This window comes from Micromonospora sp. BS32 (genome assembly GCF_059089345.1).
The window spans coordinates 1-56,836 of sequence record NZ_JBSSHR010000018.1 but is presented as its reverse complement, the minus strand read 5'-3'; the positions used below and the strand labels follow the sequence as shown (position 1 = coordinate 56,836).

The following is a 56,836-nucleotide window of genomic DNA, read 5'->3' as shown; positions in this document are numbered from 1 at the left end:
GGAACGGCAGCGCCGGAGAGATCAGGGTCAGGGTCCGCACCAGGTCGGGCCGCAGCCCCGCGACCTGCACCGAGATCGCCCCACCCAGCGAGTTGCCGAACAGGTGCACCGGCCCACGCCGGGAGTGCTCGATCCACCGGATCACCCGCTCGGCGAAGGCCGGGATCGTGTAGCTCGGTCCCGGCTCGCTGCGCCCGAAGCCGGGCAGGTCGATGGCCTGCCCGTCCAGCCGGTCGGCGAGCAGCCCGGCCAGGTCGGTCCAGTTCTGCGACGATCCCCCCAGCCCGTGCACGTAGAGGGCGGGTTCGGCGTCCGGCCCGGTGGCGGGGGTGTCCCGGACGTAGGTGATCGTGCCGTCGAGCCGCACCGCTCGGCCGGGCCACGGCGGCGGAATGTCGTGTGGGGGCAGAAGGTGGTCGGGCCAGAGGGCGGCGCGCTTCATCCCTCTAGTTTTCCCGCTCGTGCCCCGGGCGACACCGCAACGCCGGTCACGCCAGCAGCGCCTCGAGCCGCCGGTTCACCGCGGCCAGCGTCGCCCGGACCACCGCCTGCCTCGGGTCGCCGGCGACCAGGGCGGAACCGGCCAGCTGCTCCACCCAACCGTCGCAGACCAGCAGCACCACCACCGTCGCCACCTCGCAGTTGCCGAACGGCACCACCGCGGTGTGCTCGACGAAGCAGCGCCCCCGGTCGGCGGTCCGCTCGGAGCCGCGCAGCAGCTGGTCGACCGCAGCCGCGGCGGCCACCGCGCAGAGCCGTAGGACGTACCCGTCCACGGCCGGGCCGGTGGAGTGCCCGGCGGCGACCTCACCATCGGCGAGCAGTCGTACCTCGACGGTGGCGTCCAGGCCGAACGTACTCACCTGCACGTGGTCGATCACCACCCGGGGCCCCGGCACGCCGCCGGTGTCCAGCGGGCGGGAGGGCGCGGTCTCCGTCGTGGTCATCTGACCACCGGAGTACGACGTGCCGGCCGTGGCCGGGCTGCCGGCGGCCGGCGGCGCGGAGTACGCCGTCGCCTCCTCCACACTGGCCCGGCCCCGGTGCGGGGAGATCTGTCGGCGTCGGCGCGGGACACCGGCCACCATCTCGGCCGGCTGCTCACCCCGGTCGGGGCCGCCCGCCGCAGCGGGAAGCCGCGTCTCGGCGGGACGCTCCGCGCGCACGACCGGGTCGACCGGCCGGACGGCGCCCGAGCCGGCCCGGGGCTCGCGCTCCCCGGTGGCGGCCGGCGGAGCGGCGGACCGGGGATCCGCGTCCCGGGAACGGGAGCGGGCGTCCGCGTCGCGCGTCTCGGTAGCCCGGCCGTCGGTGGCCCCGGCGGCCCGGCTCTCGGCCGGGCGGGTCTCCGTCGGGCGGGTCTCCGTCGGGCGGGTCTCCGTCGGGCGGTTCTCCGTCGGGCGGTTCTCCGCCGCCCGGGCCTCGGTCGGCCGGCGGCGCATCGGCGGCACCGGGGCGGCCGGCGATCCGGGCAGGTTCTGCGGAGCCGCGGCCAGCCCCATCCGCTCCTGGAGCAGGCGGGCCACCATTCGGCTGACCTCGGCCGGGTCGGCGCCGTCGGAGAGGTCGAGCCGCAGGCTGTGGGCGCCGGCCGGGGTACGACGCAGCGCGGCGTCCCGCACGCCGGCCACCTCCCGGACGGCGTCGAGGATGGCGTTGACGTCGAAGCCCTCGGGGCGTTCCCGCAGTGGGGCGGGCTCGTCGTCCCGGCGCAGATGGGTGGCGATGCGGGCGAGTTCCGGGGTTTCGGCGGGTGGCTCCACGGCAGGCGGCTCCGGCACGACGGGCACGTCCGGTTCGGCGGGGACGCGCTGCGGCAGCACCGCCGCGCCGCCATCCGGCCTCAGGTCGTCCGAGACCGGCTCGGGCGTGGGCTCCGGATCCGGGGCGGACCGGCGGGCCGCGTAGGAAGGTGCGCCCGACGGGGCGGGCGCGGACGACGTGCGGTCGAGGCGACGCGGCCCGCTCGTGGCGGGAAGTGGCGCGGCGCCGGAACCGGCGAGGGTCGGCGGATTACCGGAGCCGGTGCGGGTCGGCGGGTTGCCGGAGCCGGCGAGGGTCGGCGAATGGTCCGGACGTTCTCGCGGGGCGACGGCCTCGCCCGGCAGCGACCGGAGCCGGAAGGGCTGCTCAGCCCGGTCGACGACCGCGCCGCGGTCCGGGCCGGTCTCCGCCGCCGGTGCGGGCGGTGCGCTGCTGGGCGGGGACACCGTGGGCCCGCCGGGCCACGCGGGGGGCTCGACGACGGGCCGGTCGAGGCCGGGCCCCTCGCCCACCGGCCGGTCGAGGGCCGGTCGGCCGGGTGAGGAGCGGTCGGTCGCCGCCCGGTCCGGGGAGGGCCGATCGAGGCCGGGCCGATCGACGACCGGACGGTCCGGTGAAGGCCGGTCCAGTGAAGGCCGGTCCAGTGAAGGCCGGTCCAGTGAAGGCCGCCCGAAGGAGGGTCGCTCGAAGGAGGGCCGGTCGAGGCCCGGACGGTCGGTCGTCGCCCTGTCGAGGCCCGCCCTGTCGAGACCCGCACGATCGAGGCCCGCACGATCGGGGCCCGCACGATCGGGGCCCGCACGATCGAGGCCATGACGGTCAACACCCGCCCGATCGACACCGGGGCGGTCGACGCCGGGGTCATCCGCGGCAGGCGGGTCGGCGCGGGGCCGGTCGGCGGCCGGGTGGTCCAGGGTCGACCGATCGACGGGCGACGCCTCGGTCTCGGCGACGGCCGGTCGGGCCGCCGGCCCGGACGCCACGCGGGGCTCCGACTCCGAGCGGGTGACCTCGTACGGACGACCGGTCTCGGAGCGCACCGGCTCGTACGGGCGGGCCGGCTCGGCCCGGACCGGCTCGTACGGTTGGGCCGGCTCCGGGCGCACCGGCTCGTACGGCCGGCTCGGCTCCGCGGCCCAGTCGGCCGCCCGGTCCGCCCGGGCCCGGCGACCGCCCGGCTTCTCCTCCCGCGACCAGGGCGGTGCCCAGCCGCCACCCCAGCTCGGCCGGTTCCAGCTCGGGCCCGACCAGTCCGGTTCGTCGGCGGCCGGCACCGGCCTGCGTTCGGCCTCGGGCTCGATGCCGCGCCGGTTTGGTTGCACCGGGTCCGACGGCTCGGCGCCGAACCGGTCAGCCCAGCGGGGCGGCTCGGCGGCCGCCGACGGCTCGGCGTCGGCGAGCTCGCCCAGCCCGGCGCGGCCGTTCGGCGCGGCGCGTTCGTTCTGCGGGGCGCGGTCGTCATGCGGGGCATAGCCGTTCGGCGCCACGCGGCCGTTCTGCGGGGCGCGGTCATTCTGCGCGGCGCGGCCGTTCTGCGCGGCGTGCTCGTTCTGGGGGGCGTGCTCGTTCTGAGGGGCGTGTTCGTTCTGAGGGGCGTGTTCGTTGAGGGGGGCGTGGAAGCCGGGGGGTACCTCGAAGCCGGAGGCTGCCGTGCCCACCGGGGGCACCTGCACGGCCGGCGGGGCCGATGAGGGGAACATCCCCTCGGCCCACGGGCTCACCCGGACACCGGACGGCTCGTCGGAGGCGTGCCGGGCGGCGGGGTCGGGCTCCGTCTGCTGCTCGGCCGGGGGGACCGGCCGCTGCGCCGGCACGACCAGCCGGTCGCCGTCGGAGTCGCGGCGGGCCTCGGCGCCGAACCGGGGCTGGTCGGCGGGCGGGGCGCTGACCGGCGACGGTCGGGCCGCGAGGTCGTCCTCGGGGTGGCCGACGCCGTTGAGCCGGGCCCGCCCGTTGCGGGGCGCGAGATCCTCGGCCGTCGGGTCGGCGAGCGGCGCCGGCAGGTCGCCGTGCCGGGGCGAGGAGGCGCCCCAGCCGGACTGCGGACCGGGCTGGCGCCACGGGGCTGCGGGCTCCCGGTAGGTGGGGGCGTCCGTCCCGCCGGACCACCCGGTCGCCGGCGGTGCCCACCCAGTGACGGAGCGGGCCAGGTCGTCGTGCTGACCCGTCCCGTCGCCGTGCTCTCCCGGGGTGGCGGCACCGGGTTGCCCTGTTTCACTCACCGCGCGCTCCTTGGTCGCCCTCGCTGAGGCTACCGTGTGGTGACAGTGGCGATAAGTTACGGCGGCGGGCCAATTCCGGGGCCGGGGTCATTGCCCTGACCGGTACGGGGTAAAAGTGCCGGCTCGTACGAAGAACTCGGAGGTTCCCATGACCGCTGTGGGGAACGGTGCGCAGACCGCCGGCCGGCCCACCAGGCTGCCCCGCTCGGCGCGCCGTAAGCAGCTGCTCGCGGCGGCTCAGGAGGTGTTCGTCGCGCAGGGCTACCACGCCGCCGCGATGGACGACATCGCGGAACGGGCCGGGGTCTCCAAGCCGGTGCTCTACCAGCACTTTCCGGGCAAGATGGAGCTCTATCTGGCCCTGCTGGACACGCACTGCGACGCCATGGTCGCCAAGGTGCACGACGCGATGCGCGGTACCAACGACAACAAGGAGCGGGTCGGGGCCGCGGTCCGCGCCTACTTCGACTTCGTCGACCACGAGAGCGAGGCGTTCCGTCTCGTCTTCGAGTCGGACCTGCGCAACGACCCGGCGGTGCGGCAGCGCGTCGAGCGGGTCGAGCAGGGCGCCATCGCGGCGATCACCGACACCATCATCTCGGACACCGGCGTCAGCCGGGCGCACGCCGAGTTGCTCGCCTCCGGTCTGGTCGGTGCGGCCGAGACCGCCGCCCAGTTCTGGCTGGCCGGCGGTCGCCAGGTGCCCAAGGCGGAGGCGGAGGCGCTGGTCGCGGCGCTGTCGTGGCGTGGGATCGCCAGCTTCCCGCTGCAAGGTGAGTCAGCCTGAACATCCGGCCCCGAGATCGGATAGCCTTCCCAACGGCGGCTCTTTCGCCCACCTGAGGAGGCACAGTGGAGGTCAAGATCGGCGTGCAGTACGCGCCGCGCGAGCTGGTTCTGGAGAGCGCGCAGTCGCCGGCCGAGATCGAGCAGATCGTGACCGACGCCTTCGCCAAGGAGGAGGGGACGCTCTCCCTCACCGACGAGAAGGGCCGACGGATCATCGTGCCGGTCAGCAAGGTCGCCTACGTCGAGATCGCCGAGGCGTCCCCGCGGGCGGTCGGTTTCACCGTCCGCTGACCCGGTCCGGCCTCCGCGGCGGCGCGAGTCGCCGCGGGCCGGGCCCGGCCCGGCCCGGCCGTCGCCGTCAGTTGTTGAGACCGACGGCGGTCATCCGGGTGGTGTGGTTGGCGGTGAGCCTCCGGAACAGCGCCGGCACGTCCGTCCCGTCCCGCGCGATGAGCGCGGTGAGCGCTCCGCGGTCGGCGGCGGCGACCCGCCCCGCCTGGGAGAGCGCCTCGCCGACGAGCCGGCGGGCCCACATGGAGAGCCGGTTCGCCACCCGGGGGTCGATCTCGATCGCCGCGCGGATCTCGGCCGCCGCGAATTCGGCGTACCGGGACTCGTGCAGGACGTCGCGCACCAGTCCCCGGTACGGCTCCTCCAGCCGGTCGGCGATCTCGCCCAGGAAGTCGTCGGTGATCCCGTCCCCGACGTACGCCTTGGTCACCGCCTCCAGCCAGTCCCGCGGCTCGGTCGAGTCGTGGTACGCCCGCAACGGCCCGACGTACGGCGCCATCACGTCGTCGGGGGTGGCGCCGAGTGCGGTGAGCCAGTCGGCGAGCCGCCGGTAGTTGCCGATCTCGGCGCCGGCCATCTCGCTCAGTGCGGCCCGTCGGCGCAGGTCGGGGGCGAGCCGGGCGTCGGCGGCCAGCCGGTCGAAGGCCAGCAGCTCGCCGTAGGCCACCAGGCCGAGCAGGTCGACGACGGCGGCGGGGCTTGTCGGGGCGGACACGAGCGCAGGGTACCGCCCGGGGCGTCCCCTTTCCGACCCGCTGGGGTGACGCAGGTCACACTTGCTACCCCCGGCGAAGAGGCGCTCACCGCGCTCCGGGACGACCGGGGACCCGCTCGGGTAGGATGGAGCAGTTGCCGCGGGCGCCGATCTGATCGAAGTCCTGCCTGCGGCGCGCGTGCGGCCCGGTCCGGCTCGGCGTCTTCCGCCGCCGACCGCGTGGCCCGCGCCATACCGAACGCGCCCTGAGGACAAGACGGGGCGCACCACGAGAGGGCACCCCCAGATCCAGATGAGCGAACAAATTCTCGAAGAGCTGGGTGGCCACGAACTGGCCCCCACCGCCCCGGTCCGTCCGGAGGCCCCCACCTTCGCCGCGCTCGGCGCGCGGCCCGAGACCGTCGAGGCCCTGGCCGCGGCGGGCATCACCCGCGCCTTCGCGATCCAGGAGTACGCGATCCCGATCGCGCTGCGCGGCACCGACATGATCGGCCAGGCGCCGACCGGCACCGGCAAGACCCTCGGCTTCGGCGTACCGCTGCTGGAGCGGGTCTTCGCGCCCGGCGAGGGCAGCGACGGCGTGCCGCAGGCCCTGGTCGTCGTCCCCACCCGCGAGCTGGGCATCCAGGTCGCCAAGGACCTGGCCGCCGCGGGCCGTACCCGGGGCATCCGGGTGCTGCCGATCTACGGCGGCGTGGCGTACGAACCGCAGATCGACGCGCTGCGCAAGGGCGTGGAGATCCTGGTCGGCACGCCCGGCCGGCTGATGGACCTGCAGAAGCAGAAGCACCTGCGGCTCGACCGGGTGCGCGCGCTGGTCCTCGACGAGGCCGACCGGATGCTCGACCTGGGCTTCCTCGACGACGTCGAGAAGATCCTGGCGATGCTGCCGGAGGACCGGCAGACGATGCTCTTCTCGGCCACCATGCCGGACCCGATCGTCACGCTCTCCCGGCGCTTCCTGCGCCGTCCGATGACGATCCACGCCGGGCACACCGCCGAGACCGGCCCGTCGCCGCAGACCCAGCAGCTGGCCTACCGCACCCACTCGATGAACAAGATCGAGATCGTGGCCCGGATCCTGCAGGCCGAGGGTCGCGGGCTGACCATGATCTTCACCCGGACCAAGCGGGCCGCCGACCGGGTCGCCGAGGACCTCGACTTCCGCGGCTTCGCGGTCGCCGCCGTCCACGGCGACCTGGGCCAGGGCGCCCGCGAGCGGGCCCTGCGCGCGTTCCGGGCCGGGAAGATCGACACTCTGGTCGCCACCGACGTGGCGGCCCGGGGCATCGACGTGAGTGGCGTCACCCACGTCATCAACTACGACTGCCCCGAGGACCAGGACACCTACACCCACCGGATCGGCCGCACCGGCCGGGCGGGGGCGACCGGCGTCGCGGTGACCTTCGTCGACTGGGACGACATGCCCCGCTGGCGGATCATCGACAAGACGCTCGGCCTGGACATGCCGGAGCCGCCGGAGACGTACCACACCTCTCCGCACCTCTACACCGACCTCGACATCTCCACCGAGATCACCGGCACCCTGCCGACCGCCGAGCGGACCCGCGCCGGGCTCGCCGCCGAGGTCGAGGAGGACCTGGGCGGCCGGCCGCGACGTGGTGAGACCGGCGGCCGGGGCTCCCGGCGCGGTGACGGCCGGGGCGAGAGCCACGGTCGCGGCGAGAGCCGTGGGCGGGGCGAGAGCAGCGGACGGGGCGAGAGCCGCCGTGGCGGCCGCTCCGACGCCGGCACGCCGGACGCCGCGCCCGTCGTCGTCGCCGAGGGCGAGGAGGGTCCGCGTACTCCGCGCCGCCGGCGTCGCCGCCGGGCCGGCGAGGCGGTCGCGGGCGAGACGACCGCGGTGACCACCGGCGGCGACGCCGGGAGCACCGAGCCGGCCGCATCGGCCGCCGAGGGCGAGGCGTCGGCCAAGCCGCGCCGCCGCCGGCGCCGCCGTGGTGGCGCTTCCGGCGCCGACACGCCGGCCGAGGCGATCGCCGACTGACCAGCGGAACACCGGACATCCCCCGTACCGCCCACGCGGTACGGGGGATGTTCCCTTTCCCACCCAGGGCCGGCCCGAACGGTGGTACGGGCCCTCGACGAGGATGATGGAGCGATGCCGGAACCGTTGGACGCCGCCCTGACCGAGGTGCGGGCGCTGCTGCTCGATCCCGCGCTGACCCGCGCGGTCGCCGCCGGCCGTCGCCGTGGGCAACGCCCCTCGGTGGTCCGCGCCGAGCTACGCCCGGTTGCCCTCAAGGCCGGCCCCCGGCTGCAGATCGCCACCTCCGACGGCGCGCGGCCGTACACCCGGAACGTGGCGCCGGGCGCGGAGGCCGACGCGGCGGTCGACGCGCTGCTGGCCGAGCCGTTCGGCAACTGGCACGTGGAGACGGCCGACGGGACGCTCCAGCTGCGGGTGACCAAGTCCGGGGAGGCGCAGGTGCACCGGGCCGCGGCGGTCCGGCCGGCAGCCGAGCCGGGCGGGCACGACCGTGCCAAGGAGTACCTGCTCGATCCGGGCGACCCCATCTTCGCCGAGATCGGCGGGTCGGCCGCCAAACGCCGCCAGGTCGATGCCTTCCTGCGCGCGCTGGCCGCCACCCTGCCCGAGGACCTGACCGGCCCGCTGCGCGTGGTCGACCTGGGCTGTGGCAACGCGTACCTGACCTTCGCCGCGTACCGCTACCTCTCCCAGCGGGGCCTCGACGTCACGCTGGTCGGGGTGGACGTCCGCGAGGACCAGCGGCGGCGCAACACGGAGCTGGCCGAACGGCTCGGCTGGGGCGACGCCGTCTCGTTCGTGGCCGGCACCATCGCCGACGCGGTGGTGGAGCCCGCTCCGGACCTGGTGCTGGCGTTGCACGCCTGCGACACCGCCACCGACGAGGCGCTGGCCCGGGCGGTGCGCTGGGAGGCCCGCTGGGTGCTGGCCGCCCCGTGCTGCCACCACGACGTGGCCACGCAGCTGCGCGCCCGCCCGGCGCCCGCCCCGTACGAGTTGCTGACCCGGCAGGGCATCCTGCGGGAACGCTTCGCCGACGTGCTCACCGACGCGCTGCGCGCCGGGCTGCTGCGGCTGCACGGCTACCGGGCCGAGGTGGTGGAGTTCGTCGACTCCCGACACACGCCGCGCAACCTGCTGATCCGGGCCCGGCGGACCGGCACCGCCCCCACCGGGGGACAGCGGGCCGAGTACCGCGAGCTGGTGACGCAGTGGCAGGTCACACCCCGGCTGGCGACCCTGCTGACGGACGAGCGGGAGGGCGCGGTCCGGCACTGACGGCCCACCGCGACGACGCCGGGTGCCGGGGCCCCGGCCGGTCAGCGACGGCGGTCGCCGTTGCGCCCGCCCGGCCGCTCACCCTGGACGCCCCGCTCGAAGACCGACACCCGGTCGCCGTGCCCGCGGTACGACGGGTCCTCGGCCGGCTGGGTGGGGAACGGCACCACCTTGCCCTGCGTCTCGGCGTTGCCAGCGGCGGTGAAGGCGTTCCAGGAGATGTCCACCAGCAGCCGCTTGAGCTCGGCGTGCCGGACGGCCGCGCTGCGCTGAAGGGCCAGCCGGATGCCGAGCACCACAGCGACCAGGGTGGTGGTGACCGCCCCGGCTGCGGCCAGGACGTGCGCCCCGGTGGCCTCCTCGCCGGTCAGCACCAGCACCAGCAGCCAGATCCAGAAGGCCAGGGCGAACACGCCGGCCTTGGCCACGAAGAAGAGGCTGACCGCACCCGGGCGGTGCGGCACCGGACGGACGGAGTCGGCCATGCTGCTCCTCATCGATGTCGCGGGGTGCACCGGGCGGCCCGCGGCCAGGTTGCGGTGGGTCCGTCGAGCTTAATTGACGGGCGGCAATCGTCGCTGGCCACGACTGCTCCTCCGGCCTTTCCGCCGCGGGTCCCGCCGACGGGACGTTCGGGTCGATCGGTCAATTGCTTCTACGGCCTGTCGTACTACCCTCGAAGGGCGCGACCGACACCGCGCCCGGTTCAAGAAAGGGACCATCCCGCACGCATGGGCTCCGCAGACGTTTCACCGCAGATGGCCTTCGCGCGCTTCGTGCGACGCGCCATCGACGACGCCCGCGACGAGCGGGGGTGGACGGTGAGCGACCTCGCGGCGCACACCGGGGTCGGCCGGTCCACCGTCTTCCGCTGGCTCGCCGGCGACTGGCAGGACTACCCGGAGCTGGCCAAGGTGCGCGGGTTCTGCGCCGCGCTCGACCTGCCGGTGGCGGCGGCGTTCCGGGCGCTCGGTCTGCCCGACGCCGGCCCGGCCCCGCGCCGGCGCGCCGACGACGCCCCGGTGGAGGCGGACGTGCGGGTCATCCTGGACCGGCTCGCCGACCCGAGCGTGCCGGCCGAGGAGAAGCACCACATCCGCGACCTGCTCCGCTACCTGGCCCGCCGCCCGGTACGCCGGGCCGGTTGAGCGGCCGACCGCCTCAGCTCACGGCACGTCGAGGGTGAACTCGGCGGTCCGCACCTCGCCCGCCACCTGGAAGTTTAGGAACATCCGGTAGCGCCCCGGTCCGGGCACGGTCGCCCAGAAGGTCACCGTGTCGCCGGCCGGCGCGGGTTCCGGGTGGACGTGCAGGTAGGCCAGGTCGCCCTCGCGGAGCGCGACCAGGTGGCCGTACGCGCCGAGGTAGCGCTCCAGCTCGGCCGGCGCGGCACCGGCGCGGACCTGGAAGCGCAGCGGCGCCGCCACGCCGACCCGTGGGGTGCCCTGCCAGCCGACGGTGAAGCCGTCGACGGTGGCGCTGGTGGCCGGCGCCGGCAGCGGCCGCGGGCGGTAGCCGCCGGGCGCGACCAGGTCCACCCCGAGGGTGGCCGGGGTCTGCGCGCCGTCGTCGGCGAGGGCGACGAAGTCGGCGTACGCCCGCCAGACGCCCGGCTGCGGCAGGGTCAGCGGTACGGACCAGGTGCCGTCGGGCGCCATCGTCGGGTGCAGGTGCTGGTAGCCGGTGAGGTCGCGGCGTACCACGATCAGGTGCATCGGCTTGTCGTGCACGACCGCGAAGCGGGTCACCGCTCGCCGCCGGTCGTCGCGGATCTGGAACCGGAACTCCCCGGGCCGGCCGGCGGTGAACTCCCCGGCCGACGGGGTGAGGGTGTAACCGGCAGAGGTGACCGAGAGCCCGCCGGCCCCGTCGGTGCCCGCCGGGTCGGCGCCGCCGGCGTGGTCGTGCGCGCCGGTGCCGGGGGCGTGCGCGTGCTCCCCGCCGGCGGTCGCGCCGGCGGGGACGGCCATGGGAGCGCCCGGCCGGGGGTTGGCCCGGCCGAGGCCGAAGCCGAGCAGGACGGCGAGCACCAGCCCGCCGACGGTGAGCGCCAGCCGCAGGGTGCTCCGGTCGGCACCGGCCGGGATCGGGCCACCGGCGCCGGAGCCGTCGCCGGCGACCGGCGGCACGTCCGCCACCAGCCCGGCGGGCGCGGCCGGGTCGGCGGTCACCGGCGGGGCGGTCGGCTGCTCGGGCCCCGCCCCGGGTCGCTGGTCGGCCATGGCCCCACGGTACCGGCGGGTCGGTGACGGCACCGACGACGGTCGGTGACCGTGGCGACGGTCCCAATCGGCCCGGGCCGGGAACTTTTCCGGTGGTGGCCGGTCCCGTCAGCCGGCCACGGCGAGGGCGAGCGGCAGCACGTCCGGCGCGCCGGCCCGGCGCAGCAGCCGGGCCACCATGGTCATCGTCCAGCCCGAGTCGACCAGGTCGTCGACGAGGAGCACCGGCCCGTCCAGGCCGGTCAGGGCGTCGGCCAGCTCGTCGGGGACGGCGAAGGCGTCGTGCAGTGTGCGTACCCGCTGGGCGCTGTTGCCGCGCGGCCCGCCGGCCCCGGACGGGCCGGTGCGGACGACCCGGCCGAGCAGCGGCAGCCGGCCGACCGTGGCGATCCGCTCGGCGAGTGAACCGACCAGCGCGGGATGGGTGCGCGACCCGACCGCGACCACACCGGCCGGGCGGCGCGGCCACGGGTCGTCGCCCCGCGCCCAGGCCTTCAGCACCTCGACCACGGCCGCGGCCACGTCGTCGGGGACCGGGGCGTCGGCCGCCTCCGGCCCGACCAGGCCGCGCAGCCGCCCGCCCCAGCCGAGGTCTGACAGCCGGCCCACGGCCCGCCCGGACAGCGACTGCTCGCCCGGCGGAATCCGCCCCTTCAGGGGTACGCCCACCGCCTCCAGCCCGGTCGGCCAGAGCTTCTTCGGCGCGATCTCCACGCCGGGGCGGCCGAGGAAGGTCTGCGCGGCGCCGAGCGCGGCGGCCGAGACCTCGGCGGTGAAGAGCGGGCCGGCGCACCGGTCGCAGCGACCGCAGTCGGCCGCTTCGGCGTCGTCCAGGCACTCGCGCAGGTAGCGCAGCCGGCATTCCGGTGTGGTCGCGTACTCCCGCATGGCCTGCTGCTCGGCGGTGCGCGCCTCGGCGACGCGGCGCAACCGGGCCTCGTCGTAGACCCAGGGCTCGCCGGTGGCGAGCCAGCCCCCGCGGACCCGGCGGACCGCCCCGTCCACGTCGAGCACCTTGAGCATCAGCTCCAGCCGGGCCCGGCGCAGGTCGACGAGGGGTTCCAGCGCCTGGGTGGAGAGCGGCCGGTCGGGGCGCAGGGCGGCCAGCACCGCGCGGACCTGCTCCTCGGGCGGGAAGGCGAGCGAGGCGAAGTACCGCCAGATGGCCGCGTCCTCCACGCCGGGCAGCAGCAGCACCTCGGCGTGCGCGACGGCCCGGCCGGCGCGGCCGACCTGCTGGTAGTAGGCGATCGGCGAGGGCGGCGCGCCGAGGTGCACCACGAAGCCGAGGTCGGGCTTGTCGAAGCCCATGCCCAGCGCGCTGGTGGCGACCAACGCCTTGATCTTGTTGTCGAGCAGGTCCTGCTCGGCGGCACGGCGGTCGGCGTCGTCGGCCTGACCCGTGTACGAGGCGACCGACCAGCCCCGCGCGCGGAGGAACTCGGCCGTCTCCCCCGCCGCCGCGACGGTCAACGTATAGATGATCCCGGAGCCGGGGAGCTGGTCGAGGTGGTCGGCGAGCCAGCCGAGCCGGTGCGCGGGGCTGGGCAGGTCGATCACGCCCAGCCGCAGCGACTCTCGGTCCAGCGTGCCGCGCAGCACGAGGGCGTCGCCGAGCTGCTCGGCGACGTCCTGGGTGACCCGGGCGTTGGCGGTGGCCGTGGTGGCCAGCACCGGGGTGCGCTCGGGGAGGTCGGCGAGGAAGGTGCGCAGCCTGCGGTAGTCCGGCCGGAAGTCGTGCCCCCAGTCGGAGACGCAGTGCGCCTCGTCCACCACGAGCAGCCCGGTGGTCGCGGCCAGCTTCGGCAGGACGGTGTCCCGGAAGTCGGGGTTGTTGAGCCGCTCCGGGCTGATCAGCAGGACGTCGACCGCGCCGGCGTGGATCTCGGCGGTGATCTCGTCCCACTCGTCGAGGTTGGCCGAGTTGATGGTGCGGGCCCGGATGCCGGCCCGGGCGGCCGACTCGACCTGGTTGCGCATCAGCGCCAGCAGCGGCGAGACGATCACCGTGGGGCCGGCGGCGTCGGGGCGCTCCCGCAGCAGCGCGGTGGCCACGAAGTAGACCGCCGACTTGCCCCAACCGGTGCGTTGCACGCAGAGCACCCGGCGCCGGTCCACCACCAGCGCCTCGATCGCCCGCCACTGGTCCTCACGCAGCCGGGCGTGCTCGCCGGCCAACCGGCGCAGCACCGCCTCGGCCCGCTCCCGTACCGCCGCCCGATCCTGACTCATCCGGCATTTCTACCAGCATGGCCGGACAGCCCCGTCGATCATGGGCGCGCGGCGGGGAAGCGGAAGATCGTCACCCGTCCTCGTCAGCGGCCGAGCACCGAACCGCCGTTGACCCCGAGCACCTGGCCGGTGACGTAGCCGGCCGACGGGCCGGCCAGGTAGCGGACCGCCTCGGCGATGTCGCCGGGTTCGCCGGCCCGGCCGACCAGGGTGGCCGCGACCCGCTTGGCGTGCCCCTCGGGGGTCATCCGATCGCCGAAGAACTCGGTGTCGGCGACGTACCCGGGGCTGACCACGTTGACCGTGATCTGTTCCGGTCCGAGCTGCCCGGCGAGGTCGTACGCCCAGCCGTGCAGGGCCGCCTTCGCCGCCGAGTACGCCCCGCCGCCGCCCCGCTGGGCAGCGATGGAGCTGAGCAGGATCACCCGGCCGCCGGGACGGCGCAGGGCCGGGCGCAGCGCCTCGGTGAGCAGGACGGCGGTGAGCATGTTGGCGTCGAGGTTGGCCCGCCAGTGCGCGGCGACGCCGGCCAGGCTGCCGGTGTCGCCGCCGAGGTAGCCGCCGGCGTTGTTCACCAGCACGTCGACCACCCGGTCCCCGACGGCCTCGACGACCCGCCCGACCTGCTCCGGATCGGTCAGATCGGCGGCGACCGCGGTCACCGCGTCCGCCCGCCCGCACTCCGCCGAGAGCCGCCCCGCGGTCTCGACGAGCACCGACTCCCGCCGCCCCACGACCACCACGTCGTACCCGTCGAGGGCCAGCACCCGCGCGACAGCCGCCCCGATCCCCGTCCCCCCGCCGCTCACCACGGCCAACCGCTCTCCCACAACCGCCTCCCCTGCACCCGGATCCCCGTCGATCATGAGGTTAGGGGCGGCCGGGTCGGCGTGTCGCGCCGCAAACCTCATGGTCAACGGCGGGTGAGGGTCAGCGGCGGGGGCGGACGGCGGCGCGGAGGGGGGCGAGGCGGGAGGTGAGGCTGGCCAGGCCGCCGGGGAAGAAGTAGACGGCCAGGATGAACACCGTGCCCAGGACGAAGAGTGGCTGGCTCAGCGGGTGGCTGAGGACCGCCGGGAGGGCGTTCACCGCGTCGGAGCTGCCGAACGCGGTGAGGCGGTGGTCCAGGTACATGTAGAGGATGCCGCCGAGCACCGGACCCCAGCGGGTCCCCGGGCCACCCAGCACCACCATGACCAGCAGGGACAGGGTCAGCTCCGAGGTGGTGACGTGCGGCGAGGCGCCGCCGACGATCAGGCAGTAGACCGCTCCCCCGGCCGCGGCGAGACCGCCGGCCAGGGTGAACGCGACCAGCTTGAACCGGTACGGGTCGAGCCCGAGCACCCCGATCCGCCGCTCGTCGTCGCGCAGCCCGGCCAGCACGCGGCCGGTGGGTGAGCCGGAGACCCGGTGCACCACGAAGACCACGATCGCCAGGTACGCCAGCGCCAGCCAGTAGAGGTTGACCGTGTTGGTCACCCCGACCAGGGCGGGCGGCAGCCCGGAGACGTCCAGCGGCAGCCCCTCCTCGCCGCCGGTCCACCCGCCGAAGTTCCGGGCCACCAGGATCGCCCCGACCTGGGCGAAGGCGAGCGTCACCATGGCGAAGGCGATCCCGACGGTGCGCAACGCGATCGCGCCGAGCAACGCGGCGAGGGTCGTCGCCCCGGTGACGGTGAGCAGCGCCGCCTGCCAGAGCGGCAGCCCGGCCCGGGTGACCAGGATGTCGGTGCCGTACACGCCGGCGGCGAAGTAGAGCGCGTGCCCGAACGAGAGCATCCCGGTACGGCCGAAGAGCAGGTCGTACCCGGCCGCGACCCCGCCGAAGACCAGGCAGATGGCGAGCAGTTGCAGGGTGCCCGGCGAGTTCAGCGGCCCCTCGAAGATGCCCGGCAAATTCACCGTCGAGTACGGCAGCACCGCCGCCACCGCCAGCGCCACCAGCGGCAGCCAGGGCCGCACCCCGTGCCAGCGCGAGTGCCCCGGCGTCAGCTCGTCGGGCACCGCCGCCGGCGGCGCCGGAACCTCGGGACTCCTGACGTCGGTCATGCGGTTGCCACCTTCCCGGCGAAGCCCTGCGGGCGCAGCAGGAGCACCACGGCGAGCAGCCCGACCACGCAGATGTCGCCCAGCCCGGACGTGCCGTAGTAGTTGACGAACTGTTGCAGCAGCCCCACCACGACCGCCGCGTACGCGCACCCGACCACCGAGCCCATCCCGCCGATCACCACCACGATGAACGCGAAGATCAGCAGTGAGCCGCCCTGGCCGGGCGAGACGGTGCCGTAAAAGGTGCTGCCGAGCGCGCCGGCCAGCGCGGCGGCGGCCCCGCCGATCGCGAAGACCAGGGTGAACGCCTTGCGGACGTCGATGCCGAGCGCGGTCACCATCTCCCGGTTCTCCACCCCGGCCCGGATGATCAGGCCGTACCGGGTCCAGCGGAGGAAGGCGAGCAGCGCGGCGAGCACCAGCACCGCGGCGACGATCAGCAGCAGTCCACCGTTGGGCACGTTCGCCCCGAGGATCGAGGTCACGTCGCGGGTCCACGCGGGACGCGGGAACGGCCGCGCATCGGCGCCCCAGGTGGCCTGCAGCAGCGCCACCCCGGCCAGCGAGAGGCCGACCGTGACCAGCACCTGCTCGATGGTGCGGGAGTAGAGCGGCCGGATCAGCACCAGCTCCACCAGGACCGCGGCCAGCACCCCGGCGAGCACGCCGAAGGCGACCGCCAGCACGAACCCGAACCCGTCCGGGCCGGCGCCGGGCAGATTGCCGGCGGCCCACCAGGTCGCGTACGCACCGACGCCGAGGAAGAGCCCGTGCGCGAAGTTGAGCACGTCGGCCAGGCCGAATACCAGGGAGAGCCCGGAGGCCACCAGGAAGTAGAGCGCCGCCAGGCCGAGCCCGGTCAGCGTCAGCAGGATGACCGTGTCCATCAGTGCCCGTCCTTCCGCGCGGCGGCCGGGGCGTGGTGCCCGTCGCCGGAGCCGACCCCGAGCAGCGACTTGGTCAGTCCGGTCTCCAGCAGCAGTTCCCTGGCGTCCCCGACCCAGGCCACCTGGCCGGCGGCGAGCACCACCGCGTCCTTGGCGAGCCGCCGGACCACGGCCAGGTTCTGCTCGACCAGCAGTACCGGCACGGACTCGGCGACCCGTTCCAGCACCTCGGCCACCTCGGTCACCACCTTCGGCGCCAACCCCTTGGTCGGCTCGTCGACCAGCAGCAGCCGGTTGTCGTTGAGCAGCACCCGGCCGATGGCGAGCATCTGCTGCTGCCCGCCGGAGAGCGAACCGGCCCGTTGCCGTCCGCGCCGGTCCAGCTCCGGGAAGAGCGCGAAGACCTTGTCGTACGCCGGGGTGGTGCCCCGCCGTTCGGCGAGCCGGAGGTTCTCGGCGACGGTGAGGCCGGCGAAGACGCAGCGGTCCTCCGGCACGTAGCCGAGCCCACCGCGGACCAGCCGGTGGGTGGGGCGGGCGAGCAGGCTCTGCGCCCCCATCCGGATGGTGCCGCGCACCTCGCCGCCCCGCGGGGTCAGCCCGACGATCGCGCGCAGCGTGGTGGTCTTGCCGACGCCGTTGCGGCCGAGCAGCACGGTCACCCCGGTCGACGCGACCGTGAACGACACCCCCTGGAGGATGTGCAGCCCGGCGATCCGCACCGACAGGTCCTCGACCGCGAGGACGGGTTCACTCATAGCGCCTCTCCCAGGTACGCCTCCTGGACGGTGGCGTTGGCCATCACCGTGTCCGGGGTGTCGCAGGCCAGCAACGCGCCGTGGTGCATCACGGCGATCCGGTCGGCCAGCTCCAGGATCACGTCCATGTGGTGCTCCACCATCAGCACCGAGCGGCCACTGTCGCCGGTCAGCGACTTGATCACGCTGACCAGCTCGGGCACGTCCTCGGCGCTGACCCCGGCCATCGGCTCGTCCAGCAGCATCACCCGGGGCTCACCGGCGAGCAGCAGGGCGATCTCCAGCTTCCGCTTCTCGCCGTGGGCGAGGGTGCCGGCGAGCGCCGTACCCCGGTGGTGCAGGCCGACCCGGTCGAGCGCCGCGTCGGCGGCGGCGGCCACCTCCCGGTCGGCCGCCGCCCGCCGCCACAGCTTCATCGAGCCACCCCGGTGCGCCTGTACGGCGAGCCGGACGTTCTCGCGCACGGTGAGCGAGCCGAAGACCGAGGACGCCTGGAAGGTGCGTCCCAGCCCGAGGCGGGCCCGCCGGTGCGGCGGGAGGGCGGTGACGTCCGCCCCGTCCAGCAGGACCCGGCCCTCGGTGGGCCGGCGCAGACCGGTGATCAGGTTGAACAGTGAGGTCTTGCCGGCGCCGTTCGGCCCGATCACGCCGAGGAACTCCCCGGGTGCCAGGTCGAGGTAGACGCTGTCGACGATGGCGACCTCGCCGATCCGCCAGGTCAGGCCACGGGTGGCGAGCACGGTTCAGCCCTTCATCTGGGTGACCGGCGGTGCGGTCTCGTCCCCGGTCAGGCTCTTCTGCGCGGTCGCGGTGAAGGTGGTCCCGCTGCCGGAGAGCTTGGCCTGGTACATCGGCTGGAGCAGCGCGTGGTCCTCGGCGCGGATGGTCATCGGGCCCTTGATCCCGTCGAACGACCAGCCTTCCAGGGCCTTGATCATCTTGTCGACGTCGTCGCCGCCCTCCTGCACGGCGCGGACCACCATCTGGGCGGCGGCGAAGCCGTCCGGGTGGAACAGGTCGATCGTCCCGCCGGGGACCTTGGCCTTGGCGGCCTTGGCGGCCTCGGTGTCGCTGGCGCCGTCGAAGTAGTGCGCCAGGAAGGAGATCTTGCTGCCGGCCGCGCCGAAGGTCGGCCAGGACGCGCGGAGGTCCAGACCGGTCACCACCTGAGTGGACGAGAGGACGGCCTGCTGGTCGAGGGTCTGCCACATCGCCGGGGCGGTGGTGCCGGCCCAGGCGACGAAGAGCAGGTCCGGCTTCGCGGCCTTGATCTGGCTGGCGAACGGGGTGAACTCGGTGGCGCTCGCGGGAGCCCGGACGCTGCTGACGGTCGCGCCGGCGCCGCCGATCACCTTCTTCACGGCAGCCTCGTTGGCATCGCCGAACGCGCCTTCCTGGGCGAAGACGACGACCTTCTTGCCGGCCGCGTCGCCGATGAAGGACTTGGCAGTCACCACGTCCTGGTACGACTGCCGGCCCGAGCGGAAGGTGTACTTGTTGGCGCCGGTGATGGCGTCGGTGGCGGCCGGCCCGGAGATGAAGAGCACCTTGTTCTGGGCGGCGATCGGGGCGACCTGCAGCGCCACACCGGAGGAACTCGACCCACCGATGATCTTGTAGCCCTTGCCGATCAGATCCTTGGCCGCGGAGACCGCCTTCGCCGGGTCGCCGGCGTCGTCGACCTCGGTGATCTCGATCTTCCGGTCGCCGACCTTGCCGGTGCCCTTGGTGGCGTAGTCGAGGCCGGCCTTCAACCCCTCGATGTACTGCTTTCCGTAGCTGGCCAGGGGGCCCGACTGGGCATAAACCAGGCCGACCTTGACCGGGGCGGTGCTGTCACCGCCGCCGGAGGCGGTGTCCTGCGGGTTGCCGCAGGCCGTGGCGGCGAGCGCCGCGGCCATCATCGTGGCGGCGGAGAGGAACGCCCGCCGGGTGTGCCGGACCGTCATCGCGACTCCAGGTGAGGACAGGATGCTGTGTTGTCGGCTCACGCTAGAAGTGACGTCACCCACGGGCTATGTGGCGGCGACACACAAGTGACACGAACAGGGTGGCCGGCCGTAACAACGCCCGGGCGGGCCGGGGTGTGGGTCGGTGCCGCGATGGCCATCGCCCCCATCGCGGGAGCGGATGCTGTGTCTCGTCGCGCCATCGCCGCCGGTTCGCTCGCCCGCCCTTGCGGCGGTTGGTTGAAGGTGCGGGTGACGTCCTGCCCGTACGTCGGGGTCAGCTGGTTGTTCGGCGTCCGGCACCACCGTGGCGGTGCCGGTCAACACGTACTGCGGGGTGCTGATAGAGGATCTTCCGCCTACCGATGCTTGGCCGGTCCGCACGGCCCGTCGTGATCGGCCGGCTGAGAGCATCGGCGGCCTGCTTCGAGCCGCCGGCCACAGAACACCCAGTGGCGTACGGCCTGCGCGTCCTCCGCCGAAACCGTGGCACCCGCGCGATCCACATCAACCAGGAAGGCCAACGATCGGGTGATCGCTCGGGCGAACCGCAGCGCCGCCGGCAGGTCGGTGGCGACCACCGGCAGGTGGACGACGAACCGCTGCCGGCTCACCGTCGCGCGCCCGGGGCGAACCGGGACTGCCAGGCGCGCAGCGCCCGCTTGATCCGCAGGTTCTCCTCGGCGGTCACCGCCAGCTCGCGTCGGGTCAGCGCCAGCTCGCCGGCGACCCGGTACAGGAAGGCGTGCACCTCCACCGGGTCGAGCCCGCGCTTCACCTGGTTGAACCGCCGATCCCGGATCTGCCCGACGGTCAGGGGCCGGCACGACTCCGAGCGGTACCAGCCGGCGTTCGACGGGCGCTCGGGGCACCGCCGGGCGGCGCGGCGGAACAGGAAGAACACGGTGCGCATGAGCCACCTTCCGGGTCACTGCCGTCGGCCGAAGGCCGGCCGTGGAGGGCGGCCCAGCCCGCCGATAGGGGACGCGGACCGGACCGCCCGGCCCCGCGACCGCAGCCCACATCGGCGGTACGACCCCGGAGCCAACCTTGGTGTCCGCCCCCGAGGTTTGCCGAACCAACCGGAGCCGGACACCGAGCAACTTACGCCACTTACTAGCGTGAGTCTAGCTCTCTGCACTACCAAGCTCACTTATTGCGGATGTTGGCGCAGGTCCGGCATGATCGGAGATGCCGAACCAACCGGAGCCTCTTCATGCCCACCGCACAGCCCGAGTTTCGCCGCATCGTGGATGACATCGTCGCCAAGATCAGAAGCGGTGAGTTCAAGCCCGGAGACAAGCTGCCGTCAACCAGCCAGCTCGCCGAGATCTACGGGGTCAGCAACAACACGGCCTACCGGGCGCTCGCCATCCTGCACGACCGTGAACTCATCATCGGCAGGCAGGGACGCGGCACCTACGTCGCCGAGCGCCCGTCGCCCTAGCTCGGGCGGCACCCGGCACAGGGTCCTCCTCGGACGCTACGAACTTGATGACGCCAACGAATCACCACCAGAGCCATCACATGGTCCTCGATGCGGAGCAGCACAAGTCCGAGAACGCGTCCGCGCCGGTGCCGAACGATCGAGCGGAACCTGCTTCAGTTGCTGAGCCAGGACAGGCCGCCAGAGAGCCCGGTCACGAGACGCTCTCGGAGATGAAGACGAAGTGAGCAGCCAGTACATCGTCATCACCGGCGGACCCGGAGCCGGCAAGACCACGCTGATCGACAGCTTGCGGCGTGCCGGCCACACCTGCGTCGACGAAGCGGGACGACAGATCATCCAGGACCAGCTGTCGGTCGGCGGTCGGGCGCTGCACGACGGGGACTCCCAACTGTTCGCCGAGATCATGCTCAGCTGGGAGATCCGCTCCTACCGCCAAGCCAGCCAGCATGCCGGACCTGTCTTCTTCGACCGGGGAATTCCGGATCTGGTCGGCTATCACCTCCTACTCGGCCAGCCCGTCCCGGCGCACGTGACAGCCGCGGCGCAGCTGTTCCGCTACCACCAGCGCGTGTTCATCGCCCCGCCCTGGCCACAGATCTACGCCACGGACGACGAACGGCACCAGGACTTTGCCGAAGCCGTCCGCACCCACGACGCGATGGTTGCCGCCTACATCGAGCACGGCTACGAGTTGAGCACCCTGCCGCGCAGCGATGTCGCCTCTCGCGTCGAGTTCGTCCAGCAACGTATCGCGGCCATCGAGCCTGATCTCCTGGAACGCGCGTCGCCCGAGCTGTGTTGATTTACGGACCGTCCCTCAAGCGGAGTTACGAAACGTCCCTCAGACGACAGTCAGCGAGCGAGGCGCAGCGGGCAACGGGCATGAGTCGCATACCCACGGCGAGATCGACCGGTGATTCGTCTACGCCATCAAGTTCGTAGCGTCGCGACGGGACATCCGGATGGATCCGGATGCCCCGTCGGCGCCTGGTGGCAGGGCAACGACCGCCCGCGGGATGCGGCGGTCAGCGCTGTGGCAGACCCGCCCGCGCGGCGACCGCGGTGTCCGGCTGGTCGGCGAAGACGCCGTCCAGGCCGAGGCCGAGGAAGAGCTCGTACTCGGACGTGATGTCGCCGCGGGCGTTCGGGTCGGCGCCGACCCGGAAGTCCGCCGGGAGGAACTGGTTCTCGGCGCGGAAGGTCCAGGCGTGCACGACCAGCTTCTCCCGGTGCGCGTCCCGGATGACCGTGGTCGGGGCGAGCAGCCTGCCGGTGGCGTCCCGGGGCACGATCAGGTTCTTGTTCAGACCCACCCCGTCGGCGTACTCGGCGATCCAGGCCAGCCCGGCGGCGGAGGCCAGGTCGGCGTAGGTGCGGGTGTCGCCGGCGGCGGTGAAGTCGTAGGGACGCCCGCTCGCGTCGAGCAGCTGCACCAGCGGCACGTCGATCATGCTGTCCAGCCTGCGCAGGTTCGACGTCTCGAAGGACTGGATGAACACCGCGTCGTGCCGGTGGGTCAGCCGGTTCTTCCGCAGCGTCGCCACCAGCGGCTCCTCCAACGCCAGCCCGATCGAGGCGAAGTAGCTGGGGTGCTTGGTCTCCGGGTAGATGCCGATGGTCCGGCCCCGGTTGCGGCTCTCCGTACGGGCCAGGTCGATGACCTCCTGGAAGGTCGGCACCTCGAGCTTCCCGTCGAACGCCGTGTTGGCCACCCGCACCTGCGGCAGCCGCTCCTTGGCCCGCAGGGTCTTCAGCTCGGCCAGGGTGAAGTTCTCGGTGAACCAGCCGGTGACGGCCACCCCGTCGATGGTCCTGGTGGCCCTGCGGGCGGCGAACTCGGCGTGCGCGGCCACGTCGGTCGTACCCGAGATCTCGTTCTCGTGCCGGGCGACCAGCACGCCGTCCTTCGTCGAGACCAGGTCGGGCTCGATGTAGTCGGCGCCCATCCGGATCGCCAACCGGTACGCCTCCAGGGTGTGCTCCGGGCGGTAGCCGCTCGCGCTTCGGTGGCCGATCACGATGGGCCGATGGGTGGCCCGGTCCGCGCGGTCGGTGTCGTCCTCGCGGGCCGAGGCCGCGCTGGGCACGACAACGGCCACCGCGAGCAGGGCGCCGGCCACACCAAGGGCGGAAAGGGTACGTCGCAACGCCGTCTCCTGTCGTCGATGAGTCGCGCCCCAGCAGACCGGTCGCCCCTGGCCACCAGTTGGTCGGCGGCTGACCGCGAGGTGAACCCTCGCCGGGATGTGCGATTCACCGACCCCGCCCCGCCGGTAATCGGAAGATTGTCTGGTGCGCCGCTTCCTTCGTCACCCCGTCCGGCTGGTGCCGTTCGGCTTCCTGGTGGCGATCGCGATCGGCACCGGCCTGCTGATGCTGCCCTGGGCCACCAGCGAACAGCGCTACACCCCGCTGGTCACCGCGCTCTTCACCGCCACCTCCGCCGTCTCGGTCACCGGCATGGCGGTCAACGACACCCCGAACTACTGGAACGGCTTCGGGCTCGTGATGATCACCGTGCTCACCCAGATCGGCGGCCTGGGCATCCTCACCGGCGCCGCCCTGGTCAGCCTCGCGGTGTCCCGGCAGCTCGGGCTCCGCAACCGGCTGCTCGTGCAGGCCGAGACCGCCGAGTACGGCATCGGTGACGTCCGCCGGCTGCTCGTGCGCATCGCCGCCACCGTCGTCGCCACCGAGGCGTTGATGACCCTGATCATGAGCGGCCGGCTCTGGCTCGCCTACCACTACCCACCCGGCCGGGCACTCTGGTCCGGCGCCTTCCACGCCGTCCAGGCGTTCAACAACGGCGGGTTCAGCCTCTACTCGGACGGCCTGGTCGCCTTCTCCCAGGACCCGTGGGTGGCGCTGCCACTGGCCTTCGGCGCGATCATCGGCGGCCTCGGCTTCCCGGCGCTCTTCGAGGCGGTCCGGCACTGGCGGCAGCCGGCCCGCTGGACGGTCGCCACCAAGCTGACCATCTGGGGCAGCGCGGTGCTGCTGGCCGGCGGCTTCATCGCCCTGCTGCTGGCCGAGTGGACCAACCCGCGCACCATCGGCACCTACGACGGGCCCGGCAAGGTGCTCGCCTCGTTCACCCAGATCGCGCTCAGCCGTACCGGCGGCTTCGACGTGATCAACATCGAATGGTTGAGCGAGGAGAGCTACCCGCTGCTGATCACGCTCATGTTCATCGGCGGCGGCAGCGCCAGCACCGCCGGCGGTATCAAGGTCTCGACCTTCTTCCTGCTGGCCTTCGCCATCTGGGCCGAGCTGCGCGGGGAGCCGGACGTCACCGTCGGCCACCGTCGGGTGGCCGTGGCCAGTGTGCGGCAGGCCCTGACCGTCGCCCTGCTCAGCGTGGCCCTGGTGGTGGTCGGCACGGTCGGACTGATCCTGATCACCGAGGGCGTCCGGTTCAACGAGTCGCTGTTCGAGGTGACCTCGGCGTTCAGCACCACCGGCCTGACCGTCGGGCTGACCCCGCAACTCCCCGAGCCCGGCCAGTACGTGCTGACCGCCCTGATGTACATCGGCCGGGTCGGCCCGCTCACCCTCGGCTCGGCGATCGCGTTGAACGCCCGCCGCCGGCTGTACCGCTACCCGAAGGAGCAACCCATTGTCGGCTAGAGGAGATGGCGGCGGCGACGTCGCGGTGATCGGACTGGGCCGGTTCGGCTGCCACCTGGCCACGGCGCTGAACCGGCTCGGTCACCAGGTGCTCGCCGTCGACCGGGACGCGAACCAGGTGCAACGCTGGTCGTCGACGCTGGACCGGGTGGTGCAGGCCGACGCCACCGAGGAGGCCGCGCTGCGCCAGCTGGGGCTCGGCGACTTCCACCGGGTGGTGGTCGCCATCGGCGCCTCGGTGGAGGCCAGCGTGCTCACCGTGCTGGCGCTGACCGAGGTGGGGGTGCCGCAGATCTGGGCCCGCGCCAACTCCGAGAAGCACGCCCGGATCCTCGGCTCGGTCGGCGCCCACCACGTGGTCTTCCCCGAGGCGGAGATCGGCGAGCGGGTGGCCCACCTGATCGTCAGCCGGATGCTCGACTTCATCGGCTTCGGCGACGACTTCGCCATCGCCAAGGTGGCGGTGCCACCGCCGCTGGTCGGCCGGCCGCTGAGCGAACTGGCGCTGAGCGAGCAGCACGGGGTGCGGGTGGTCGGCGCGAAGGCGCCCGGGGAGCCGTTCCGCTACGCCACCCCGGACACGGTGGTGGGCGCGGGCGGAGTGCTGATCGTGGAGGGCACCATCGCCCAGGTGCAGGAGTTCGCCGCCCTCCGCTGAGGGTCAGCCCCTGCCCTTACCACCGTCGCCCCCCTTCCCCGCTACTTTCCGCCTTTTCCCTTGCCCTCACCCGAACCCTTGGCCTTGCTGGACCTCGCCTTGGACGAGCCCGACGAGCCCGACCCGCCACTACCCGAGGAGACCTTGGTCGTGCCCTTCGCGGGTGCCTTCGCCGGGACCTTCGGAGCCGGGGCGGTGCCGGCCACCCCGGAGACCCGTACGCCGCAGGTGGCGTCGCCGAGCTTGAACTCCACCGGCAGCGGGTTACCTCCGGTGTACCGGCCGGACAGGGCGACCTTCTCCGAGGCGCCCGGGGCCAGCGCGTTCCGCCCCGCGGTGGGCACGACGCGCACGGTCCGGCCGTCCTGGTGCACCGCCGGGGTGGCCTTCGTGACGGACTGTTGACCGGGGAAGGTGAAGCTCATCGCCCAGTCCCGCAGCTCGCGGGTACCGGTGTTGGTCAGGGTCAGCTGGGCGGCGAAGTCCCGGCCGGAGTCGCTGCGCAGCGCGTACTCGACCTCGCAGGGGCCCGGCTGCGGCAGACCCATCCGCGCCTCGGTCGGCCCCTCGATCCCGCCGCTGGCGGAGCTGCCGGAGGTCACCCCCCAGATCGCCGCGGTCACCGCGACCAGGCCGGCGGCGGCCACCCCAGCCTCGACCCGGCGCCGCCGGCCCAGCGCCCGCCGGCTGCGGGTGCGGCCGGAGAAAGGCAGCGCGTCGGTGTCGGTCGACCAGGGCAGGATCGTGGTGCCGGCGGTAGCCAGCAGGGCCGGGTCGAACGTCCCCGGCGCCGGGGAGACCGGCACGGCCGCGAGCATCCCGGCCGCGTCGGCGAGGGTACGGGCCACCTCGGCGGTGGCCGGCCGGTCCGCGGGCCGCTTGGCCAGGCAGCGTCCGACCAGCTCGGTGACCTCCTCGGGCAGCCCCGGCACCTCGGGCATCGGCTCCGGATCGTTGTACATGTGCGCGCGGAGCATCTCGGTGGTGGTGCTGGCCCGCCAGGGCAGCCGGCCGGTCAGCATCCGGTAGAGCAGCAGCCCCACCGCGTACACGTCGGTGGCCGGGGAGACCTGGCCGTTGTCCAGCCGCTCCGGGGCGAGGTACGCGGGAGTGCCGAGCAGGGTGCCGTCCGGCCCCTTCTCGCTCTCCCCGACCAGCGCCGAGATGCCGAAGTCGACGACCTTCACCCCGGTGGGGGTCAGCATGACGTTGCCCGGGGTGACGTCCCGGTGGACCACGCCGCGGGCGTGCGCGGTGGCCAGCGCGGAGGTGACCTCCGCGCCGATGGTCACCGCCTCCCGCCAGGGCAGCTGCCCGTCGCGGCCGAGCCGCGCGGTGAGCGGGCCGCCGTCGACCAGTTCCATCACGACGTACGGCACGGTCAGCCCGACCTGCTCGCTCTCGCCGTAGTCGTACACGTTGGTGATGTTGGGGTGGCACAACCGGGCGGCGGCCTGGGCCTCGATCCGGATCCGGTGCCGGAACGCCTTGTCGCTGGCCAGCCGCGAGGCGAGCACCTTGATCGCGACCTGGCGGCCGAGCACCTCGTCGTAGCCACGCCACACCACGGACATGCCGCCCGCGCCCAGCTGCTCGATCAATCGGTACCGCTCACCGAGGAGCTGGGCCCCGTTCCTGACTCCTCCACGCATGGTCGGAGGTGTTGCCCGGGAAGGTGGGGGCTACACCTCAATGGTCGCAATCGGTCAGGATTGTCACCCGATCAGGCGGTCGCCAGCAGCTGGTCCACCGGCGCGTAGTCGTCGGTCAGCACCAGCGCGTCGGAGACGAAGCCGTCCAGCCGGGCGTCGCTGAGCAGGTCCGGCGGAGTGTCCAGGGCGCTGAGCCGTTGCTCCAGCGCGGCCAGCGGCAGCGGCGCGTCCGAGGCGACGATGAGGAAGTTGGCACCCTGCTCCCCGGCGAACGCGCCGGGCGGGGCGATCACCGCGACGGTGCGGAACTCCGCCGCGACCGTGGCCAGCTCGGCCCGGATGAACCGGTCCGGCGGGTAGTCGATGACGTTCTGCACGTAGATCCCGCCGGGCCGGAGCACCCGCTCCACCTCCGCCGCCATCTCCCGGGTGGCCAGGTGCCAGGGGACCACCAGATGCCCGAAGGCGTCCCCGACGATCAGGTCCCGGCTGTCGGCCGGCTCGCCGTCGACCAGCATCCGGGCGTCGCCCACCTCGGCTCGCAGCCCGGCACCGGTGCGGACGCCGAGCAGTCGCCGGTCCAGGTCCACCAGCTCGCCGTCGATCTCGAAGACCAGGTTGTCGGTGCCGGGCCGGGTGGCGGTCAGGTAGCGGGGCATGGTGAACCCGCCCCCGCCCAGGTGCAGCGCGTCGAGCCGCCGCCCGCGCGGCGCCATCACGTCCGCCACCGCCCCGATCCACTGGGTGTACGCGTACTCCAGGTGGGTGGGGTCGGCCAGGTCGACGTACGAGTGCCGGGCGGAGTTGAGGTACAGCGTGCGCCCGGTGGACCGGGACGGGTCGGTCTCCACCCGCGCGCAGTGGTACGCCGTCTCGACGTCGCACGGGTTCGGCGCCACGGCGCTCAGCCCCGCGCCGACCAGCCCGAGCACCGCGAGGGTGGCCTTCGTCCGGGCCGGACCGGGCAGCCCCGCACCCTCCTGCCGCCGCAGGTACGCCCCGAGCGCCAGCCCGGTCACCCCGAGGGTCACCGCCAGCGCGATCAGGATGACCGTGCTCGGCAGCGCCGCCACCAGCACGAAGCCGGTGACCAGGGTGGCGGTGATGCCGCCCAGCGTGCCGATGCCGGAGAGCCGCCCGACCACCTGCCCGGTGCGGCGCAGGTCGGCGAGCTGGAGCTTCACCACCAGCGGGGTGACCGCCGAGAGCAGCGCCGCCGGGACGAAGACGGCGAGCGCGGTGAGCAGCAGGATGCCGCTGGCCGCGCCGCCGCGCAGCACCTCACCGGCGTACCGGACCACCGGCAGGGTGATCGCGGAGGCGATGCCGGCCAACACCAGCGCGGGGGCGAGCAGGCCGCGCGGGTCCCGCCGGTCGGCCAGCCAGCCGCCGGTCCACGCGCCGTACGCGATGGCCGCCAGCGCGATGCCGATCACCGAGCTGGTCACCTGGAGGGTCACCCCGACGTACGGGCCGACCAGGCGGAGCGAGACGGTCTCCAGCACCAGCACGGCCCCGCTGGCGAGGAAGACCAGGAACGCGGCGAGCCCGTTGGGCAGCGCGCGGGAGGTGGCCGGCGCGTCGGGCGCCGACTCGACCACGACGTCGGACGATGAGCTGCTCACCGTCGCGATGCTACGTCTCGTTCCTGGCGGTCGAGGTCAGTACATCGAAAGATGAACATGGTTTGTGTGGTCGGCGGCCGGGCTGCCCGCCCCGCTGTACGACCGCCAGCCGGTGTTCGGCATCCAGATCTGCCGGTACCAGATCACGTAGAGCACGCCGAGCCGACCGGCGTTGTTCTTGAAGTAGTTGGCCAGGCTGTCGCCGTACGCCTTGTCGCCGCCGGTGGCCGACACGTCCTCGAAGCCTCCGGTGGCGGCGGCGAAGTCGCAGGCCCGGCCCTTGGGGTGCTCGCCGTCACCGCCGCTGCGGAAGCACGAGACGTACCGCTTGTAGCCGGCGGCCTGGGCCTGCTGGAGGGCGTGCAGGGTGCGCGGGGTGATGCAGCCGTCGGTGGTCGGGTCGTTCACCGAGCACGACTCGGACGGCCAGGAGCCGTCGGAGTTGCGCGGCGCCGGGCTGGCGGAGCGGGAGCCGCCGCTGAAGCCGGAGCTGCTGCCCGAGCTGACCGTGGCCAGCGCCCGCTCGGCGTCCTTCTTCTTCTTGGCCAGCACCGCGAGCTGCTTGCGCTGCTCGCGCACCTCGTTGTCGATGGCCACCTTGGCCTGCGCCGCGGCCCGCTTCGCCTCGGTGAGGTCGCGCAGCCGCTTGCCGTCGCGCTGGGCCATCACGTCCAGCTCGGCGGCGCGCTGCATGAACCCGCCGGCGGTGGTGCTCTGGAGCAGCATCGCGGTCGGGGTCAGCCGGCCCAGCCGGTACGACTGGGCGGCGACCTCGCCGACCTGCGCGGTCAGCTCACCGAGCCGCCCCTCGACGGTCCTCAGCTGGGCGACCAGCGCGGCCTGCCGGCGGACGGAGTTGTCCAGCCGTGCCTTGGCCTCGATGTGGCCCTTGGCGGCTGCCTCCAGCGCCTCCCGGAGCTGCTTGGTGCCACCCTCGCCGGGTTCCGCGGCGGCCGGTACGACCCCGGCGCCGAGCAGCAGCACCACCGCGGCGAGCAGCACGGTCAGCGGCCGGCGTACGCGCGGCCGGGTGAGACTGGTCCTGGGCACGACGGTGTCCTTCCCTCTGCCACCGGCGCCCGGTCGGCCCTGCGCGGTGGCGGTCCCGCTGGCCCTCCGACGGCGGCCTGGGGGCGGAGACCGCCGGTCACGATACCGGACGCAGCCGGGCTGACCAGGCCGGCGACCCCTCCGGACATCGATCATCGACACAGCGTTGCCGCCTCGTCGCGCAGGGCGGCGATCCGGGCGCCGACGCCCGGGGTCAGTCGCCCAGGAGAGCGTCGCGGGCCGCGGTCCAGGTCCGCTCGTCGGCGGCGACGAGCAGCCCCCTGGCGTCGTCGTCGTCGGCCGGGTGGTAGTCGGTGCCGTCGAACCTGCGGGCCACCCCACCGGCCTCCCGGACCAGCAGCACGCCGGGGGCGTGGTCCCAGGGCAGCGTTCGCCAGAAGAGGACGAACTGCTGCGCGCCGGTGAGCAGGTCCAGGTACTCCCGGCCGGCGCAGTGCTGCCCCGGCAGCAGCTCGCCGATCCGCTCCGCGCCGGCCTCGGCGCGCCGGCGGGCCTGCGGCGGCAGGAACCGGGTCATGGCGGTGCCGCGCAGCTCCCCCGCCGGCGGCACCTGGTCCGCGGTTCGCACCTTCTGGCCGTCCAGCTCGGTGCCGCCGCCGGCGCGGGTCACGGCGAGCATCTCCGCCAGCGGGTCGAGCACCCACGAGGCGGCCGGCTCGCCGTCGGTCAGCAGGGCGACCATCAGCGCGAACGGCCGCCGGCCGGCGGCGAAGTTGGCGGTGCCGTCGATCGGGTCGACCAGCCACACGTCACGGTCGCCGCGCAGGTGCCGCAACAGCGTCGGGTCGTCCGCCACCGCCTCCTCGCCGACCACCACGGAGCCCGGCCGCAGCCGGCGCAGCTCGGCGGAGATCCGCTCCTCGGCCCGCCGGTCGGCCACCGTGACCAGGTCACCCGGGGCCTTCTCGGCGATCTGGGAGTCGTCGAGCCGGCGGAACAGGGGCAGCACCACGTCCGCCGCGGTCTCCCGCAGCAGCGCGCCGACGTCGTCGAGCAGCCGGTCAGCCACGCGGCGGGAGCTTGACCACGCTGACGAAGAACTCGTCGATCTGGCGGACCACCGAGATGAAGCGCTCGAAGTCCACCGGCTTGGTCACGTAGGCGTTGGCGTGCAGCTGGTAGCTGCGCAGGATGTCCTCGTCGGCCTGGGAGGTGGTGAGCACCACGACCGGGATCCGGCGGAGCTGCTCGTCCTCCTTGATCTCCTCCAGCACCTCACGGCCGTCGCGGCGCGGCAGGTTCAGGTCGAGCAGGATCAGGTCCGGCGTCACCGCGTCGGTGTAGGGCGCCTCGCGCCGCAGGTAGGCCAGCGCCTCGGCGCCGTCGGAGACGACGGTGAGCCGGTTGCGGAGCTTGTGCTCCTCGAAGGCCTCCTGGGTCATCAGAACGTCACCCGGATCGTCCTCGACCAGGAGGACCTCGATCGGGCTCTTGCCGTCCGCGGGCGCGGTCATCCCACCGTCTCCTTCATGCCACCCGTTGTACCCTGCTGCGGCGCCTCGCCGGGCAGGTACCGGTCCGTCGCGCCGTCCGGCTGACCGCCGACCGCCGCCGGCTGCTCCTGCGCCACGTCGGAGTCGGTGCCGGCCGCCGTCTCCGGCTCGCCGTCGGTCTCCGCGGCGGCCGCCTCGGCGGCCTTCGCCGCCTCGACGTCCTCGGGCAGCGCCGGGAGGGTGAACCGGATCGCGGTGCCCTCGTCCAGGTCGGTGTCCACCCACACCCGGCCGCCGTGGTACTCGACGATCTTCTTGACGATGGCCAGCCCGATGCCGGTACCCGGGTAGGCGTCCTTCGAGTGCAGCCGCTGGAAGATCACGAAGATCTTGTCGGCGAACTCGGGCTCGATCCCGATGCCGTTGTCCCGGCAGCTGATCTCCCACTCGTCGTCGACCAGGCGGGCCGAGACGTGCACCTTCGGCGTGACGTCGGGGCGGCGGAACTTGATCGAGTTGCTGACCAGGTTCGCCAGCAGGTTGGTCAGCAGCGGCTCCTCGCCACGGATGACCGGCATCTCGTCCCAGGTCAGCTCGGCGTCGGCGTACTGGAGGGCGGCCTCGGTCTGCCCCGCCACGTCGCCCATCACCTTGTTCAGGTCGACTTCGGTGAAGCCGGTGGTGAGCCGGCCGATCCGGGAGAACGCCAGCAGGTCGTTGATCAGGCGCTGCATCCGCTGCGCCCCGTCCACCGCGAAGGCGATGTACTGGTCGGCCCGCTCGTCGAGCTGCCCGGAGTACCGGCGCTGGAGCAGCTGGCAGAAGCTCGCCACCTTGCGCAGCGGCTCCTGCAGGTCGTGCGAGGCGACGTACGCGAACTGCTCCAGGTCACGGTTGGAGCGGGTCAGCTCCTCGGCCTGCTTCTGCAGCTGGCTGTTGACCCACTCGATGTTCTCCCGCGCGGCGCGTACCTCGGCGAGGTCCTTGGCGATCTTCTGCCGCATGACGTCGACGTCCTCGGCGAGCCGGACGAACTCCGGCGGTCCGGTGCCTTCGATGTGGTGCTGGTAGTCGCCCTCGGCGACCTCGCGAACCTGCTGGGCCAACCCGGTGAGCGGGCGGATCACCATCCGGTCCAGCGAGAGCACCAGCACGGTGCCGGCGATCAACACCACCACCGCGGCCACGATCAGCAGCATGACCAGCAGGTTGCCGGTCCGCTCCACCCTCGCGGCGTTGCGCTGCCGCTCGACGAGGATCTCCGCCTGCAGGTCCGCGACGGCCGCCCGAACCTGGTCGAACTGCTGCCGGGACCGGTCGGTGATGAGAGCCTGCCCGGCCGCCGTGCCGCTGCGCTGGGTGGTGTCGATGACCGGCTGGGCCACCGTCCGCCGCCAGTCGTCGGCCTGCCGCTGCGCGGCGCGCAGGTCGGCGACCACCCCCGGGTATTCGCGGCTCAGGTTCTCGATCTGCGCGGCGGTCGCCTGCTCCTGCTTGACCCCGTTCTGGTACGGGGCAAGGTCGGCCGAGTCGCCGCTGACGGCATACCCCCGGACGCCGGTCTCCTGGTCGAGCAGCGCGTTGAGCAGCTCCTGCCCCTGCACCCGCAGCGGTCCGGTCCTGTTCAGCAGCGCGTCCATGTACTGCCGGTTCTGGGCGGCCACCGCCGCCTCGGCGACGGCGAGCCCGACCAGCAGCATGCCCGCCACCGTGAGCAGCGTGAGGACCCGGCGGCGCAGCGTCCAGCCGTGCCGGTACGACCTCACCGGCCACCGCCCCGGGTGACCAGCAGCATGGCGACGTCGTCGGCGAGCGGGCCACCGTTGATCTGCTCCGCCCGACCGACCAGCCAGGCCGGCAGCTCGGACAGCGGTACGGCCTGGTTGGCCGGCTCCTCCAGCAGGCCGGCGAGCCCCGGCACGTCCAGCCGCTCGTCGCCGTCGCCCACCCGCCCCTCGATCAGGCCGTCGGTGTACATCAACAGGGACCAGTCATCGGTGTCGAACTCCAGATCGAACGCTACGGGGCGGCGGGGCCGTACGCCGAGCAGCAGGCCGCCGGGTGCCGGGACGGGCGCGACCTTACCGCCGGAGAGCAGCAGCGGCGGCGGGTGGCCCGCCAGCCGGACGGTCGCCCGGTTGCCGGACAGGTCGAGGCGGGCGGTGGCGACGGTGGCGAAGATCTCCTGGAGCCGCCGCTCGCTCATCAGCACCTGTTCCAGGGCGGGCAGCACTTCGTCGTCGTCGACGCCGGCCAGGATCAGGGCCCGCCAGGCGACCCGGAGTTCCACCCCGAGCGCGGCCTCGTCCACCCCGTGCCCGCAGACGTCGCCGACGATCAGGTCGACCCGGTCGGGCCGGGTCTGCACCACGTCGAAGAAATCCCCGCCGATCAGGGCGGCGTGCCGGCCCGGGCGGTAGAAGGTGTGCACCGCCACCTCGTCGGTGGTCATCAGCGGCTGGGGCAGCAGGCCGCGTTCCAGCCGGGCGGACTCGGCCTGGCGCAGCTCCACCTCGCGCAGCCGCCGGGCGTTCTCGTCGGCCCGCTTGCGTTCCACCGCGTAGCGCAGCGCCCGGGTCAGCAGCACCCCGTCGACCTGCCCCTTGACCAGGTAGTCCTGGGCGCCCTCGGCGACCGCCACGATGCCCAGGTGCTCGTCGGAGCGACCGGTCAGCACGCACACGGCGGCGCCGGTGGTCATCTCCAGCACCCGGCGGAGGCCGTCGAGGCCCTGCGCGTCGGGCAGGCCGAGGTCGAGCAGGACGCAGTCGACGCCGGCCACCCGCTGCCGGGCCTCGCTCAGGCTGGTGGCGACGAGCAGGTCGATCATCGAGTTGGTCTCGGCGAGCAGCTCGCTCACCAGGAACGCGTCGCCCTCGTCGTCCTCGACCAGCAGCACCCGCAGCCGCTCACCCGGTGGCAGGTTGGGATGGCGGCCGAGGCCGCCGTGCGGGTACGGCACGCCGGAGGGACCGGTCATACCGGACCCCCGGTGCGGCCGGGTCACCGCCGCGAGACGCGGGAGTTCGCTGGTGATGTGGGGCTCCTTCCGAGTGCCCTGCTGATCCTGTATTAGACAACGGTCGCACACAACATGGACCGTCCGGTCCGGGCGTACCCGGGCAAGGCCGTCACTGGAGTAGGCGTCCGGGCGGGTGGCAGCGTCACGGTTCGGTCCCGAGGAGTCCCGTGGCCGTCCCGGACGGTGCAGGATGGTGCCCCACCCCCGCACCACCGCCGAGGAGTCCGCCGTGGGCGCACCCCCCATCTCCGCCGCCGATCGGAGGCCCGTCCGGCCAGCCGCCGACCGGGCGCTGGCCCGGCCGGCCCGCCGACCGCTGGCCGCCCTGATCGCGCTCGTCGCGCTGCTCGCGGTGGGCGCCGCGATGCTGGCCACCCTGGCCACCCCCGCGCCCAAGGCGGCGGACGCCCCGGCCGACGAGTTCAGCGCCGGCCGGGCGTACCGGACCGTGCAGACCATCGCGGCCCGGCCGCACGTCGCCGGCAGCGCCGCCAACGACCAGGTACGCGAGCACCTGGTCGGCGCGCTGCGCGGCCTCGGCCTGGAGACCGAGGTGCAGGACACCGTGGCGCCGGAGGCCGGGCAGCTCAGCGGGGCCGCCGGCGGGGCGACGCTGGCCCGGGTCCGCAACGTGGTGGCCCGGCTGCCCGGGTCGGATTCCACCGGGCGGGTCTTCCTGGTGGCGCACTACGACTCGGTGCAGTCCGGGCCGGGCGGCAACGACGACGGCGCCGGCACCTCCACCATCCTGGAGGTGGCGCGGGCGCTGGCGGCCGGCCCGCGACCGCGCAACGACATCGTCTTCGTGCTGACCGACGCCGAGGAGGCCTGCCTCTGCGGGGCGTCGGCGTTCGCGTCGAGCCACCCGCTCGCCGCGGACGGCGGGGTGGTGCTCAACCTGGAGGCGCGCGGCGCGACCGGCCCGGTGATCATGTTCGAGACGTCCCGGAACAACGCGAAGCTGGTGGACGTCTTCGGCCGGGCCGCCGCCCACCCGGTGGGCACCTCGTTCGCGGTGGAGATCTACCGGGCGCTGCCCAACGACACCGACTTCACCGCCTTCGCCGACCACGACTTCGTCGGGCTGAACTCGGCGTACATCGACGGGGGTGCGGTCTACCACACCCCGTTGGACACCCCGGCGGCGATGGACCGGGGCAGCCTCCAGATGCACGGCGACAACGCGCTCGGGCTGGCCCGCGAGTTCGGCCGTACCGACCTGAAGGACCTGTCGTCGGGGCACGACGCCACCTACTTCCCGGTGCCCGGCGGGCTGGTCCGCTACCCCGGCTGGCTGACCTGGCCGCTGGCGGCGGCGGCGCTGCTGGCGGTGCTGGCACTGGGCTGGCTCATCCGTCGCCGGGGCCGGGCCGGGACCGGCCGGCTGGCGGCCGGGTTCGGGCTGACGCTGGTGCCGGTCGTGCTCGCCCCGGTCGCCGCCCAACTGCTCTGGGCCGGGATCACGGCGCTGCGCCCCGGCTACGCCGAACTGCTCGACCCGTACCGGCCGACCTGGTTCCGGCTCGCCGTGGTGGCGCTCGCCGCGGCGATCCTGCTCGCCTGGTACGCGCTGACCCGGCGCTGGGCCGGGCCGGCCGCGCTGGCCTTCGGCGGGCTGGCCTGGCTGGCCGTACTCGGGGTGGTGCTGGCCGCGCTGGTGCCCGGCGGGGCGTACCTGGCCACCCTGCCGGCGCTGGCCGGTGCGCTGGCCGGGCTGGTCGCGCTCGGCGCCCGGATCGACGGCCCGTGGCCGGTGGTCGCGGTGACCCTGGCCGGCGCGGTGGCGGTGGTGATCCTGCTGCCGACGGTGGTGCTGCTCTTCCCCGCGTTGGGTATGGCGATGGGTGGCGTGGCGGCGCTCTTCGCGGTGCTGCTCGGGCTGGCCGCCCTGCCGGTACTCGACCTGCTGCACCCGGCGGCGGGCGGGCAGCGCGGCATGGTCGCGCTGCGCGCCCGCCGGCTGGGCGCGCTGCCGGCCCTCGCCGTCGCGCTCGCCGCGGTGGTGCTCGCCGGGGTCGGCCTGCGCGTCGACCGCTTCGACGCCGCCCACCCGGTGCCCACCCACCTGATGTACGCCCTCGACGCCGACAAGGGCACGGCGGAGTGGTGGAGTCGCGAGGAGGACCCGCAGCCCTGGACCAAGTCGTACGTCGTGGAGAAGGGCTCCCCCAACTGGTTCTTCCCGGCGCTCGGCGACGAGCGGATCAACTACGGCGAGGCCACGGCGGCGAGCCTGCCCGCGCCGAAGCTGGAGGTGCTCGCCGACACCACCTCGGGTGGCGAGCGCACCCTGCGGGTCCGGCTGATCCCCCAGCGGACGGTGAGGCTCGCCTCGTTGCACGTGGAGGCCGACTCGGCGACGGTCAAGCGGGCGGTCGCCGCCGGGCAGCCGCTGCCGATCGCCCCGCAGGTGCCCGGCAATCGGTGGGGCTTCGGCCTGGTCTTCCACGCCCCGCCACCGGAGGGCGTGGAGATCACGCTGACCCTGGTGCCGAAGGGGCCGAAGGTGGTCCTGCGGGCGATGGACGCCAGCGACGGGCTGGAGGGGCTGCCGGGCTTCCGCCCCCGGCCGCCCGACGTGGGTGTGGTGGGCTCGCACACCTCTGAGATGCTCGCCGTCGCCCGCACCTACCCGCTGTAGTCACCGGCCCGGCGGAGCCGCGGTGGACGCCCCGGCTCCCCCGGCCGGGTCACGCGGGACGGGGACGAGCCGGGTCTGCTGGTCGCCGCGGCGCAACCGGCCGTCGGCGGCCAACTCACCGAAGAGGTAGATCTCGGTGGCGACGACGCCACCCCGGGCCAGGACCGCGGTGAGGGTGTACCGGGCGGCCACCCGGTCGCCGGCCACCAGCGCCTGGTGGATCTCGGTGTGCACGCCGGTGGCCCGCTTGCGGGCGGGGCGCACGTGCGCGAGGAGCATGGTCCGGTCGAGCGGCACACCGTCGTTGTGGAGCACGAAGTCGGGGGTGTGGTACCGGTCGAACACCTCGGCGGGATCCTCGTCGCCGAACGCGATCTCGTGCGGGTACCGGGTCAGGTATGCCGCAAGGTCGCGGCCGGGGGTGCTGTGTTCGTCGGGCATCTCGTCCTCCCCGCGCCACCTAAGTCTGACAGATGTGTCCAACCTAAGCCCGAGGACTAAACTTGACAACCGTGTCTGAGTTGCCCCAGGAACGGCGGCGTCGCGCCGATGCCGAGCGCAGCGTCGCGGCCGTCCTCGACGCCGCGATCGATCTGCTGGGCCGGCGACCCGAGGCGAGCATGGAAGAGATCGCCACCCACGCCGGGGTCGCCCGACAGACCGTGTATGCCCACTTCAGGTCGCGTCGCGCGCTGCTGCGCGCTCTCGTCGGCCGGATGACCGCCGAGGCGACGGACGCGATCGACGCCGCCGACCTGGACTCCGGCTCCGCGGCGACCGCGCTGCTGCGCTGGGTCGACGTCAGCTGGGGGCTCATGTCGCGGTACCCGGTGCTGCTCACCCCCGCCCTGGCCGCCGAAGGCCCAGAGGAGGAGCACGAACGGCACATGCCGATCATCGAGCGACTCGACCGGCTCGTCCGACGCGGTCAGGCGTCCGGCGACTTCGACCGGCAGTCGTCACCGACCTGGCTGGTGGCCGCCGTCATCGGCCTCGGTCACGCCGCCGGCGAGGAGGTACGGGCCGGCCGGATGAGCATGCCGGATGCCGGGGCCGCATTCCGGGAAAGCGTGCGCCGGGTATGCGGTGCGGAACCGCCCGGCCGGCAGGACTGATCCAGCGAAACCACGGGCGGCGCACTGTTGATCGCCGCGCTACCGTGCCCGGCATGAGTGCCGACGGCTGGCTCGCCGATACCCGCGCGTCCTACGACACGGTGGCGGAGAGCTATGCCGACCTGCTGCGTGACGCACTCTCCGGCGCGCCCTACGAACGGGCGATCCTGGCGTTGTTCGCCGAACTGGCCCGCGGAGGCCCCGTGGCCGACATCGGCTGCGGGCCGGGACGACTCACGGCCCATCTCCACGACCTCGGTGTCGACGCCTTCGGCATCGACCTCTCCCCCGTCATGATCGACATCGCCCGGCGGGACCATCCCGGCCTCCGGTTCGAGGTGGGCTCCATGACGGACCTCGACCTGGGCGATTCGTCCGTCGCCGGTCTCCTGGCCTGGTTCTCCCTCATCCACATCCCCGACGACGAGGTCCCCACGGTCCTCGCACATTTCCACCGGGTGTTACGTCCCGACGGCGCCCTGCTGCTCGCCTTCCACATCGGCGACGAGCACCAGCCGAAAACGCAGGGCTACGGCGGCCACCCGATGAAGGTGTACGTCCACCGCCGTCCGCCCGAGCGGGTCGCCGCCTGGCTTGGTGACGCCGGGTTCACTGTCGAGGCCCAGATGCTTCACTACCCGGACGAGAGCAGGCGAGGGGCGTTCCTCTTCGCACGCCGCCAGCCTTAGCTTGAGGCCCCGAACCATCCCGGTAGCGCAGGTCAGGGCCATGCCGCCGCTACTTCCAGCGGAATGCACGAATCGGAGGGCGAAACAGGCCCCAGCTCATGCTTGACGCTTGGCCTGCATCCCGAGTGTGCCGCCAGCTGCTGTGAGCAGCGTGCGCCATTCCTCGTAAGGGAATCCTGCCGGGTCAGGCGTGGGCTTGCCGCGCATGCTGTAGAAGGGGCGATCGCCGTCGTCCTGCTGGATTGCGTAGAGGTTGTCCGACGGGTCACGCCTCCAGGAGACGCCGTGCCCGCGGAAGTCTCGGCGGGCGAGCCAGTCGGTGACGTTCGGCCAGTGACCAGTCCAGCCACTGGGGCGCAGCGACTCGAACGCCGTGTGCATTGTCGAGGCGATCTTCTCGACGTCATCGTCGTCATGGACGCTGACGAAGCGGCACAGCAGGACCAGCGCGGGACCGGGGTGCGGCATCAACTGGTCGAGGGTGGCTACCGCGCGGCAGACGAGGTCGAGTTCCCACCACCGGAATGCGAACGGGTGCCAGTGGGCCATGTCGTCCCAGCCGATGCTGCGAACGCCGTCGGACGTCGGGGTGCGGATACCAAGCTCGCAGGAGTCGTACCGGCCCTTCACCTCAAGCACGACCTGGCAACCGCCACCCACCGGAAACTCGACAGTGGCATCCGGGACCCTGGCGGCGCCCTCCTCGTCGAAGAAGAACGTCTGCCAGAATGCCGGCTCCTGGAATCGCTCACGGAGACTGCGAGAGACGGGCATCGGCGCAGGTTACCGGCCGCGGCAACTGAGCATCGCCCCGACGTCAAGCAACTGGTGGGGCGCGGGTGTCGAGCATGCCCCGTGACGGGAGAGGTCAGTTCCCGGCGATGCCGGGCCTCAGGACCTCCGTGGCAGATCAGTCTCGTGACGTGGGTGACAGGTTCGCCAGACGATCTCTGCACCCGATGGCTCGTAGGCCAGGTAGTGTGCGGGCGCTTGGCCGCAGCCGATGACCTGGAGGAGCGACGTGGGCGCCAAGACAGCTCTGCTGGCGTTCGCTGACGGAGATATCCGTCCCGCGTTGCTTGGAGCGACGCGCTCGGAGCGACTCGAAGCCGAGGCGCTGGTACGTCGGGTCCACCCTGGCTGCGTCGTCGAGACCGCCGACGACGGCACGTTGTTCGACGACATCTACCCCCCAGACGACATCACTTACGCCACCGTGCTGGCCGGAGCCGAGCTCTACTGCGACCGGCGGCTCGTGCTCGACCGCCCGTCTGAGCTGCCGGAACATCTGCGTCAAGCTGGCGCAGGCAGGCGCATCATCATGCATGGGATGCACTCGGTCGTGGATTGGCTCGGTTTCGCGGTCTGGGAAGACGGCGTGCTCATCAGGTCGCTGAGTCTGTCGCCCGACGGCGGCATCCAGGAGAACATCGGCAAGCCGTACGACTTCGAGCTGCCGTACTGGGCGGGTGAGCATCCCGTCGAACCCGTACCGGGCTGGCCCAACAGGGACCGTACCCATTGCCGTTCCATCCCCTTGAGCTGGGCGAGGAGGCATTGCGTGCGCTGTTCGGCTTCGTCATAGAGGGCCACCCCGACCCCGACGACATCGACACCGAAGCTGTTCATCTGCACGGCTTCCGCGTGACCGACCCATCGGGCGAGGAACAGGCCGCGCGTGAAGCCAGGTACGCGGAGGTACTAGGGGCCATGGGGCCGCCGCGGAGGTTCCGGATGGGACGGCACGATGCACGAGGTCAGCCTCGACAGCTTCTGAGTCGTCAACCCTCCGGTCGGCAGAGTTTCACGCAGGTCCTGATACCGCTCTGTCCCGCAAGGGATGAGACCGGACACCGGCCGCCGCCGAATGTCGGGCTCCATTTGATGGGTTACGGAGTGGTGCCAGATGAGGCGTCACACGTCCGGCTGGAGGAGCCATAGTCAGGACGCAGCACACAGAGCTTGTAAACGAGATGTCACCGATCCTCGCCGGGCGCGGGAACCTTGCCGCGCCAGCCGTCGCGCCCCCATCCGAGGGCCGATCAACCGATCCAGGTCATCACCGCCACGGCGACCATTCCGAGTGCGAAAGCGCCGAAGACGACGACCAGCACCCAGCGACGCCGTCCGCGCTGCGCCGGGCGGTGGACCAGGATGGCTGGCCCGCGCCGGTCGGGGCGGCGGGCGATGGCGCTAGCCAGCCGCTCAAAATCCGCGACCTGGCCAGCGGCCGTCAATCCAATCGTCTCCGACACCTCGGGCAACGGCGGCGGGGCGGAGACGTCTTGTGTCTCGTACAGCGGCTCGATCCGTGGCGGCAGTTGGCGATAGCGGTTGTTCACACGACCAGAGTCGCAGACGCCACCAAGGCAAACTCGTGGTCGAGATGGCGGGAAAGTACAGCAACGCACCGGACCGTTGGAGCCTCGGAGCAGCCGACGGAGGTCGGAAGGCCGGGGCTCCTACTTCCAGCGGAAATGGACGAACCGAAGCAGACCAGCACATTGACCTGCGGTGCAACGCCAACCGGAGATTGCGGGAACAGATCGGGCACAGCCCGGCCCATCACCGGGCCACCGCCAGTCGAACGCCGGCCAGGGCCGCGTCGACCAGGTTCCGCGTCCGGTCGATCGCCTCCGGCCACTCCCCCGCATAGGTGTTCAGGGTGATGATCGGCGTGGCATGCCCCAGCGCCATCTGAACCGTCTTCACGCTCGCCCCGCCGTGGATCAACAGCGTCGCGAAGTAGTGCCGCAGCCCGTGATAGCCGAACCCCTCTGGCACCCCGTCGACCGCTTCGACGGCCTTCTTCCACGGGTACGCCCACCCAGTTCGCTGGATCGGGTTGCCACGGCCGCTGGTGAACAACAACCTCACCGCGCGAGTCACCGGCTTGCGCGGGTTCGTCTCATCGAGAAGCTCCACGTCGATCGGCGGGAAGAGTTCGATGTGCCGGGCGAGCGCATCGGCGACCACCTGGCCCATCTCCACGGTTCGCCGACTGGTCGCAGTCTTCAATGGTGCGAGCCGTGGCGACTTGCCGGGCGGGGTGACAATCTGCTGAACGATGCGGATCTCCCGGCGCAGGAAGTCGACGTGGTCCAGCTCCAGGCCCCAAGCTTCGCCCTGACGCAGGCCAGCGCCGGCAGCCAGGTACACCAGCGCCCGATACCGCTCCCGGCTCGGCTTGCCCGGTTCCGGCTTGACGCTGAACGCGTCAGCAAGTGCATGCACCTGGTCGGGCGTGGGAATGAACCGTTCCGCGCGCTCGATCTCCGGTAGCCGGATGCCGATGCACGGGCTACGGCCGATTACCCGGTCACGTGTCGCCGCCTCGAACATGCCCGCCAGCACGTGGTACACGACTCGCAGCGAGGACGGCGCGAGCACCCTCACCCGGTCCTGCACCCACGCCTGAAGGTGCGACGGGCGCGAGCTGCATCCGACCAAGGATCGGCTCGACATGCACGCGCAGTGTCATCTCGATGCGCGCCGCAGTCGCGTCACGGTGGAGCTGACCCTTGCGCCACTGCTCGCCGTAAGTCTTCACGGTGACCTTGCCAGCGGCCGGGTCGACGTACTGGCCCCGGGAGACATCGGCCCGAGTGTTCACGTCGAACTGGTCCGCGTCGGCCCTGCGCTCGAACAGCTTCTGCGTAGGCTGGCCGGCCTCGTCGACGTATCGAACCCGCCAGCGCTTCCCCCGGCCGTGCCGCTTGGACGGTAGCCGCTTGCCGTCCGAACCGCGCTTGCCCAAATACCAGAGGTCATCGACCGGCATCTCAGGATGCCTGCCTCTCGACAAGCCAGGCCCGTACGTCGGCCGGGTCGTAGCGCAGGTGGCGACCGATGCGTGACGCGCGCGGGCCGACGCGACGGTGACGCCACTGATACAGCGTGGCGACGGGTACGCCGAGGTAGCCCGATACCTAGAGGATTCGAACCTCTGAAGCTTTCGCGACGGACTTACAGGGCGTCGCCGTTACGCCTACTGCTCGGCTGCCGACATGTCGGGTCTCACTACCTGCGTGACAGAACAGTCTCAAGACATGGGTGACACTTCCGGCTAGCCGGGTGGTGACGGCGGCTCGGGCGGGCGTCTGCGGGCGCGGGCTGCGTCGGATATGGCGATCCCGGTCAGGACGAGGGCAGCAGCGGCGGCGACCACGACTGGCGGCAGGGGGAGCATCGCCGGTGTCAGGGCGGCCAGCGCAAGGACGCCGATCGGTCGGGACCGGGACACGCGGCCGAATACCGCGTGCTCGAAGCGGGCGCGCCCGGCCAGGTACAGCGCGGGTCCGCCGAGGATGACGGCGATCCAGGCCGGTGGGGTGTGCCCGAGTGGATGGGCGATGACAAGTTCGGCGCCGACGGCTGCAGCGACCACGCCGGCCACCATGGCCAGGTGGGCGTATGACGCCGATCGGGCGAGGCGGACCGGGTCGGCAGACACGGCAATCGCTTCCGCCAGGACTTGCCCAGCGCGGTATATGTAGATCCGCCACAGCAGCACGGTGGTCGCGATCGACACTGCGAACGCGGCGACCCCGTCCGGCGCAAAGCCGCTGCTGCTCAGCGCCAGTCCGGTAACCAGGATCAGCTCGCCGAGCGCGATGATGAAGAACTGCCGGTAGCGCTCGGACAGGTGCTCGCCCGAGATCACAAGGTCCTGGCTGGACGTTCGGCCCGCCCCCGGGGTGGGGAAGCCGATTGTGCCTGCCGTGTGGTCAAGGACCACAGCGAGTGCCCACAACGCGCCACGCGCCGTGCCGTGCATGAGCGCCCCCGCGATCCACGGCAGCGCCGACAGGCCGTACCAGAACAGCCCGCGCACGCCGATGCGCTGCAGCTCGCGGCCACGCAGAACGGCCACGAGGACGAGCCCGCGGCCGATCTGGATGGCGACGTAGGCGCCCGCGAAGATCAGGCCCGTGTCGCCGAATGCCTCGGGCACCGCGGCCGCCATCACCAGGCTGCCGACCATGGTCGCGATGACCAGCGCCTGGAATACCGGTCGTTGCGGGTCCGTCCGGTCGGTTAGCCACGCGGTGCTGGACCAGATCCACCACATGGCCCCCAACAGCACCAGCGTCCGGAAGGCACCGCTCCACCCGAGATCCTCGGCCAGGCCGCGCGAGAGCTGAACGAGCGCGAGGACAAACACCAGGTCGAAGAAGAGTTCCAGGAACGTAGCCCGCTGTGGATCCCCGGCTTTCCGCACCAGCCCGGCCGCCCTGCTCGTCGTCATCGGCCCGCCCGTTCTGCCAGCTTTGCTCCAGGTTTGGGAGCATTCTGACATGCGGCGGCGGCGGTGACCGCGGACGTGCTGCCGTGGACTGGATCGGAGCGACCTGCGTTACACGGACGGGCGACGGTCGAGGCCGATGAGTTCCTTCCATCCGTCGCCGCTGGTTCGGATTAGCTCGTCGACCTTGGCCAAGCCGAGTAGGGACGGTCGCCCGAGGTTGCGAACGTGGCCGGATGCTGCTGGACGACCTGCACAGAGCTTGTAAGCGAGTAGTCCGGGCCTGCGGGCCGACCGGACCCCGTCACCGAACAGCGGGCCACACGTCCCACAGCGGCATCGACGGCAGTGACTAGTCGGCGACGTGGATGACGATCTTACCGCGGCGTTTGGCCGTCTCGAGCGCCTCGTAACCTGAGCGCGTCTCAGTGAGGGGCAGCACGCGGTCCAGTACCGGCCTCAACCGGCCGTTATCGACCAGCTCGGCGATGGAACGCAACGCGTTCTGGTTGGGCTCGACGATGAAGTACACCGCACGAACGCCATGCCGGGCTGCTTCCTGCTGGTCGGGTGGGGTGACGAGGGTGACCAGGACACCGCCCGGTTTCAGGACCGACCAGGATCGCGTTTGCGTGGCTCCTCCGACAAGATCAACGACCACGTCCACGTCGCGAACGTGATCCTCGAAGCGGTCGTGCGCATAGTCGATGACCTGCTCGGCACCCAGACCCTTGACGAATTCCAGGTCGGCCGCCGCCGCCGTGGCGCTCACACGAGCACCGAGACCGGCCGCGAGCTGCACCACGTAGATCCCCACGCCGCCGGCGCCGCCCTGCACCAGCACGTGCTGGCCGGCCTGCAGGTCGGCGTGGTCCACCAGTGCCTGCCAGGCACTCAACGCAGCCAGTGGGAGCGCTGCGGCGTGGTCATGGTCAACGGTGGCGGGTTTGGCCGCCAGGACGGCCGCGGGCAGGGCGACGTACTCGGCCGCCGCGCCATCGCGGGTGAAAGGGATCAAGCCGTAGACGGCCTCCCCCTCGGCGGGGCTCTCCACCCCCGTCCCGGACGCCGCGACGACTCCGGAGAACTCATGCGACGGGATGATCGGAGTGCGCTCAGGTCCTGATCCGTCCGAGCTGTACGTCCAAGTCTGCGGCCAGGTGAGCTCAGTGGGTGTCATGGAAGCGGCCTTCACGGCCACCAACACCTCACCAGGCCCCGGCTCGGGCCGCGGCGCCTCCTCGTACACGAGTTGCTCCGGCCCGCCCCTGGTGTGAGCTCTCACGGCGTGCATCGTGCTCATCCGACGACTGCTCCTTCCCGACCACATGTCGATCAGCCCGCCGGCCGCCCCTGGGGATAATCGCAGTCTGACTCCTGCATTATCTGGAGGTTCGGCAGCCGCCTGCTGGACTTCCGTAACCCTTGCCCCTTCGGCGCAGAAGCGCGCTGGATCAGGGGCGCTCCCGGGCAGTAGCACGCGGCGGTGGTCTGGCGGCGACCGCCGAAGCCAGGCATGTGCGGGTACACGATCAACGTGCAAAGGCGGGGCACCAGGTCGGATGCTGCTGTTGCCCGTTTTCCCGACCCATGAGCCAGGCTTCCGGTCCTCCCCCCGATACGCCCCGGAACCGTGAGCGACGGGGGGTAATGGCTGGACTCGGCGGGACCAAACAAGATCGGCCCCCGACCGCATTTCTGCTGGTCGAGGGCCGTTCTCGCACCTGGTGGCGGGTAGAGGATTCGAACCTCTGTAGCTTTCGCGACGGATTTACAGTGCGCCCCAGGTCGGCCCGATAGCGCTGCTCGATCAAGGGCCGGCTGCGGAAGCTGGCAAGTTCGTCATGATCACATGGCACAGATCCGGCACACCCGAGCACGAGTAGCAGCGAAAGAAGCCGGAAACCGACGGAAGGCGTTTCGGCAGGTCAGGAGCCCTTCGGGGGCAACGTGGGAGGTCGGGAAGCCGGGGCTCCTACTTCCAGCGGAAGTGCACGAAGAGCCGGCCGAAGTTCTTCGAGTCCTTCTCCACCCGGTGGTAGAGCTGCTTGACGTCCTTCTGGTCCAGGAAGCGCAGCACCCGCTTCTTGAGCTGGCCGGAGCCCTTGCCGGGGATGATCTCCACCATGGTGGCCTTCTTCGCCACCGCCTCGTCCATGATCCCGCGCAACGCCCGGTCGATGTCCTGGCCCTTGTTGAAGATCTCGTGCAGGTCCAGCTTCAGCTTCATGCCGCGCCCACCGCCAGCTCACGTCCCATGCCGGCAATGGTAGGCGGGCCGTCGGTGAACCGGCGGACGCGCGTCGGGGCGGCCCGAAAGGGCCGCCCCGAGGATCAGCGTCAGCGGCCGGTACCGACCCGGCTCTCCACCCGGCGCAGCGCGGTCGTGTAGTCGGTGTTGGTCGAGTACATGGCCGCGGCGATGCGCAGGTGCCGCAGCGCGTCGGCGTGCCGGTTCATCCGCTCCAGCGTCCGACCGAGCACGTGATGCGCATAGTGGTCGCTCGGGTCCCGGTCGACCAGCTCGCGCAGCTGCTCCTCGGCCCGGTTGAGCTGGGCGGACTGGAAGTACGCCCGGGCCAGCAGCTGGCGTACCGAGGAGTTCCCCGGCTCGGCCTCGACGATGGGTTCGAGCAACCGGGCCGCTCCGGCCGGGTCACCCGTTTCGAAGAACATGGTCGCCCGCCGGTACTCCGCCAGAAGATCCATCCCGACCCACCTCCTCGTCTCACGCCGCCACTGTTCCGACGCTGGCACAACATCGGCCGTACCGCGAGTGTTCCCCGGGGCGCGGTTGCGCCCGAATGGGCTCAACCGGCCGCGCCGTACGGTTGCGCGACCAGGTCCCAGGCCCGGACACCGCCCACGATTCCGGCCGTGTTCGGGACGACCACGACATCGTCGCCCATCCGGCCCACCTGCTCGGGGCGGATCAGCCGGGAGTTGCCGCCGCCCAGGTAGAGCCGGTCCCAGCGGAACACCGGGCGCAGCCCGTCCACCACCTGCCGGATCCGGCGGGACCAGAAGGCGTCGCCGAGCCGGCGCCGCTCCGGTTCCCCCACGTACGTGTCGTAGGTGGTGCCCCAGCGCACCGGCGCGTGCGACAGCTCCAGGTGCGGGGCGAGCTGCCCGCCGTCGAAGAGCGCGCTGCCCAGCCCGGTCCCCAGGGTCAGCACCAGCTCGCAGCCGGTACCGGCGACCACCCCGGCGCCGTGCACCTCGGCGTCGTTGAGCACCAGCGCCGGTACCCCGAACGCGTCGGCGAGGGCTGTGCGGGCGTCGTACCCGGACCACTCGGCGAGCAGGTCCGGGTCGACCCGGCTGCGCGGCCCGGAGCGGGTCACGTAGTGCGGGGTGGCGACCACCACGCCGTGCCGGATCATGCCGGGCATCCCCACCGTCACCCGGTCCGCCGTGGGCAGCCGGCCACCCAGCTCCAGCAGCGTCTTCACGAAGAGCGCGGGCGGCAGGGGGTACGGCGTGGGCACCCGCAGCGGCCGGGCCCGCATCGTCCCGGCGGCATCGAGAACCGACGCCTTGATGCCCCCGCCCCCACAGTCGATCGCCAGAGTCGTCACCACGCCCGTGAGTCTCCCTCGTGTCCGTCCCGCTCCTGTCCCCTCCCCGCCGATCTCGGGGAGACGGCGGGTCGGAATATCTCCTGCCGCAGCGATTTCCCCCGGATCGCGCGGGATAGGCTCGGCTCCTCATGAGCGCCACGTTGATCGTCAAGGACCTCGCCGCCGGGCACGGTGACCGGCTGCTCTTCTCCGACCTCGAACTCGTCGTCGCGCCGGGCGACGTGGTGGGGCTGGTCGGGGTGAACGGGGCCGGCAAGTCGACGCTGCTGCGTACCCTCGCGGGGCTCCAGCCGGTGGAGCTGGGCAGCGTCTCGCTGAACCCGCCCACCGCCACGGTCGGCTACCTCCCGCAGGAGCCGGAGCGCCGGGCGGGCGAGACGGTCCGGGACTTCCTGGCCCGGCGTACCGGGGTGACCGCGGCCCAGACGGCGCTGGACGCCGCCGGCGAGGCGCTCGGCGCGGGCGCGGCCGGCGCCGACGACGCGTACGCCGAGGCGTTGGAGCGCTGGCTCGGTCTCGGCGGCGCCGACCTGGAGGAGCGCGCCGAGCAGGTCGCCGCGGAGCTGGGGCTGACGGTCGACCTGGACCACCCGATGACCGGCCTCTCCGGCGGTCAGGCCGCCCGCGCCGGGCTGGCCTCGCTGCTGCTCAGCCGGTACGACGTCTTCCTGCTCGACGAGCCCACCAACGACCTGGACCTGGCCGGTCTCGAACGGCTGGAGCGGTTCGTCACCGGGCTGCGCGCCGGCACCGTGCTGGTCAGCCACGACCGGGAGTTCCTCACCCGCACGGTGACCCGGGTGCTGGAGCTGGACCTGGTCCAGCAACAGGTCCGGCACTACGGCGGCGGTTACGCCGCCTACCTGGAGGAGCGGGAGGTGGCCCGCCGGCACGCCCGCGCCGACTTCGAGGAGTACGCGGACACCCGGGCGGGGTTGGAGGCGCGGGCCCGTACCCAGCGCGCCTGGATGGAGAAGGGCGTGAAGAACGCCCGCCGCAAGTCCACCGACAACGACAAGATCGGCCGAAAGTTCCGCGCCGAGTCGACCGAGAAGCAGGCGGCGAAGGCCAAGCAGACCGAGCGGCTGATCGAGCGGCTGGAGGTGGTCGAGGAGCCGCGCAAGGAGTGGGAGCTGCGGATGGAGATCGCCGCCGCGCCCCGGGCCGGCGCGATCGTGGCCTCGCTGCGCGGCGCGGTGGTCCGCCGGGGTGGCTTCACCCTCGGCCCGGTGGACCTCCAGATCGACTGGGCCGACCGGGTGGCGATCACCGGGGCGAACGGCTCCGGCAAGACCACCCTGCTCGGCGCGCTGCTCGGCCGGCTGCCGCTCGACGAGGGCCACGCCGCGCTCGGCCCGGGCGTGGTGGTCGGCGAGGTCGACCAGGCCCGAGGGCTCTTCCTCGGCGACCAGCCCCTGCTGGACGCCTTCGGCGCCGCCGTACCCGAGCTGGCGCCGGCGGACGCGCGGACGCTGCTGGCCAAGTTCGGCCTGCGCGCGGCGCACGTGCTGCGCCCGGCGGCGACGCTGTCGCCCGGCGAGCGGACCCGGGCGGCACTGGCCCTGTTGCAGGGTCGCGGGGTCAACCTGCTGGTGCTGGACGAGCCGACCAACCACCTGGACCTGCCGGCCATCGAGCAGCTCGAGTCGGCGCTGGAGAACTATCCCGGCACCCTGCTGCTGGTCACCCACGACCGGCGGATGCTGGACGCGGTGACCGTCAACCGGCGGCTGCGGGTCGACGGCGGACGGATCGCCGAGGATTGATCCGTGCCGGCGGGCGCCAGCCGGGTGAGAATGAGCCCATGCTCAAGTGGGAGTACGCGCTACTGGTCCGGCGCCGCCAGGCGGCCACCACCGACATCGGGTGGGAGGTCGTCTTCATCTGGTACGGCCCGGACGGCTCGATGGTCGACGTCACGCCGTACGGCGACACCGCGCTGGCCCACCTGAACCGGGCCGGTGACCAGGGCTGGGAGCTCGTCGCGATGAGCGAGGACCCGTCCCTGCCCGGCCACAACGAGCTGCACCGGTACCACCTGAAGCGGCCCAGGGCGCTGGCCCCGCAACCGCGTCAGCGGATGCGCGGCGCGGGCCGGCCGAGCCGCCGCACCATCTCCGGCTGACCCGCCCGCTCCCCATCCCGACGGTCCCGGAGGGTTCGCGTTCGCCCAGCATCGGTGCATACCGGGCGAAGATCCGGGTAACGGCCGGCGGGAGGTGGCGATGGTCGCGCTGGCGCAGACACCGCCCTCGGCCGACCGGCTGCGGGCGATCGACGGGTTCCTCACCGAGGCCTGGGCGGAACAGGCCCGGCACGACGAGCGGCTGCGGGGGCTCGCCGTCGAGGTGCGGTTCGACCGGGGGGTCGCCCACCTGACCGGCGAGGTCACCGAGCCGGCCGAGCTGAGCCTGGTCCGCGACCTGGTCGGCCGGCTCGCCGGGGTGTACGGCGTCTGGGACCGGGTGCGGGTCGCCGGCCGGGACCCGGTGGTGGTGGACCTGGGCTGCGGCCCGCAGAAGCAGTACCCGACCAACCTCGGGCTGGACATCTACCCGGCGACCGGGGTGGACGCGGTCGCCGACCTCTCCGGCTCGCTGCCGCTGGCCGACGACTCGGTCGACGCCCTCTTCGCGGTGCACATCCTGGAGCACCTGATCGACTTCCTGCCGCTGGTGGACGAGTGCCACCGGGTGCTCCGGCCGGGCGGCGTGCTGCACGTGATGAGCCCCTGGTGGGGGCACGTGAACGCGGTCGCCGACCCGACCCACGTACGGCTGCTGGACGTGCAGACCTTCAAGGGCATCTGCGGTCAACGCCCGCCGGGCGCCCCGCGCTGGTACCCGCTGCACGCCGGCTGCGACGGCGCCTCGATCTTCGCCGACCTCACCCCCCTCCCGCCGGACGCCGACCCACCCACCAGGAACCACCTGGCCCGCTTCTTCGACTGTCGCCCCCCCCCCCCCCCGCGCGGCCCCGCCTCCAGGCGGGGGGCCACGGCACGGCGCAGGGGGTCAGGAGGGGGGTCGGGTGCTTTCGCGGGGGGTCAGGCGGTAGGGGGCCTGGAGTTCTCTGGGTAGGGCGTCGCGGTCGCCGGCCAGGCGGCCGGCGAGGAGTTCGACCGCCAGCTTGGCGATCCGCTCCTTGTCCGGGGCGATGGTGGTCAGGGTGGGCACGCTGAACCGGCCGTCCTCGATGTCGTCGAAGCCGGCGACCGCGACGTCGTCGGGCACCCGCAGGCCGGCCTCGTGCAGGGCGCGCAGCGCGCCGAGCGCCAGGGTGTCGTTGAAACAGAAGACGGCGTCGGGGCGTACCCCCGAGGTGAGCAGGTGCCGGACGGCGGCCGCGCCGTCCGCGCGGTGCCAGGCGGACGCGGACGCCACGAGGGCTTCGTCGTACCCGATGCCGGCCTCGGCGAGGGCCGCGGTGTAGCCGGCCAGGCGCAGCCGGGCGCTGGCGCCCTCCGGGGTGCGTTGCGAGCCGATGGCGGCGATCCGGCGCCGGCCCAGGCCGATCAGGTGGGCGGTGATCTCCCGGGCGGCGGCCACGTTGTCGATCGCCACGTGGTCCGCCGGGCCGTGGTCGACCCGCTCGCCGAGCAGCACCATCGGCATGCCGTCGAGGTTGGCCAGGTCGTCGGCGGTGAGCGCCAGCGGGCTGAAGATCAGGCCGTCGATCATGTGGTCGCCGATGCCGGCCGCGGCCACCCGCTCCTGTTCCGGCCCGCCGCCGGTCTGGTCGATCAGCACCGTCCAGCCGTGCACGGCAGCGGCGCTGACCACGTGCCGGGCCAGTTCGGCGAAGTACGGGATGTCCAGCTCCGGCACGGCCAGCGCGATCACCCCGGTGCGGCCCTTGCGCAGGTTCCGGGCGGAGAGGTTGGGCCGGTAGTTGAGTTCGGCGATCGCCTCCTCAACCCGGGCCCGGGTGTCCGGCCGGACGTGCACGTAGCCGTTGACCACGTTCGACACCGTCTTGACCGACACTCCGGCCCGTTCGGCGACGTCCTTGAGCCTGTGTCGCACGCGCTCGTCCCTCCCTCCTGCGGGTTTCCGCCCCGGACTCTATCGTGTAACGAGTGCTTTACAACGTTGCTTACAACGTTGTAGAAACACGGGGTACGGCGTGACGGCAGTCACCCGGTGCAGGAAACGAAAGGCGGCACCCCCGTGGTCAGAGCTCAGCTGACGATCGATCCGGCCTTCGCGATCGGCCCCGCCGACCGACGCATCTTCGGCTCCTTCGTCGAGCACATGGGGCGCTGCGTCTACGGCGGCGTCTTCGAGCCCGGCCACCGCACCGCCGACTCCCGCGGCCTCCGCGGCGACGTGCTCGACCTGACCCGTGAGCTGGGCGTCTCGGTGGTCCGCTACCCGGGCGGCAACTTCGTCTCCGGTTACCGCTGGGAGGACGGCGTCGGCCCGGTCGGCGACCGCCCCCGCCGCCTCGACCTGGCGTGGAAGACGATCGAGACCAACGCCTTCGGCCTGGACGAGTTCATGACCTGGGCCGCCGAGGCCGGCGTCGAGCCGATGATGGCGGTCAACCTCGGCACCCGGGGCGTCCAGGAGGCGTGCGACCTGCTCGAGTACTCGAACCACCCGGGCGGCACCCAACTGTCGGACCTGCGCCGCAAGAACGGCGCCGAGGAGCCGTACGGGGTGCGGCTCTGGTGCCTCGGCAACGAGCTGGACGGCCCCTGGCAGGTCGGCCACAAGACCGCCGACGAGTACGGCCGGCTCGCCGCCGAGACCGCCCGGGCGATGAAGATGATCGACCCCTCGATCAGCCTGGTCGCCTGCGGCAGCTCCAACCGGCGGATGCCCACCTTCGCCTCCTGGGAGGCGACCGTGCTGGAGCACACCTACGAGCACGTCGACTACATCTCGGCGCACACCTACTACGACCCGTCCGACGGCGACCGGGCCAGCATCCTCGCCTCGGCCGTGGACATGGACAACTTCATCACCGACGTCGTCGCCACCGCCGACCACGTGGCCGCCAAGCAGCGGCACAAGCGGAAGCTCAAGATCTCGTTCGACGAGTGGAACGTCTGGTACGAGTCCCGGCTCAAGGCCGACCTGGACCGGCGGGGCTGGGTCGAGGCGCCGGCGCTGATCGAGGACGACTTCACCGCCGTCGATGCGGTGGTGGTCGGCGACCTGCTCATCACCCTGCTCCGGCACGCCGACCGGGTCGGCGTCGCCTGCCAGGCGCAGCTGGCCAACGTGATCGCCCCGATCCGGACCCGCACCGGCGGCCCGGCCTGGCGGCAGAGCATCTTCCACCCGTTCGCGCTGACCGCCCGGTACGCCCGCGGCACCGTGCTGCGCACCGAACCGGTCGCGCCGACCTACGAGACGAAGAGGTACGGCGAGGTTCCCGTGCTGGACACGGTGGCCGTACACGACGAGGAGTCCGGCGGGCTGACCGTCTTCGCGGTAAACCGGGGCTCCACGGACCTGGACCTGCAGCTTGACCTGCGCGGCCTGCCAGGACTATCCGGTCAATTACACCTGACCGTCGCTGCCGGGGACGACCCGGAGGCGATCAACACCGAGGCCGAGCCCGACCGGGTGACGCCCCGGGAACTGCCCACCCCCACCCCCGACGGCGATCGGTGCTCCGTGCGCCTGCCGGCGGTCTCCTGGAACGTGCTGCGCTTCGCCCCCCGGCCCTGACCAGGAAATACTTGATTTCCGTCCCCCAAGGAGAAACCCGCATGATGCAGAACGAATTGAGCCGGCGGCGCCTGCTCGGGCTCGGCGTCGGCCTCGGCGCGGCCGCTTCGCTGACGCTCGCCGGCTGCGGCGGCGGCAGCGCCACCAAGTCCGGCACCGCCAGCGGCAACGGCGGCAAGGACTACACCGGTCCGAAGGTCTCGCTGAACCTGTGGAACGGTTTCACCGGCGGCGACGGCGACATCTTCAAGAAGCTCGTCGAGCAGTTCAACTCCGAGCACCAGAACATCGCCATCGCGGTGAACACGTACCGCTGGGAGGACTACTACAGCAAGCTCCCCGGCGCGGTCTCCAGCGGCTCGGGCCCGGACATCGCGGTCATGCACATGGATCAGCTGGCCACCTTCGCCGCCCGCGGTGTGATCACCGAGCTGGACGACGTGTCGAAGGCGCTGGAGCTCAGCGAGGGCGACTTCGCCCCGACCGTCTGGAAGGGCGGCCTCTACAACAACAAGCGGTACGGCATCCCGCTGGACATGCACCCGCTCGGCTTCTACTACAACAAGGCCGTCATGCAGAAGGCCGGCCTGGACCCGAACAAGCCGCCGACCAACCGCGAGGAATACACCGCGGCGCTGACCGAGCTGAAGAAGTCCGGCGTGCAGGGCTTCTGGATCAGCCCGTTCCAGTTCACCGGCGGCATGACCTTCTACTCCCTGCTGCACCAGTGGGGCGGCACCCTGTTCGACGCCGACGTGGCCAAGGCGACCTTCAACTCCGACCCCGCCGTCGAGGCGTGCACCTGGCTGGTCGACCTGATCAAGCAGGGCCACTCCCCGGCCAACGTCGGGCAGGACGCCGACTACCTGGCCCTGAAGAGCGGCAAGAACGCCTTCAACTGGAACGGCATCTGGCAGATCAACGACATCGCCAAGGACCCGAACGCGCAGATCGGCGTCGCGCCGCTGCCGCAGATCGGCAGCCAGCAGGCCGCCTGGGCGAACTCGCACAACTTCACCATCGTCAAGCAGCGCAGCGCGGACAACAACAAGATCTCCGGCGCCAAGGTCTTCATCAACTGGCTCAGCCAGCACTCGCTGGACTGGGCCAAGGGCGGCCAGGTGCCGGCCCGCAAGGCGGTCCGGGAGAGCGCCGAGTTCAAGGCTCTGAAGGACGTCTCCACCCTCGCCCCGGAGCTGGAGTACGCGGCCTTCCCGCCGGCCTCCCCCGGGCTCGGCGAGGTGATCACCACCTTCTACAACTCCTTCAACGAGGCGGCGCTGAACAAGAAGTCGCCGAAGCAGGCCCTGGACGACGGCGTCGCCAAGGCCAACAAGCAGCTCGAGGACAACCGCAAGAAGTACGGGAGCTGATCCCTCGTGGCGGACGTGATCGAGGTCGGGGCGGCGCGCAGGGACGCGCCGCCCCCGGCGGGGTCGAAAACCCGCGGGGGCGCGACGAACCGGGGCAGTCGGGCGACCCCCTACCTCTTCCTCGCGCCGTACCTGGTCCTGTTCGGCGTCTTCGGCCTGCTCCCGATCGTCTTCGGGGTCTGGCTGAGCGTGCACCAGTGGGACCTGCAACTGCCCAACCGGCCCTTCGTCGGGCTGGACAACTACCAGGACCTCTTCGACAGCGAGTCGGCCATCTACGGGGACTGGTGGTCGAGTGTCCGGGCCACCTCGATCTTCACGGTCTTCTCGGTGCCGCTGCTGGTGGTCGTCCCGCTGGGGCTGGCGCTGCTGCTCAACCGGTCGTTCCCCGGGCGGACGTTCTTCCGGGCGGTGTACTTCGCCCCGTACGTCCTCGGGGTGGCGGTGATCGGCCTGCTCTGGCGCTTCCTGCTCGACGCCAACCTGGGCCTGGTCAACCGGCTGCTCGGCGCGGTCGGCCTGCCGTCGGACACCCCGTGGGTGACCGACGTGCCGTGGGCCTGGGTGTCGCTGGTCGGGGTGACCGTCTGGTGGACCTCCGGGTTCAACGCGGTGATCTACCTGGCCGGCCTGCAGGACATCTCGCCCGAGCTCTACGAGGCGGCGCGGATGGACGGCGCGAACGGCTGGCAGCGGTTCCGCAACGTCACCCTGCCCGGGCTGCGCCCGGTCCTGCTCTTCGTGCTGACCACCACGATCCTCGCCTCGGCGAACGTCTTCGGGCAGTCGTTCCTGATCACCCAGGGCGCGCCGGGCCAGCAGACCCGGACGGTGGTCTGGCGGATCGTGGACGAGGGGCTGCGGGACAACGACGCCGGTCGGGCCGCCGCGATGAGCATCGTCTTCGCGCTCGCACTCGCGGTGATCAGCATGATCAACTTCCGGTTCTTCCGGTACCGGGAAGACTGAGGGGCCGACCATGACGACACTCCGCCGCTCCGCCCGCTACGCGGTCCTGGTGCTACTGGCCCTGGTCTTCCTGACCCCGCTGGCCTGGATGGCCATCACCTCGGTGAAGACCTACGGCGACGCGCAGAAGATCCCGCCGAGCTTCCTGCCGAACCCCTTCTCGACCTACGGCTACGACCAGATCCTCGGCAACACCGCCAACCCGGTGCTGCGCTGGTTCCTCAACAGCATGCTGGCCGCCACCCTGCACGCGCTGCTGGTGCTGGTGACCGCCTCGGCGGCCGCGTACGCGCTGGCCCGGCTCCGCTTCCGGGGCCGGACGGTGGCCTTCGCGCTGATCGTGGGCACCCTGTTCATCCCGCCCACCTCGCTGATCATCCCGAACTTCGTGATCGCCGACCGGCTCGGCTGGCTGGACACCCTGACCGTGGTGGTCGTGCCCGGCGCGGCCAGCGCGTTCGGGGTGTTCTTCCTGCGGCAGTTCTTCCTCAGCATCCCTGCCGAGCTGGAGGAGGCGGCGGTGCTGGACGGCGCCAACCACTGGGAGATCTTCACCAAGGTGCTGCTGCCGCTGTCGAAGCCCGCCCTGGCCACCCTGGCGGTGCTGTCGTTCCTGACCAACTGGAACGACTTCCTCTGGCCGATCTACGTGCTGTTCAGCCCGGAGCGGCTGACCCTGCCGGCGGGCCTGGGCCTGCTCCAGGGCGCGTACGTCAGCGACTACCCGGTGATCATGGCGGGTGCCGTGCTGGCCAGCGTGCCGGTGCTGATCCTGTTCGTGCTGGCCCAGCGGCACATCATCCAGGGCGTCTCGCGCAGCGGCCTGAAGGGATGAGGGCCGGACACTCCCGGCGACGTGGTGCGGCGGCGGTCCTCGCCGCCGCACTGCTCGTCGCCGGCTGCGGCGACGACCGCAGCGACACCCCTTCGAGTACGGGAGAGGACGCCCGCATGTTCACCAATCCGGTGGTACGCACCGACGCCCCGGACCCGTTCGTCGTCCGGGCCGGCGACGAGTGGCTGCTGTTCCACACCAACAGCGGCGGGCGCAACGTGCCGGTGCTGCGCTCGGCCGACCTGGTCGACTGGACCGAGGCCGGCGACGCCCTGCCGGCGCTGCCCGACTGGGCGGACGCCGGGAAGACCTGGGCGCCGGAGATGATCCCGCTCGGGCCGGACCGGTTCGTCCTCTACTACACGGTCGCCGGCCGGGAGTCCGGCCGGCAGTGCGTGGGGCGGGCGGTGGCGACCAGCCCGCGGGGGCCGTACCGGGACGACCACGACGGGCCGCTGATCTGCCAGGCGGAGCTGGGCGGGGCGATCGATGCCAGCCCGTACCGGGACGCCGACGGCAGCCTCTGGCTGCTCTGGAAGAACGACGGCAACGCGATCGGGGTGGACACCTGGCTCTGGTCGCAGCGCCTCGCCGACGACGGTCTGACCCTGGTGGGCGAGCCGACGAAGCTGCTGAAGCAGACCGAGCCCTGGGAGGGCACCCTCATCGAGGGGCCGTTCCTGCACCGGCGGGATGGGAAGCTCTACCTCTTCTTCGCCGCCAACGCGTACGACAGGGACACCTACGCCGAGGGCTACGCGATCTGCGAGAGCCCGACCGGCCCCTGCGTGAAGGCCGCCGAGAACCCGATCCTCAAGACCAGCGAGGCGGCCTCCGGCCCCGGCCACGCCTCCATGATCGAGAAGGACGGACGCACGTGGCTGTTCTACCACGCCTGGCCCCCCGGCCAGGAGGGCAGCACCGACCCCGGCCGCCAGGTCTGGCTCGACGAAGTCACCTGGCAGAACGGCAAACCCGTCGTCAACCCCCCCACCCCCACCC

At 72.5% G+C, this 56,836-nt stretch carries 52 protein-coding genes and 3 pseudogenes (1 of these 55 cut by a window edge); 21 read left to right on the top strand and 34 right to left on the bottom strand.

The features are described from left to right. Both AC5RWQ_RS23515 and AC5RWQ_RS23510 read right to left on the bottom strand, forming a co-directional pair. Positions 1 to 442: the start of an alpha/beta fold hydrolase gene (locus AC5RWQ_RS23515; protein ID WP_494284837.1), read on the bottom strand. It extends 533 nt beyond the left edge of the window; the window shows 442 of its 975 coding nt (coding positions 1–442); the start codon lies at positions 440 to 442; the stop codon falls past the left edge of the window. 46 nt (positions 443 to 488) lie between these two features. Continuing rightward, positions 489 to 2,423 (bottom strand): Daple, encoded by a 1,935-nt coding sequence (locus AC5RWQ_RS23510; RefSeq protein ID WP_494284888.1) that lies wholly within the window; start codon positions 2,421 to 2,423, stop codon positions 489 to 491. A gap of 1,711 nt (positions 2,424 to 4,134) precedes the next feature. Here AC5RWQ_RS23510 and AC5RWQ_RS23505 point away from each other — a divergent pair. Together AC5RWQ_RS23505 and AC5RWQ_RS23500 are read left to right on the top strand one after the other, a co-directional pair. Beyond that, complete coding sequence (locus AC5RWQ_RS23505) at positions 4,135 to 4,773, top strand: TetR/AcrR family transcriptional regulator (RefSeq protein ID WP_494284836.1); 639 nt, start codon at positions 4,135 to 4,137, stop codon at positions 4,771 to 4,773. 65 nt (positions 4,774 to 4,838) lie between these two features. Then, complete coding sequence (locus AC5RWQ_RS23500; RefSeq protein ID WP_334491396.1) at positions 4,839 to 5,066, top strand: DUF3107 domain-containing protein; 228 nt, start codon at positions 4,839 to 4,841, stop codon at positions 5,064 to 5,066. Between the two features lie 67 nt (positions 5,067 to 5,133). Here AC5RWQ_RS23500 and AC5RWQ_RS23495 read toward each other — a convergent pair whose 3' ends face one another. Continuing rightward, entirely contained in the window at positions 5,134 to 5,781 is a 648-nt protein-coding gene (locus AC5RWQ_RS23495; protein WP_494284835.1) for a ferritin-like fold-containing protein, read from the bottom strand. 292 nt (positions 5,782 to 6,073) lie between these two features. On the opposite strand from AC5RWQ_RS23495, the gene AC5RWQ_RS23490 reads away from it, so the two are divergent. Both AC5RWQ_RS23490 and AC5RWQ_RS23485 read left to right on the top strand, forming a co-directional pair. Then, positions 6,074 to 7,789 carry a DEAD/DEAH box helicase gene (locus tag AC5RWQ_RS23490; protein ID WP_494284834.1) on the top strand — a complete coding sequence of 572 codons (1,716 nt, stop codon included), beginning with the start codon at positions 6,074 to 6,076 and terminating at the stop codon, positions 7,787 to 7,789. 114 nt (positions 7,790 to 7,903) lie between these two features. Next, positions 7,904 to 9,070: a class I SAM-dependent methyltransferase gene (locus AC5RWQ_RS23485; RefSeq protein WP_494284833.1), complete on the top strand. Its 1,167-nt coding sequence runs from the start codon at positions 7,904 to 7,906 to the stop codon at positions 9,068 to 9,070. A 41-nt stretch (positions 9,071 to 9,111) separates the two neighbouring features. Here AC5RWQ_RS23485 and AC5RWQ_RS23480 read toward each other — a convergent pair whose 3' ends face one another. Further along, a complete protein-coding gene (locus AC5RWQ_RS23480) occupies positions 9,112 to 9,555 on the bottom strand; it encodes a hypothetical protein (protein WP_494284832.1) in 444 nt (147 codons plus the stop codon). A gap of 246 nt (positions 9,556 to 9,801) precedes the next feature. Here AC5RWQ_RS23480 and AC5RWQ_RS23475 point away from each other — a divergent pair, with 246 nt between their 5' ends. Further along, a complete protein-coding gene (locus tag AC5RWQ_RS23475; protein ID WP_334491401.1) occupies positions 9,802 to 10,218 on the top strand; it encodes a helix-turn-helix domain-containing protein in 417 nt (138 codons plus the stop codon). Positions 10,219 to 10,236: 18 nt separating this feature from the next. Here AC5RWQ_RS23475 and AC5RWQ_RS23470 read toward each other — a convergent pair whose 3' ends face one another. From AC5RWQ_RS23470 to AC5RWQ_RS23425, 10 genes are all read right to left on the bottom strand, one after another. Continuing rightward, positions 10,237 to 11,292, bottom strand: a complete 1,056-nt coding sequence (locus AC5RWQ_RS23470) for a DUF8832 domain-containing protein (RefSeq protein ID WP_494284831.1) — start codon at positions 11,290 to 11,292, stop codon at positions 10,237 to 10,239. 108 nt (positions 11,293 to 11,400) lie between these two features. Further along, entirely contained in the window at positions 11,401 to 13,524 is a 2,124-nt protein-coding gene (locus AC5RWQ_RS23465) for a RecQ family ATP-dependent DNA helicase (protein WP_494284830.1), read from the bottom strand. A gap of 83 nt (positions 13,525 to 13,607) precedes the next feature. Beyond that, positions 13,608 to 14,354, bottom strand: coding sequence for an SDR family NAD(P)-dependent oxidoreductase (locus tag AC5RWQ_RS23460; RefSeq protein ID WP_494284829.1), 747 nt, complete (start codon positions 14,352 to 14,354; stop codon positions 13,608 to 13,610). A 100-nt stretch (positions 14,355 to 14,454) separates the two neighbouring features. After that, positions 14,455 to 15,573 (bottom strand): branched-chain amino acid ABC transporter permease, encoded by a 1,119-nt coding sequence (locus AC5RWQ_RS23455; RefSeq protein WP_494284828.1) that lies wholly within the window; start codon positions 15,571 to 15,573, stop codon positions 14,455 to 14,457. Beyond that, positions 15,570 to 16,460 carry a branched-chain amino acid ABC transporter permease gene (locus AC5RWQ_RS23450; RefSeq protein WP_494284827.1) on the bottom strand — a complete coding sequence of 297 codons (891 nt, stop codon included), beginning with the start codon at positions 16,458 to 16,460 and terminating at the stop codon, positions 15,570 to 15,572. Before AC5RWQ_RS23450 ends, AC5RWQ_RS23455 begins: the two co-directional genes overlap by 4 nt. Further along, positions 16,460 to 17,218, bottom strand: coding sequence for an ABC transporter ATP-binding protein (locus AC5RWQ_RS23445; protein WP_494284826.1), 759 nt, complete (start codon positions 17,216 to 17,218; stop codon positions 16,460 to 16,462). Before AC5RWQ_RS23445 ends, AC5RWQ_RS23450 begins: the two co-directional genes overlap by 1 nt. Further along, on the bottom strand, positions 17,215 to 17,958 hold the full coding sequence (locus tag AC5RWQ_RS23440; RefSeq protein WP_494284825.1) for an ABC transporter ATP-binding protein: 744 nt from the start codon (positions 17,956 to 17,958) through the stop codon (positions 17,215 to 17,217). Before AC5RWQ_RS23440 ends, AC5RWQ_RS23445 begins: the two co-directional genes overlap by 4 nt. 3 nt (positions 17,959 to 17,961) lie before the next feature. After that, the gene (locus AC5RWQ_RS23435) at positions 17,962 to 19,167 is read right to left on the bottom strand and encodes a substrate-binding domain-containing protein (RefSeq protein ID WP_494284824.1); all 1,206 of its coding nucleotides are present in this window, start codon (positions 19,165 to 19,167) and stop codon (positions 17,962 to 17,964) included. A 359-nt stretch (positions 19,168 to 19,526) separates the two neighbouring features. After that, entirely contained in the window at positions 19,527 to 19,781 is a 255-nt protein-coding gene (locus AC5RWQ_RS23430; RefSeq protein WP_494284823.1) for a hypothetical protein, read from the bottom strand. After that, the gene (locus AC5RWQ_RS23425; protein ID WP_494284822.1) at positions 19,778 to 20,080 is read right to left on the bottom strand and encodes a DivIVA domain-containing protein; all 303 of its coding nucleotides are present in this window, start codon (positions 20,078 to 20,080) and stop codon (positions 19,778 to 19,780) included. The genes AC5RWQ_RS23430 and AC5RWQ_RS23425 overlap by 4 nt, the downstream gene beginning before the upstream one ends. Before the next feature lie 303 nt (positions 20,081 to 20,383). On the opposite strand from AC5RWQ_RS23425, the gene AC5RWQ_RS23420 reads away from it, so the two are divergent. Then, positions 20,384 to 20,614, top strand: a complete 231-nt coding sequence (locus AC5RWQ_RS23420) for a GntR family transcriptional regulator (protein ID WP_494284821.1) — start codon at positions 20,384 to 20,386, stop codon at positions 20,612 to 20,614. A gap of 223 nt (positions 20,615 to 20,837) precedes the next feature. Continuing rightward, positions 20,838 to 21,419: an AAA family ATPase gene (locus AC5RWQ_RS23415; RefSeq protein WP_494284820.1), complete on the top strand. Its 582-nt coding sequence runs from the start codon at positions 20,838 to 20,840 to the stop codon at positions 21,417 to 21,419. A gap of 223 nt (positions 21,420 to 21,642) precedes the next feature. On the opposite strand, the gene AC5RWQ_RS23410 is transcribed toward AC5RWQ_RS23415, so the two are convergent. After that, positions 21,643 to 22,764, bottom strand: a complete 1,122-nt coding sequence (locus tag AC5RWQ_RS23410) for a glycerophosphodiester phosphodiesterase (protein ID WP_494284819.1) — start codon at positions 22,762 to 22,764, stop codon at positions 21,643 to 21,645. Between the two features lie 145 nt (positions 22,765 to 22,909). Between AC5RWQ_RS23410 and AC5RWQ_RS23405 the strand changes: the two genes are divergently transcribed. After that, entirely contained in the window at positions 22,910 to 24,244 is a 1,335-nt protein-coding gene (locus AC5RWQ_RS23405; RefSeq protein ID WP_494284818.1) for a TrkH family potassium uptake protein, read from the top strand. Beyond that, complete coding sequence (locus AC5RWQ_RS23400; RefSeq protein WP_494284817.1) at positions 24,234 to 24,902, top strand: potassium channel family protein; 669 nt, start codon at positions 24,234 to 24,236, stop codon at positions 24,900 to 24,902. Before AC5RWQ_RS23405 ends, AC5RWQ_RS23400 begins: the two co-directional genes overlap by 11 nt. Positions 24,903 to 24,943: 41 nt before the next feature. Here the strand turns inward: AC5RWQ_RS23400 and AC5RWQ_RS23395 are convergent, their stop codons facing one another. From AC5RWQ_RS23395 to AC5RWQ_RS23365, 7 genes are all read right to left on the bottom strand, one after another. Further along, positions 24,944 to 26,554: a protein kinase domain-containing protein gene (locus tag AC5RWQ_RS23395; protein WP_494284816.1), complete on the bottom strand. Its 1,611-nt coding sequence runs from the start codon at positions 26,552 to 26,554 to the stop codon at positions 24,944 to 24,946. 71 nt (positions 26,555 to 26,625) lie between these two features. Further along, a complete protein-coding gene (locus AC5RWQ_RS23390; protein ID WP_494284815.1) occupies positions 26,626 to 28,179 on the bottom strand; it encodes a fused MFS/spermidine synthase in 1,554 nt (517 codons plus the stop codon). A 36-nt stretch (positions 28,180 to 28,215) separates the two neighbouring features. Then, positions 28,216 to 29,229, bottom strand: a complete 1,014-nt coding sequence (locus AC5RWQ_RS23385; RefSeq protein WP_494284814.1) for a coiled-coil domain-containing protein — start codon at positions 29,227 to 29,229, stop codon at positions 28,216 to 28,218. A 214-nt stretch (positions 29,230 to 29,443) separates the two neighbouring features. Next, positions 29,444 to 30,259, bottom strand: coding sequence for an inositol monophosphatase family protein (locus tag AC5RWQ_RS23380; protein ID WP_494284813.1), 816 nt, complete (start codon positions 30,257 to 30,259; stop codon positions 29,444 to 29,446). Then, positions 30,252 to 30,704: a response regulator gene (locus tag AC5RWQ_RS23375; RefSeq protein ID WP_494284812.1), complete on the bottom strand. Its 453-nt coding sequence runs from the start codon at positions 30,702 to 30,704 to the stop codon at positions 30,252 to 30,254. The genes AC5RWQ_RS23380 and AC5RWQ_RS23375 overlap by 8 nt, the downstream gene beginning before the upstream one ends. Then, a complete protein-coding gene (locus tag AC5RWQ_RS23370) occupies positions 30,701 to 32,449 on the bottom strand; it encodes a sensor histidine kinase (protein WP_494284811.1) in 1,749 nt (582 codons plus the stop codon). The genes AC5RWQ_RS23375 and AC5RWQ_RS23370 overlap by 4 nt, the downstream gene beginning before the upstream one ends. Continuing rightward, positions 32,446 to 33,663, bottom strand: a complete 1,218-nt coding sequence (locus AC5RWQ_RS23365; RefSeq protein ID WP_494284810.1) for a PP2C family protein-serine/threonine phosphatase — start codon at positions 33,661 to 33,663, stop codon at positions 32,446 to 32,448. The genes AC5RWQ_RS23370 and AC5RWQ_RS23365 overlap by 4 nt, the downstream gene beginning before the upstream one ends. Positions 33,664 to 33,934: 271 nt before the next feature. Between AC5RWQ_RS23365 and AC5RWQ_RS23360 the strand changes: the two genes are divergently transcribed. Then, positions 33,935 to 36,346, top strand: coding sequence for a M28 family peptidase (locus tag AC5RWQ_RS23360; RefSeq protein WP_494284809.1), 2,412 nt, complete (start codon positions 33,935 to 33,937; stop codon positions 36,344 to 36,346). On the opposite strand, the gene AC5RWQ_RS23355 is transcribed toward AC5RWQ_RS23360, so the two are convergent. Then, entirely contained in the window at positions 36,347 to 36,787 is a 441-nt protein-coding gene (locus AC5RWQ_RS23355; RefSeq protein WP_494284808.1) for a nuclear transport factor 2 family protein, read from the bottom strand. 71 nt (positions 36,788 to 36,858) lie between these two features. Between AC5RWQ_RS23355 and AC5RWQ_RS23350 the strand changes: the two genes are divergently transcribed. Both AC5RWQ_RS23350 and AC5RWQ_RS23345 read left to right on the top strand, forming a co-directional pair. Next, positions 36,859 to 37,461, top strand: coding sequence for a TetR/AcrR family transcriptional regulator (locus tag AC5RWQ_RS23350; protein WP_494284807.1), 603 nt, complete (start codon positions 36,859 to 36,861; stop codon positions 37,459 to 37,461). A 53-nt stretch (positions 37,462 to 37,514) separates the two neighbouring features. After that, on the top strand, positions 37,515 to 38,150 hold the full coding sequence (locus AC5RWQ_RS23345; RefSeq protein ID WP_494284806.1) for a class I SAM-dependent DNA methyltransferase: 636 nt from the start codon (positions 37,515 to 37,517) through the stop codon (positions 38,148 to 38,150). A gap of 96 nt (positions 38,151 to 38,246) precedes the next feature. On the opposite strand, the gene AC5RWQ_RS23340 is transcribed toward AC5RWQ_RS23345, so the two are convergent. Then, complete coding sequence (locus AC5RWQ_RS23340) at positions 38,247 to 38,924, bottom strand: hypothetical protein (RefSeq protein WP_494284805.1); 678 nt, start codon at positions 38,922 to 38,924, stop codon at positions 38,247 to 38,249. A gap of 229 nt (positions 38,925 to 39,153) precedes the next feature. Between AC5RWQ_RS23340 and AC5RWQ_RS23335 the strand changes: the two are divergent. Beyond that, positions 39,154 to 40,091: pseudogene (locus tag AC5RWQ_RS23335) on the top strand (DUF6928 family protein). A gap of 101 nt (positions 40,092 to 40,192) precedes the next feature. Here the strand turns inward: AC5RWQ_RS23335 and AC5RWQ_RS23330 are convergent. The 9 genes and pseudogenes from AC5RWQ_RS23330 to AC5RWQ_RS23290 form a co-directional block, all read right to left on the bottom strand. Then, positions 40,193 to 40,492, bottom strand: coding sequence for a hypothetical protein (locus AC5RWQ_RS23330; RefSeq protein ID WP_494284804.1), 300 nt, complete (start codon positions 40,490 to 40,492; stop codon positions 40,193 to 40,195). 223 nt (positions 40,493 to 40,715) lie between these two features. Continuing rightward, positions 40,716 to 41,513, bottom strand: a complete 798-nt coding sequence (locus AC5RWQ_RS23325) for a tyrosine-type recombinase/integrase (RefSeq protein ID WP_494284803.1) — start codon at positions 41,511 to 41,513, stop codon at positions 40,716 to 40,718. Continuing rightward, positions 41,470 to 41,931, bottom strand: coding sequence for a hypothetical protein (locus tag AC5RWQ_RS23320; RefSeq protein WP_494284802.1), 462 nt, complete (start codon positions 41,929 to 41,931; stop codon positions 41,470 to 41,472). The genes AC5RWQ_RS23325 and AC5RWQ_RS23320 overlap by 44 nt, the downstream gene beginning before the upstream one ends. Position 41,932: 1 nt before the next feature. Further along, a pseudogene (locus AC5RWQ_RS23315) lies at positions 41,933 to 42,079 on the bottom strand (helix-turn-helix transcriptional regulator); the annotation flags it as partial. A 137-nt stretch (positions 42,080 to 42,216) separates the two neighbouring features. Further along, positions 42,217 to 43,398, bottom strand: coding sequence for a low temperature requirement protein A (locus AC5RWQ_RS23310; protein WP_494284801.1), 1,182 nt, complete (start codon positions 43,396 to 43,398; stop codon positions 42,217 to 42,219). 349 nt (positions 43,399 to 43,747) lie between these two features. Continuing rightward, positions 43,748 to 44,698: an NADP-dependent oxidoreductase gene (locus AC5RWQ_RS23305; protein ID WP_494284800.1), complete on the bottom strand. Its 951-nt coding sequence runs from the start codon at positions 44,696 to 44,698 to the stop codon at positions 43,748 to 43,750. A 672-nt stretch (positions 44,699 to 45,370) separates the two neighbouring features. Then, complete coding sequence (locus tag AC5RWQ_RS23300) at positions 45,371 to 45,625, bottom strand: Smr/MutS family protein (RefSeq protein WP_334487141.1); 255 nt, start codon at positions 45,623 to 45,625, stop codon at positions 45,371 to 45,373. Positions 45,626 to 45,735: 110 nt separating this feature from the next. Next, positions 45,736 to 46,104, bottom strand: coding sequence for a tetratricopeptide repeat protein (locus AC5RWQ_RS23295; RefSeq protein ID WP_334487138.1), 369 nt, complete (start codon positions 46,102 to 46,104; stop codon positions 45,736 to 45,738). Positions 46,105 to 46,205: 101 nt separating this feature from the next. Continuing rightward, a complete protein-coding gene (locus AC5RWQ_RS23290) occupies positions 46,206 to 46,976 on the bottom strand; it encodes an ROK family protein (protein ID WP_494284799.1) in 771 nt (256 codons plus the stop codon). 128 nt (positions 46,977 to 47,104) lie between these two features. Here AC5RWQ_RS23290 and AC5RWQ_RS23285 point away from each other — a divergent pair, with 128 nt between their 5' ends. From AC5RWQ_RS23285 to AC5RWQ_RS23275, 3 genes and pseudogenes are all read left to right on the top strand, one after another. Then, positions 47,105 to 48,742 carry an ABC-F family ATP-binding cassette domain-containing protein gene (locus AC5RWQ_RS23285; protein ID WP_494284798.1) on the top strand — a complete coding sequence of 546 codons (1,638 nt, stop codon included), beginning with the start codon at positions 47,105 to 47,107 and terminating at the stop codon, positions 48,740 to 48,742. A gap of 38 nt (positions 48,743 to 48,780) precedes the next feature. Continuing rightward, on the top strand, positions 48,781 to 49,101 hold the full coding sequence (locus tag AC5RWQ_RS23280) for a hypothetical protein (RefSeq protein ID WP_494284797.1): 321 nt from the start codon (positions 48,781 to 48,783) through the stop codon (positions 49,099 to 49,101). A gap of 100 nt (positions 49,102 to 49,201) precedes the next feature. Beyond that, a pseudogene (locus tag AC5RWQ_RS23275) lies at positions 49,202 to 49,921 on the top strand (methyltransferase domain-containing protein); the annotation flags it as partial. Positions 49,922 to 49,990: 69 nt separating this feature from the next. Here the strand turns inward: AC5RWQ_RS23275 and AC5RWQ_RS23270 are convergent. Further along, positions 49,991 to 51,001 (bottom strand): LacI family DNA-binding transcriptional regulator, encoded by a 1,011-nt coding sequence (locus AC5RWQ_RS23270; protein ID WP_494284796.1) that lies wholly within the window; start codon positions 50,999 to 51,001, stop codon positions 49,991 to 49,993. A gap of 144 nt (positions 51,002 to 51,145) precedes the next feature. Between AC5RWQ_RS23270 and arfA the strand changes: the two genes are divergently transcribed. From arfA to AC5RWQ_RS23245, 5 genes are all read left to right on the top strand, one after another. Further along, on the top strand, positions 51,146 to 52,657 hold the full coding sequence (gene arfA, locus AC5RWQ_RS23265) for an arabinosylfuranosidase ArfA (protein WP_494284795.1): 1,512 nt from the start codon (positions 51,146 to 51,148) through the stop codon (positions 52,655 to 52,657). A 41-nt stretch (positions 52,658 to 52,698) separates the two neighbouring features. Continuing rightward, the gene (locus AC5RWQ_RS23260; protein WP_494284794.1) at positions 52,699 to 54,030 is read left to right on the top strand and encodes an ABC transporter substrate-binding protein; all 1,332 of its coding nucleotides are present in this window, start codon (positions 52,699 to 52,701) and stop codon (positions 54,028 to 54,030) included. A gap of 6 nt (positions 54,031 to 54,036) precedes the next feature. Next, positions 54,037 to 54,999, top strand: a complete 963-nt coding sequence (locus AC5RWQ_RS23255) for a carbohydrate ABC transporter permease (protein WP_334487119.1) — start codon at positions 54,037 to 54,039, stop codon at positions 54,997 to 54,999. 10 nt (positions 55,000 to 55,009) lie between these two features. Next, entirely contained in the window at positions 55,010 to 55,834 is an 825-nt protein-coding gene (locus AC5RWQ_RS23250) for a carbohydrate ABC transporter permease (protein WP_494284793.1), read from the top strand. A 116-nt stretch (positions 55,835 to 55,950) separates the two neighbouring features. Continuing rightward, a partial coding sequence (locus AC5RWQ_RS23245) for a glycoside hydrolase family 43 protein (protein ID WP_494284792.1) occupies positions 55,951 to 56,836 on the top strand: 886 nt, incomplete at its 3' end.

Coding starts and splice junctions, on each gene's coding strand:
- AC5RWQ_RS23450 (WP_494284827.1), bottom strand. CDS start 16,460: ATGGACACGGTCATCCTGCTGACGCTGACCGGGCTCGGCCTGGCGGCG.
- AC5RWQ_RS23300 (WP_334487141.1), bottom strand. CDS start 45,625: ATGAAGCTGAAGCTGGACCTGCACGAGATCTTCAACAAGGGCCAGGAC.
- AC5RWQ_RS23420 (WP_494284821.1), top strand. CDS start 20,384: ATGCCCACCGCACAGCCCGAGTTTCGCCGCATCGTGGATGACATCGTC.
- AC5RWQ_RS23490 (WP_494284834.1), top strand. CDS start 6,074: ATGAGCGAACAAATTCTCGAAGAGCTGGGTGGCCACGAACTGGCCCCC.
- AC5RWQ_RS23285 (WP_494284798.1), top strand. CDS start 47,105: ATGAGCGCCACGTTGATCGTCAAGGACCTCGCCGCCGGGCACGGTGAC.
- AC5RWQ_RS23465 (WP_494284830.1), bottom strand. CDS start 13,524: ATGAGTCAGGATCGGGCGGCGGTACGGGAGCGGGCCGAGGCGGTGCTG.
- AC5RWQ_RS23355 (WP_494284808.1), bottom strand. CDS start 36,787: ATGCCCGACGAACACAGCACCCCCGGCCGCGACCTTGCGGCATACCTG.
- AC5RWQ_RS23340 (WP_494284805.1), bottom strand. CDS start 38,924: ATGCCCGTCTCTCGCAGTCTCCGTGAGCGATTCCAGGAGCCGGCATTC.
- AC5RWQ_RS23260 (WP_494284794.1), top strand. CDS start 52,699: ATGATGCAGAACGAATTGAGCCGGCGGCGCCTGCTCGGGCTCGGCGTC.
- AC5RWQ_RS23425 (WP_494284822.1), bottom strand. CDS start 20,080: ATGCGCACCGTGTTCTTCCTGTTCCGCCGCGCCGCCCGGCGGTGCCCC.
- AC5RWQ_RS23250 (WP_494284793.1), top strand. CDS start 55,010: ATGACGACACTCCGCCGCTCCGCCCGCTACGCGGTCCTGGTGCTACTG.
- AC5RWQ_RS23320 (WP_494284802.1), bottom strand. CDS start 41,931: ATGCCGGTCGATGACCTCTGGTATTTGGGCAAGCGCGGTTCGGACGGC.
- AC5RWQ_RS23455 (WP_494284828.1), bottom strand. CDS start 15,573: ATGACCGACGTCAGGAGTCCCGAGGTTCCGGCGCCGCCGGCGGCGGTG.
- AC5RWQ_RS23485 (WP_494284833.1), top strand. CDS start 7,904: ATGCCGGAACCGTTGGACGCCGCCCTGACCGAGGTGCGGGCGCTGCTG.
- AC5RWQ_RS23475 (WP_334491401.1), top strand. CDS start 9,802: ATGGGCTCCGCAGACGTTTCACCGCAGATGGCCTTCGCGCGCTTCGTG.
- AC5RWQ_RS23435 (WP_494284824.1), bottom strand. CDS start 19,167: ATGACGGTCCGGCACACCCGGCGGGCGTTCCTCTCCGCCGCCACGATG.
- AC5RWQ_RS23310 (WP_494284801.1), bottom strand. CDS start 43,398: ATGACGACGAGCAGGGCGGCCGGGCTGGTGCGGAAAGCCGGGGATCCA.
- AC5RWQ_RS23480 (WP_494284832.1), bottom strand. CDS start 9,555: ATGGCCGACTCCGTCCGTCCGGTGCCGCACCGCCCGGGTGCGGTCAGC.
- AC5RWQ_RS23345 (WP_494284806.1), top strand. CDS start 37,515: ATGAGTGCCGACGGCTGGCTCGCCGATACCCGCGCGTCCTACGACACG.
- AC5RWQ_RS23395 (WP_494284816.1), bottom strand. CDS start 26,554: ATGCGTGGAGGAGTCAGGAACGGGGCCCAGCTCCTCGGTGAGCGGTAC.
- AC5RWQ_RS23505 (WP_494284836.1), top strand. CDS start 4,135: ATGACCGCTGTGGGGAACGGTGCGCAGACCGCCGGCCGGCCCACCAGG.
- AC5RWQ_RS23470 (WP_494284831.1), bottom strand. CDS start 11,292: ATGGCCGACCAGCGACCCGGGGCGGGGCCCGAGCAGCCGACCGCCCCG.
- AC5RWQ_RS23295 (WP_334487138.1), bottom strand. CDS start 46,104: ATGGATCTTCTGGCGGAGTACCGGCGGGCGACCATGTTCTTCGAAACG.
- AC5RWQ_RS23375 (WP_494284812.1), bottom strand. CDS start 30,704: ATGACCGCGCCCGCGGACGGCAAGAGCCCGATCGAGGTCCTCCTGGTC.
- AC5RWQ_RS23365 (WP_494284810.1), bottom strand. CDS start 33,663: ATGACCGGTCCCTCCGGCGTGCCGTACCCGCACGGCGGCCTCGGCCGC.
- AC5RWQ_RS23280 (WP_494284797.1), top strand. CDS start 48,781: ATGCTCAAGTGGGAGTACGCGCTACTGGTCCGGCGCCGCCAGGCGGCC.
- AC5RWQ_RS23305 (WP_494284800.1), bottom strand. CDS start 44,698: ATGAGCACGATGCACGCCGTGAGAGCTCACACCAGGGGCGGGCCGGAG.
- AC5RWQ_RS23445 (WP_494284826.1), bottom strand. CDS start 17,218: ATGAGTGAACCCGTCCTCGCGGTCGAGGACCTGTCGGTGCGGATCGCC.